The sequence below is a fragment of the Thermophilibacter sp. ZX-H3 genome (genome assembly GCF_052599055.1).
In genome coordinates, this window is record NZ_JBQXES010000014.1 from 1 (window position 1) to 49189 (window position 49189).

The 49189-nt window shown below is 59.0% G+C and carries 35 protein-coding genes; 13 read left to right on the plus strand and 22 right to left on the minus strand.

Annotated elements, in window-relative coordinates:
• Positions 1 to 292 precede the first annotated feature (292 nt).
• From ACULPM_RS07075 to ACULPM_RS07085, 3 genes are all read right to left on the minus strand, one after another.
• Positions 293 to 913, minus strand: coding sequence for a hypothetical protein (locus ACULPM_RS07075; RefSeq protein WP_445331888.1), 621 nt, complete (start codon positions 911 to 913; stop codon positions 293 to 295).
• Between the two features lie 200 nt (positions 914 to 1113).
• On the minus strand, positions 1114 to 2118 hold the full coding sequence (locus tag ACULPM_RS07080) for a CAP domain-containing protein (RefSeq protein WP_445331838.1): 1005 nt from the start codon (positions 2116 to 2118) through the stop codon (positions 1114 to 1116).
• 261 nt (positions 2119 to 2379) lie between these two features.
• Entirely contained in the window at positions 2380 to 4290 is a 1911-nt protein-coding gene (locus ACULPM_RS07085) for an InlB B-repeat-containing protein (protein WP_445331839.1), read from the minus strand.
• A 1212-nt stretch (positions 4291 to 5502) separates the two neighbouring features.
• Here ACULPM_RS07085 and ACULPM_RS07090 point away from each other — a divergent pair.
• Positions 5503 to 6441, plus strand: a complete 939-nt coding sequence (locus ACULPM_RS07090) for an InlB B-repeat-containing protein (RefSeq protein ID WP_445331840.1) — start codon at positions 5503 to 5505, stop codon at positions 6439 to 6441.
• 329 nt (positions 6442 to 6770) lie between these two features.
• Positions 6771 to 8546, plus strand: a complete 1776-nt coding sequence (locus ACULPM_RS07095) for an AMP-binding protein (RefSeq protein WP_445332327.1) — start codon at positions 6771 to 6773, stop codon at positions 8544 to 8546.
• 500 nt (positions 8547 to 9046) lie between these two features.
• Here the strand turns inward: ACULPM_RS07095 and ACULPM_RS07100 are convergent, their stop codons facing one another.
• On the minus strand, positions 9047 to 9442 hold the full coding sequence (locus ACULPM_RS07100) for a type II toxin-antitoxin system Phd/YefM family antitoxin (RefSeq protein ID WP_445331842.1): 396 nt from the start codon (positions 9440 to 9442) through the stop codon (positions 9047 to 9049).
• A gap of 1356 nt (positions 9443 to 10798) precedes the next feature.
• Between ACULPM_RS07100 and ACULPM_RS07105 the strand changes: the two genes are divergently transcribed.
• The 3 genes from ACULPM_RS07105 to ACULPM_RS07115 all read left to right on the plus strand — a co-directional run bounded on the left by ACULPM_RS07105 (position 10799) and on the right by ACULPM_RS07115 (position 15839).
• Complete coding sequence (locus ACULPM_RS07105; protein ID WP_445331843.1) at positions 10799 to 12445, plus strand: DUF2142 domain-containing protein; 1647 nt, start codon at positions 10799 to 10801, stop codon at positions 12443 to 12445.
• A gap of 334 nt (positions 12446 to 12779) precedes the next feature.
• The gene (locus ACULPM_RS07110) at positions 12780 to 14603 is read left to right on the plus strand and encodes a hypothetical protein (RefSeq protein WP_445331844.1); all 1824 of its coding nucleotides are present in this window, start codon (positions 12780 to 12782) and stop codon (positions 14601 to 14603) included.
• A gap of 264 nt (positions 14604 to 14867) precedes the next feature.
• Positions 14868 to 15839 (plus strand): glycosyltransferase family 2 protein, encoded by a 972-nt coding sequence (locus tag ACULPM_RS07115; RefSeq protein ID WP_445331845.1) that lies wholly within the window; start codon positions 14868 to 14870, stop codon positions 15837 to 15839.
• An 88-nt stretch (positions 15840 to 15927) separates the two neighbouring features.
• Here ACULPM_RS07115 and ACULPM_RS07120 read toward each other — a convergent pair whose 3' ends face one another.
• From ACULPM_RS07120 to ACULPM_RS07155, 8 genes are all read right to left on the minus strand, one after another.
• Entirely contained in the window at positions 15928 to 16548 is a 621-nt protein-coding gene (locus tag ACULPM_RS07120; RefSeq protein WP_445331846.1) for an acyltransferase, read from the minus strand.
• Positions 16545 to 17894: a lipopolysaccharide biosynthesis protein gene (locus tag ACULPM_RS07125; RefSeq protein WP_445331847.1), complete on the minus strand. Its 1350-nt coding sequence runs from the start codon at positions 17892 to 17894 to the stop codon at positions 16545 to 16547. Before ACULPM_RS07125 ends, ACULPM_RS07120 begins: the two co-directional genes overlap by 4 nt.
• Positions 17891 to 19012: a DegT/DnrJ/EryC1/StrS family aminotransferase gene (locus ACULPM_RS07130; RefSeq protein ID WP_445331848.1), complete on the minus strand. Its 1122-nt coding sequence runs from the start codon at positions 19010 to 19012 to the stop codon at positions 17891 to 17893. Before ACULPM_RS07130 ends, ACULPM_RS07125 begins: the two co-directional genes overlap by 4 nt.
• A gap of 2 nt (positions 19013 to 19014) precedes the next feature.
• Positions 19015 to 19578: an acyltransferase gene (locus ACULPM_RS07135; protein ID WP_204832165.1), complete on the minus strand. Its 564-nt coding sequence runs from the start codon at positions 19576 to 19578 to the stop codon at positions 19015 to 19017.
• Positions 19578 to 20654 (minus strand): Gfo/Idh/MocA family protein, encoded by a 1077-nt coding sequence (locus ACULPM_RS07140; RefSeq protein WP_445331849.1) that lies wholly within the window; start codon positions 20652 to 20654, stop codon positions 19578 to 19580. Before ACULPM_RS07140 ends, ACULPM_RS07135 begins: the two co-directional genes overlap by 1 nt.
• Position 20655: 1 nt before the next feature.
• Positions 20656 to 21741: a non-hydrolyzing UDP-N-acetylglucosamine 2-epimerase gene (gene wecB, locus ACULPM_RS07145; protein ID WP_445331850.1), complete on the minus strand. Its 1086-nt coding sequence runs from the start codon at positions 21739 to 21741 to the stop codon at positions 20656 to 20658.
• Position 21742: 1 nt separating this feature from the next.
• Positions 21743 to 23062, minus strand: a complete 1320-nt coding sequence (locus tag ACULPM_RS07150) for a nucleotide sugar dehydrogenase (RefSeq protein ID WP_445331851.1) — start codon at positions 23060 to 23062, stop codon at positions 21743 to 21745.
• Positions 23063 to 23156: 94 nt separating this feature from the next.
• A complete protein-coding gene (locus ACULPM_RS07155; RefSeq protein ID WP_445331852.1) occupies positions 23157 to 24584 on the minus strand; it encodes a hypothetical protein in 1428 nt (475 codons plus the stop codon).
• A gap of 151 nt (positions 24585 to 24735) precedes the next feature.
• On the opposite strand from ACULPM_RS07155, the gene ACULPM_RS07160 reads away from it, so the two are divergent.
• Both ACULPM_RS07160 and ACULPM_RS07165 read left to right on the plus strand, forming a co-directional pair.
• On the plus strand, positions 24736 to 25437 hold the full coding sequence (locus tag ACULPM_RS07160) for a glycosyltransferase family 2 protein (protein WP_445331853.1): 702 nt from the start codon (positions 24736 to 24738) through the stop codon (positions 25435 to 25437).
• 10 nt (positions 25438 to 25447) lie between these two features.
• Positions 25448 to 25846 carry a DUF2304 domain-containing protein gene (locus ACULPM_RS07165; protein WP_445331854.1) on the plus strand — a complete coding sequence of 133 codons (399 nt, stop codon included), beginning with the start codon at positions 25448 to 25450 and terminating at the stop codon, positions 25844 to 25846.
• 48 nt (positions 25847 to 25894) lie between these two features.
• Here ACULPM_RS07165 and ACULPM_RS07170 read toward each other — a convergent pair whose 3' ends face one another.
• From ACULPM_RS07170 to ACULPM_RS07200, 7 genes are all read right to left on the minus strand, one after another.
• Positions 25895 to 29359 (minus strand): CotH kinase family protein, encoded by a 3465-nt coding sequence (locus ACULPM_RS07170; protein WP_445331855.1) that lies wholly within the window; start codon positions 29357 to 29359, stop codon positions 25895 to 25897.
• Between the two features lie 130 nt (positions 29360 to 29489).
• On the minus strand, positions 29490 to 30620 hold the full coding sequence (rffA, locus tag ACULPM_RS07175) for a dTDP-4-amino-4,6-dideoxygalactose transaminase (protein ID WP_445331856.1): 1131 nt from the start codon (positions 30618 to 30620) through the stop codon (positions 29490 to 29492).
• A 1-nt stretch (position 30621) separates the two neighbouring features.
• Positions 30622 to 31899, minus strand: coding sequence for an ATP-grasp domain-containing protein (locus ACULPM_RS07180; RefSeq protein WP_445331857.1), 1278 nt, complete (start codon positions 31897 to 31899; stop codon positions 30622 to 30624).
• A 21-nt stretch (positions 31900 to 31920) separates the two neighbouring features.
• Positions 31921 to 33279, minus strand: a complete 1359-nt coding sequence (locus ACULPM_RS07185; RefSeq protein ID WP_445331858.1) for a sodium/glutamate symporter — start codon at positions 33277 to 33279, stop codon at positions 31921 to 31923.
• A gap of 8 nt (positions 33280 to 33287) precedes the next feature.
• Complete coding sequence (locus tag ACULPM_RS07190; protein WP_445331859.1) at positions 33288 to 34268, minus strand: ATP-grasp domain-containing protein; 981 nt, start codon at positions 34266 to 34268, stop codon at positions 33288 to 33290.
• Positions 34269 to 34382: 114 nt separating this feature from the next.
• Complete coding sequence (locus tag ACULPM_RS07195; RefSeq protein WP_445331860.1) at positions 34383 to 36896, minus strand: L,D-transpeptidase; 2514 nt, start codon at positions 36894 to 36896, stop codon at positions 34383 to 34385.
• A gap of 479 nt (positions 36897 to 37375) precedes the next feature.
• Positions 37376 to 38740 carry a coiled-coil domain-containing protein gene (locus tag ACULPM_RS07200; RefSeq protein WP_445331861.1) on the minus strand — a complete coding sequence of 455 codons (1365 nt, stop codon included), beginning with the start codon at positions 38738 to 38740 and terminating at the stop codon, positions 37376 to 37378.
• 195 nt (positions 38741 to 38935) lie between these two features.
• Between ACULPM_RS07200 and ACULPM_RS07205 the strand changes: the two genes are divergently transcribed.
• Genes ACULPM_RS07205 through ACULPM_RS07220 form a run of 4 tightly spaced genes read left to right on the plus strand, consistent with a single transcriptional unit; the run spans position 38936 to position 41686 of the window.
• Positions 38936 to 39628: a glycosyltransferase family 2 protein gene (locus tag ACULPM_RS07205; RefSeq protein ID WP_445331862.1), complete on the plus strand. Its 693-nt coding sequence runs from the start codon at positions 38936 to 38938 to the stop codon at positions 39626 to 39628.
• On the plus strand, positions 39628 to 39975 hold the full coding sequence (locus ACULPM_RS07210; RefSeq protein ID WP_445331863.1) for a DUF2304 domain-containing protein: 348 nt from the start codon (positions 39628 to 39630) through the stop codon (positions 39973 to 39975). The genes ACULPM_RS07205 and ACULPM_RS07210 overlap by 1 nt, the downstream gene beginning before the upstream one ends.
• Before the next feature lie 9 nt (positions 39976 to 39984).
• A complete protein-coding gene (locus ACULPM_RS07215; RefSeq protein WP_445331864.1) occupies positions 39985 to 40782 on the plus strand; it encodes a glycosyltransferase in 798 nt (265 codons plus the stop codon).
• Positions 40772 to 41686, plus strand: coding sequence for a glycosyltransferase family 2 protein (locus tag ACULPM_RS07220; RefSeq protein ID WP_445331865.1), 915 nt, complete (start codon positions 40772 to 40774; stop codon positions 41684 to 41686). Before ACULPM_RS07215 ends, ACULPM_RS07220 begins: the two co-directional genes overlap by 11 nt.
• A 6-nt stretch (positions 41687 to 41692) precedes the next feature.
• On the opposite strand, the gene ACULPM_RS07225 is transcribed toward ACULPM_RS07220, so the two are convergent.
• Together ACULPM_RS07225 and ACULPM_RS07230 are read right to left on the minus strand one after the other, a co-directional pair.
• Positions 41693 to 42655, minus strand: a complete 963-nt coding sequence (locus ACULPM_RS07225) for a glycosyltransferase family 2 protein (protein WP_445331866.1) — start codon at positions 42653 to 42655, stop codon at positions 41693 to 41695.
• Positions 42656 to 42659: 4 nt separating this feature from the next.
• Positions 42660 to 43772, minus strand: a complete 1113-nt coding sequence (locus tag ACULPM_RS07230) for a DegT/DnrJ/EryC1/StrS family aminotransferase (protein ID WP_445331867.1) — start codon at positions 43770 to 43772, stop codon at positions 42660 to 42662.
• Between the two features lie 112 nt (positions 43773 to 43884).
• Here ACULPM_RS07230 and ACULPM_RS07235 point away from each other — a divergent pair, with 112 nt between their 5' ends.
• Entirely contained in the window at positions 43885 to 46377 is a 2493-nt protein-coding gene (locus ACULPM_RS07235) for a YfhO family protein (RefSeq protein ID WP_445331868.1), read from the plus strand.
• On the opposite strand, the gene ACULPM_RS07240 is transcribed toward ACULPM_RS07235, so the two are convergent.
• A complete protein-coding gene (locus ACULPM_RS07240) occupies positions 46374 to 47828 on the minus strand; it encodes a lipopolysaccharide biosynthesis protein (RefSeq protein ID WP_445331869.1) in 1455 nt (484 codons plus the stop codon). The genes ACULPM_RS07235 and ACULPM_RS07240 overlap by 4 nt on opposite strands.
• A 124-nt stretch (positions 47829 to 47952) precedes the next feature.
• Between ACULPM_RS07240 and ACULPM_RS07245 the strand changes: the two genes are divergently transcribed.
• The gene (locus ACULPM_RS07245) at positions 47953 to 49101 is read left to right on the plus strand and encodes a sugar-transfer associated ATP-grasp domain-containing protein (RefSeq protein ID WP_445331870.1); all 1149 of its coding nucleotides are present in this window, start codon (positions 47953 to 47955) and stop codon (positions 49099 to 49101) included.
• Positions 49102 to 49189 lie beyond the last annotated feature (88 nt).

Sequence of the window (49189 nt, forward strand, 5' to 3'; positions counted from 1 at the left end):
GACCGCCTTCATCCGCGAACCTCGATTCCGTCGGGTTTAACGGTCGGATTTTCCGCCATCGACCTGCGGAGACGGGGCGCGGGCGGACACACTTTCTGTCCGAGTGGTTAAAAGCTCCGCACGGATTAAAGGCCGAGAAAAAGGGGCATCGACCTGCGTCGATGCCCCTGAAGCGGACACACATTTTGTCCTATAAGCCACAAACGACAAAGCACCAAGGCCGAGCAACCGTTTCAGGTCGCTCGGCCTTGGTGTGATGCTTCAAGGTAGCTTGACTACGAACCCAAATGGACTAATAGCAGTTCTTGCAAGGCCGACTCTTACCGGCAGACTGAGCATCAGTAATGGAGCCGGAATATATCGTAGTAGAGCGTTTAAGCGAGGGGCAGTTCCTCGTTGAGTGCCAGACCTCTCCGCCGGGAGTCCAGTAGACGACAGAGGTCTGCGTATCGCCAGGCTGCTGGGAGCCGCCCGGTTGCTCGGGCTCACCGGGCTCCTGCGGTGGGAATGTCCAGCCAGTGCCGGTTCCGTACCAGCCAACACCCTCCTCACGCCAGCCAATTGTGACAAGGTGGTTGTTTTCGTCGGCCGACGTGGTGTAGTTGTGAGTTCCGGTTACGGCAAAGGGATTGTACTGACGGTAGATTGGCACAGAGCCTCCCGATTGCCAGCCCACGCCCTCGTAGCTCCAGCCTGCAGCGACAAGTGAGTCACACTCAAACTTACTCGTGGTGTAGTGATGGTCCCCACCCGGCACAAAGGGATTATAGAGACGATAGACGGGCTCACCCGAGGTCGGCGCAACCCAGCCGACACCTTCCCAGGTCCAACCCGCTGGAACCAGGCTGTCGCGCTCTACGACGCTTGACGTATAGAAGTGCTCGCCTGTATAAGGGTTATAAAGACGATACATGTCTTGGGAGGTGGCGGCCTGGGCGGTCGCGGGAAGAACAATGATTATGCCCAGCACAATTGCTGCCAGCTAACGAACCAGGCCCCGCTCCCTTGACGCTTTTCTTTCTTTGCGCATCCTATTCCTCTCTTTCCGACTAGCCCAGGCGCCGTTCATATGGCGACGAGGCCAGATTGCAGTCCCCGAGATATAGACCCACGCTACCCCACTCCATACCACGCAATGCCCTCCTCCCGCCAACCGGCGGAAACAAGGCTGTCGTTCTCAAACTTCGACGTTGTATAGTTATGAGTTCCAGTTGCAGCAAACGGATTGTATTGTCGATAGAGCGGCACCGCGCCGTCCGCAGGCTCGCCCCTAGAATCCTCTGCCGAGCGCCAGCCCACTCCCTCGTAGGACCACCCCTCTGCGACAAGGGCGTCGCGTTCGATCGCGCTCGTGGTGTAATGGTGGTCGCCGCCAGCCGCATACGAGTTGTAGAGACGATAGACCGGGGCACCGGAAGCCGGTGCCGTCCAGCCTATGCCCTCGTATGCCCAGCCGACCGCGACAAGAGCGTATGCCTCAGCAACGCTTTCGGTATAGAAGTGCTCGCCCGTATACGGATTGTAGAGACGCTGCATCTCAGCGCCATCGCTATCAGCCCTACCCGCAATGCCCATAGTGGGCATCGTCACGGAGTATGACCCGTACGGAACGTCTCCGACACCTTCCTCGATTCCAAACAGCTGAACCCAGTAGTAGGAACCTCCAACGTTAATGCAGCCGACTCCGATCGACCTGTAACGTGAGCTCAGAATGTTTGCTCGATGACCCTCGCTCTGCATCCATCCCTGCATAACCGCAGATGGAGACATATACCCCATGGCAATATTCTCGCCAAAAGCCTTGGATGAAACCGAGGTGCAGATAAGTCCATTCGGGCGAACATGGCTAAACGTAACAGCCGTCTCCCCCGCGCGCAGCATCGCAGCGCTGGTCAGCTCCTCGTCAAGGGCAAGCGGCGCGAGGCCCTCAGCGGCCCGCTCGGCATTCACGCCATCGACGACCTCCCGCGCGTAGTCAAAGTTCGTCACGCCCGATACGCCCTGCTGATCGATGGGCGCAGCCCGGGCCACACCGGGATTGAGCCACATGAGCCCGAGGATGACAACAAGGGCAAGAAGCCCTGTTATCCACCGTCCCCTTAGGTTGTTGCATCCCATAGCAATCTCCAAACTACGTCCCCATAGCCCAAGCAAGCGGCGTATACGCGAATGACAGGACCCAAGAAACGATGGACAAACAGACTTGAAAAGGCTTCCAAAGAGGTGCCGGTTGTCTATCAAACTGATTCTTTCTCTCTTCCCATCAGGCCAATCAACCCTCAGTCCGCAAAAGGCGCGTGGGGTCGGCGGACGAACCCGTCGACCCCACGCGCCCTCATTTCAGGGACAAATCATCAGTCGCCCAAACGATAGTCGCCTTTACCTGATGCCGTACCAGGCTATGCCCTCGTCGTTCCAGCCGGCCGCCACGAGACTGTCCCTCTCGACCTCGCTCGTGGTGTAGTTGTGGGTGCCGGTCGTCGCGTAGGGGTTGTACTGACGGTAGATGGGCACGGCACCCTTGATGGCGTTGCCATCCTCGTCAGAGGCCGAGTACCAGCCCACGCCCTCGTACTCCCAGCCTGCCTCCACGAGCGAGTCGCGCTCGACAACCGAGAGCGTGTAGTGGTGATCGCCACCCTCGACGTAGGGGTTGTAGAGGCGGTAGACAGGAGCACCCGCAGAGGGGGCCACCCAGCCCTCGCCCTCGGACTCCCAGCCCACCGACACCAGAGAGTCACGCTCGAACGCAGAGGAGGTGTAGAAGTGCTCGCCGGTATAGGGGTTGTAGAGGCGGTACATAGCGGCAGACTTCTGGTCCCACTTGGCGTAGAGCGTCATGTCGCCCGTGACGGGCTTGGTGAAGTCGTAGGCCACGGTGCAGGCCTCATCGGCGTACCAGCCGGCGAAGTCGTAGCCCTCGCGGACGGGGTCGTCGGGCTTGGCAACGGGCTCGCCGTAGTCGACCGGCGAGACGACGTCGTCGTTGCCGTCGACGCCGTCGTCGAACGTGACGGAGAGCTTCCTGATGTCCCACTTGGCGTAGAGCGTGATGTCGCCCGTGACGGGCTTGGTGAAGTCGTAGGCCACGGTGCAGTCCTCGTCGGCGTACCAGCCGGCGAACTCGTAGCCCTCGCGGACGGGGTCGGCGGGCTTGGCAACGGGCTCGCCGTTGGCGACCGTCGAGACGACGTCCTCGTTGCCGTCGACGCCGTCGTCGAACGTGACGGACCGAGCGACAACCCACTTGGCGTAGAGCGTCATGTCGCCCATGACCGGCTCGGTGAAGTCGTACTCTTCGGTGCACCCAGGATCGGTGTACCAGCCCGCAATCACGTTCCCCTCATTGCCGTCGTAAGTCATCGGGTCGGCATAGTCGCCGAGGTAGACGTCGGCAGTCTGGTCCTCCACGCCCTCGAGCTGGAAGTCATAGGTCACGACAGGCGTCTGCTTGAACTTGACATAGAGCGTAGTGTCCTCTTTTACGCCGCCAAAGTTCGTGAACTTACTTCCCGAGTAGTCGGGGGTAGTGTAAAAACCGTCGAACTCGTAGCCCTCGGGAATCTCGACCTTGAGGTGCTCGAACGCCGCAGACTTGTTAAGCAGCTCTCGCTGCTCATCAGGGCTGAGGTCGAGGTCAACCGTGACGGTGTAGAAGGGCTCCTTAGACTCAGGGCTCAGGTAGTACGTGACCGTCGGATCCTTCGTCCAGCCAGCGTAAACGTCGGTATCAGCCTCTACGGCACGGAAGTTGTAGCGCTGCGTGCACTCTTTGTCAGAGTACCAAGCCTCAAACTTGTAGCCATCGCGCTCGGGAGGGTTGTCAGGTCGCGGGTGTGTTTCGCCATGCTCCACGGTTTCGACAAGATACGGCGTCGCATCAGTCATATCGTCGTAAGACGTCTCATTCCAATACGTTACCGTGTGTTCGCTCTCACCCCACTTGGCGTAGAGCACCAGGTCCTGATCGATGCCCGTGTTGAAGTAGTACTCGTTGGTAAGCTCGGGATCCGTGTACCAGCCATAGATGGTCTCGCCTTCGGCGGCGAGGTAGCCGGTCGGCCTGCTCACTCGCTTGCCGGCCTCATAGGTCTCGACCTTATCATCGTTGAGGTCGTTACCGAATATAAAGGTGACGGTATACGTCTCTGCATCTTGAGCCTCGGTGCCCGTCTCAGTATTTCCGTCGGCGGCAAACGCGGTTGCCACCGGAGCGACGACCGGGCTCAGCGCGAGCACGGTGGCAAGGCCTGCGGTCGCCGCCAGCTTCCCCTTGCTCCTAAAATCCATCTCCAGAGTCCCTTCTCCTAGTCAGCCAAATCCGGCATAGGCCGCTACGAAATCAGCCTATGCACGAATTATATGGTGCCAATATCATAACTCTGATGATGTTAGTTGAGCAACTTTGAAGTCGGTTAGCATAGCGTTACTGTTGGTCTGTCTCGGATCGTGCCTCGGCGTCAGCGTTTGCGAAGGGGGCGGGAGCGGGACACTCCCGTCCCTTCCTTCGGATTTTACCCTAGCATCACCTGCAGGAAGACGAACCTCGCAAGCCTCTCATCCCGGCGGGTAGCGCTGCGGGACGAGCGGTAACCCTCCTTCACGCATAAGCAGAAAGAGGCCCGGACACAGCTGGCTCCTGGCCCTCGTCATCACGTCGGCCCCCTCCGCGAATCACGCGCATAGGGGCAAGGTCATGCGCATCTTATATATATTGCTGCTCGGACATGTGCTGCCGCTCGGCCTCTATAACGCCCACGAAGAGCCCACTGCCAATCTCGACCATGGGACGACACAGACGCCCAGACGCCATCTCGGACCCCATGCGGACAACGCGGAATGGGGCGATGTAGTCGGGCCTTGGGGAAGCGCCTTTTGGAGAACCCTCTGGCACGCGGAATGACGCCTCCCCTCGGCTCACGATCGCCATCCGCTTCGCAGTCTTCCCGAGCGCACGCCGGCTGGCTACGACCCCATCAGCTCGGCGAGTGGGGTCACCGACGCTGCGACGCGACGGGCGCAGCGCTGCGTCCTGGCAGTTCTACCGAGAGGGGCGCGCGAGACGCTCCCCAGCGCGACCCACGGGGCATGTGCGCGCACGTTGCAAGCGGGCGCACTGAGACACGGCGCCGTACTTGGCATGGAGGCGGCTGTTCGGGGATGCCGGGGTGAAGCGGGATGCGCGGCTGCCCGGCCATAGATATGCTGATCCGGCAGAGGCATTTCTAAAGGATGGATGGGCTGCGCCCTCAAACTCCCTGATTGTGACAAAAACATAAATGTTGCGCAACTAATTATGCCAGAGTTATGATACTTGCCATCCGTTGAGGCGACCCATTTTGGGCAAAATGGAACAAAGAGGAGAGCGATACATACATGAAGAGAAGAACCGGAGGGACTCTCGCGGTAACCGCTGGGCTCGCGGTAGCGGTTGCGCTGAGCCCCGTTGCTCTGCCGATTGCCTCGGCATATGCCGAGGAGGGCGATGCCGCCACGAATCCCGTGTCAGCGCAGGATGCAGGCAGCCCGGAGGACAAGTCGGCCCTCGGCTGGCATTACGGCAACTGGGAGAACTCGCACCTGTACGTCGACCTGGTCTTCCCATGGGGCATCTGCGATCTCTGCGGCGCGCCCTACTGGGATGGGTTTGGGCCGGGCTGTGGCGACGATCAGGAGCCGGAGCAGCAGCAGGGCTTCATCACCTTCCAGTGCACCGATCCTGAGAGCGGCGCCTCAACGATGCAGGACGTCGAGGGTCCCATCGTCGATGGCAAGATGACCATATCCGAGGTGCCCGACCCTGTCGTGTTCGAGGGGTATGACTTTGTCGGCTGGTCTGTCTGCGGCGGCAACCCCGTCTCCGCGGACCAGCTCAAGGGACTGGAGGTCAGTCCGTACATCGTTATCGAGGCGGTGTACGAGCCTTCGGCATCCGATCCCGTGATCGAGACCCATACGGTTACCTTTGATGACCAAATCGACGAGACGGAAAACGTCGTGGTCGAAGTTGAGGACGGGGACGCCGTTGCCGAGCCGGAGGTTGATCCGACGCGCGAGGGCTACTCCTTCGAGGGCTGGCACACCGAGCCGGCGTGCCTCACGCCCTATGACTTCTCCTCTGCCGTGACGAGCGACATCACGCTCTACGCCAAGTGGGTTGAGGTCGAGGATCCTTCGATCGATCCCGATGATCCTGTCATCGTTCCCGAGGATCCGGACACGAATCCGGATGATTCCGGCGCCAGCCCGGAGAATCCCGGCGATGACTCCGAGGACCCGAACGGCGGCGCCCAGACTTCCGGTGCGGCGTCCGATGACAAGGCCGACTCTGGGGACGACGCACTCCCGGAGACCGGCGACGCCACAGTTGCCGTTTCGGGCATTGCTGCGCTCGGCGTCACCGCGGCTGCTGTTGGTGCGCTTCTTAGGCGCCGGAGCTAAGTCGTACGAGAAGGGCCCACTTGCTCAGGGTGACAGAATGCGCGTGAATCAAGCACCCTGAGAGCTTCGTGGAAGTGGCAGGCCTCCGCCATCGCACTTTGCTCGCGGCGCGAGCCCGCGCGATGGCGGAGGCCTTCTGCACAGCCTGCTCATGCAATAAGAAAAAGGAGGCTGCCTCAGAGCTCGATTGGACTCTCTCGGATGAAAACCCGAGGGCATGCAGAACTGCTTTTCGAGTGGCTCGCCTCGGGATGTGACACCCACCAAAAACGCTGAAGAGCCCTTTTTTGGCATATCTGTAAACCAAGAAGGACAAAGGAGCATGCGTGATGAACACGGTAGACTCGATGACGGGAAGGCCGAGCGTTGACCGCCCTTGGCTGAAATATTACCCGGAAGCACTTCAGAAGATGATACGTCTACCCGAATGCACGGTGGAGGAGTACCTCCACGCCAGCTGCCCGGGGGACGACGTGGACGCCATCGACTTCTATGGTACCCGCATTCGCTGGAGCGCGGTCTTTGGCCAAGCGGATCAGGCTGCACGCGCGCTGCGCAGCCTTGGATTTGGTGAGGGGGACCAGATTCCCGTGTTCCTCGCCAACGTCCCCGAGTTCATCTACCTCCTGCTCGCCGCCGAGAAGATTGGCGCCTCGCTGCTGAGCCGCGACAATACCCTGCGCGAGAACGTTGAGGCAGTGCGCAACTCCGGCGCCAAAGCAATGTTTGCCCAGGACTGGCTCTCGCAGGACGAGCTCGGTCGCTTCCTTGCCGATACGGACGTGGAGCGCGTCGTGCTTCTCGACGCGTGCAACTCCTGCAGCCGCGATGACATGCCCGATTACGTCCGGGCCAATCTTGACCGTCACTATCCCACCGAGAAGGCCCACGGCTCAAAGACCTTGACCTGGGACGAGTTCCTTGCCCTCGGCAACAGCTATATCGGTGAGGTCTACGCTCCCACCAACATTGACCGTCCGCTTTTCCGCGCCTACACCAGCGGATCTACCGGCCCCTCCAAGCAGGTCATTCACTCAGCGCGTACCATGCTCTCAGTCATTGCGCAGATGAACTTCTACGCTGGTTCCGCCGATCAGCGCCCCACTTGGATGGTCACGTGTCTGCCGCCTACGCTTGTCGCCGTGGTGGTTGCCATGGTGCTGATGCCGCTCGCATCCAACAAGCTCCTTATTCTCGACCCGTACTGTGCCGTTGAGGACGTCGATCTTGAGCTGATGCGCAACAAGCCCAACAGCTGGCCCATTATCCCGATGTTCATCGAGACCGTTATGCGCAATGGTCGCGTGCCTGACGACTACGACCTCTCTCACCTCACGGCAGCGGGCGCCGGTTCCGAGTCCTACAACAACAATCAGATGCACCGCGCGCAGAAGTTCCTCGAGGACCACAACTGCCACATCCGCTTTACCACCGGCTACGGCAGCAGCGAGGCGGGCTCCAACGTCTCCCTGCCGATGGCGCCCCACCCCATGGGCAACGGCAACGTTGGCATTCCCATGCTATTCAACACCGTCAGCGTGTTTGAGCCGGGGACCCAAAACGAGCTGACCTACAACCAGATGGGAGAGATTTGCATCGCCGGACCCGGCCTCATGCTGGGATACGACAACCCCAAGGCCACCGCAAAGGCGCTGCAGAAGCACGCCGACGGTCGAACCTGGCTGCATACCGGCGACATTGGCTGGATGAATGAGGACGGCGTCATCTACGTACAGACGCGCGGCAAGGCAACGCGCTTTGGCGGTGGCGACCTCGCAACCCTCCCACTCGAAAACATCGTGGCGGACGCCAACATCCCAGGCATCGACGACGAATTCTTCGTGCTGGTCCCTGACGTGGAGCACACGCGCCATTTCCTGCCCTATCTTTTCGTAGTGCTCAAGGACGGCTACACCCTCGCTGACATAGAGAAGCCTGTGCGCGACTGTCTGCCCGAGGAGTACATGCAGCCCGTCGAGATTCGCCAGCTGAGCGCCCGCCCCTTCTTCCACTACAAGACTAATCGTATCGGTCTTTCCCAGAAGATCCTGGCCGAGAGGACCCAGAAGACCGACGAGATGGATGCCCTCAACGAGAGGTGTTAGGCATCTTTCGCTTATCCGCTTCCTGACGGTCTGTCGGGCCGCATGCTCCGCCCCTCTGGGGGCGAGCGTGCGGCCCGCTCTGATTCGCCCGCGTCCCCGCCCCATTGGATTAAGGCGACACATTTGATGTAGCAGAGATTGGCGGATGGATGTTCGCGCTGCAACGCGAGAAGCGCCATAGGGAAATGAGGGGCGCGACAGGCCTCTCCCCCGCATCTCTTGCGCGCCCCTCCAAGAACAGCCGAGCCTCGCCAGCAAATGCTGCGCCGCGTCCTAATTCGGGGTGCCCTCGCTCAGCGCTCACTTTCCTTGCATAGTCGGTTCCCGCGAACAGGACGCGCATCACGGTCGCCACGCGCTCAGGCTCCTCCTCAATCCAGTAGAAAATGCAGATAGTCTCCCACATCCATCGTCCGGAACTCATGACCCAACTCGCATAGCGGCACACAGGCCCTCCTGCACCATGGCATCAGGCAGAGCGACGAGGCCCTCCTCTCAAACTAGTCAAGGAAGCGCTCGGCGGCTTGGGGGCTGCCGAGCGTCTGTGCCATGTACCTCACGGCATCAACCACGTCGCAGTGAGCGAAGGGAAGGATCTCGGCCCTATACACGGCTGGGTTCCACGCTCGTGGCTCTTGCGACAGCTGCGCGGGCTTCCAAGAGGACCTCGTCAAGCGAGAAGCGTTTTCGGAAATTGCCGCCTCACGCTCTGCCTTGCGCAGTGCCACAAGAACCTCCGGATGAAAGCTAGGCTCCTCGAAGGACTCCATGCTCATGACAACCATATCGCCGCGGCCGTTGCGCGTGAGGATGACGGGGCGACCGCCCTCGTGCACGTCCTCGGAAATCGCCGCGAACTTGTTCCTCAGGTCACTCACCGGACGAACGGGCTGCATGCCGACTCCTCTCTGGCGGTTGCTATCATAATTCTGATAGCAACCGCCAGCTTTAATCGCAGAGGAGCGCGCCTACGCCCTATCCGATGCCGTACCAGGCTATGCCCTCGTCGCTCCGGCCGGTCGCCACGAGGCTGCCCCTCTCTCGAGGGGTTGTACTGGTAGTAAAGAAATACAACACCAAAATAATTACCTACCTCACTGCTCATCGAGCACTGGCCTATCCCCTCGTAGTTCCAGCCAAGTGATGCGAGATGGCCGCGCCCGTCAAAGCGAGTAGTGTAATGGCTGCCTCATACGAAAGGATTAGATTATATAGCCGATAGGCGGGCGCGCCCTTCGAGAAGACCATCCGGTCAACGCCCTCAGTTTCCTGGCCTGCATCGAGGGAGAAGTTGAATCCATCGTACCCAAGGAATGGTGCCGTATAAGAGAGCTCGCCTATTGCACAAACGTAATGAAGACAGAGCCCAACCCGATGGCCTCGCTATCACGTGACAAGAAAGTAGTCTCGTAAAGGCCCGCCAGCAGGTAAGCAGCTGCCATTATGGTGCTCTTGTGGTATGGGGTTATGCACACTACAGCAACCACCACAGATGACAAAGCATGCCATAGGGAAGATTCCATAAACGAGATATACGCTCAATCTGAGCAGTCTTCCAAGCAGACAGTCGACGATTGATCTGACTCTAGCAATGGCAGTTTCGCTATCATGGGTAAGGTCGAAGGTCAGTCCCCCATTGATTCCGCGATGACCCCAGACTTATTTGGAAAGCAACCGCTCTGCATTAGCTAGACTTATTTGTATCGCATCAATTCATGGTCGAACGCTAGACTGGCATTAGCACTTGGCGTCTCACTCGCCGTTGTTAGAAAGTAGGTACAGATTTGACTTACGAGTCCTCTGATTCGATAATCCGCCCCGACCTACACCGCAGAGTAACCCCTTGTCTGCTGATAGCGTTTACCCTACTGCTTGGAACCTCCCTCTCTTTACTTGCGGGACAGGAGTCGACCATAGGATTCTCTCTCTTTGGCATCCTTGTTACTTGTGCAGTCATTGCCGCCGAATACACCTCGTGGAGAGTCTTTTTTACTTCACAACGTAATAGTTTTTTTGGACGAACAAATTTGCGGCTCTTAGTGAATCTGCTGATAGCATCCTCCTTGGCAGGGCTCCTCTTTGAGTTTGGAACATTAGTTGGAGCTCAATGCGCTTCTCCGCTAAATCTCTCTGACTGGAAACCTTTTAGGGTCTTTTTGTTCTCGCTTGCCTTCTTTCTCTTGTGCCTCCTTATTACGTGCACGGCACAGCCAAGAAACACATCTCCCAAGCCGTGCGCATACAGCGCGGAAGTGGACTACCGCCACAACCCCAGTCCATTCCATGTTCTCGCCTTAGCTGGCACCGTTGCTGCCCTTGCATTTGCTTCCGCATTATTCGCAAGCGGCCTTTTTGGTCTCGCCCTTCTCCCCCTGCTCTTCCTATCATTCAGTTTTTTTGCACTACTCATAATGGTCTTATCCTCTGTCCGTGGATACAACCTCAAGCCTCAAATAGTGTTTGCAGCCATAGCATTAGGAACCGGTCTTTCTATCATTTCATCATTTCCGGTATCTAACATGCTCTCATGGGATGATGAAGTACACTATTCAAATGCACTCCAGCTCTCCTATATCATGCAGCCGGAGGCATCGCCTTCAGACTCCCTGATGCAGCACGTTGGCGTCAGGGAGCCGGAATTTGAAAACGAAAGCACCCTCGGAAGAATGGGCATAGCTTTCAGTCGTGCCAGAACCTGGACCCAGCAGGAGTTTGCCTATGACCAAACAATGACGTGGAGTCGAGACAGCGTCTACTCGCTTGCATCAGAGCTCGACGCAAACGATGTCGACAAGCCTGTGGAGAACGTCACCGGACTTGCCCCTGTATTATCCAAATACAGCTTCCTATCATACATTCCATCAGCACTCGGCATCTGGATTGGAAGGCTCTTCGGACTGACATTTACCCTCACCTTTGCCCTAGGGAAGACCTTCAATCTGCTGTGCTACATATTTCTCGTCTTCATAGCTATTAGACTGATTCCAATCAAGAAGTGGCTTTTTCTCGCTATTGGACTGCTGCCGACCAATATCTTTTCCGCAAGCAACTACTCGTACGACTGGTTCCTCGTGGCATTTACTTTGTTATCGATTTCTCTTGTAGTTCGAGTCATTTGCTCGAACCGCAAGGTTTTCACCAAAGAGCTTTGGCTGATTCTCATCTGCCTTTTTCTGGCTCTCGCCCCAAAGGCAGTCTACTTTCCAATCGTGGGAGTAATCTTCTTAATTCCAGGCCGAGCCTTTGCAACGCCCACCCAGAGGAGACTCTTTGTTGTCGCCTCAATCGTCGTTGTCATATACGCATGTGCCACGTTCATCCTGCCAACAATCTTTTCAGGAGGGGCAGTCTACGGAGACAATCGCGCCGGAACAGGAGCTTCCCCCTCTCGTCAGCTTGCGTTTATCGCTTCCAATCCTCTGTCCTATCTAAAGATTCTCGTAAGCTACCTATACCATGAGTTTTTCGCCCTTGGCAACATCGAGACATCCTTTGCAGACTTTTATTATATGGGCCAGCTTACTGAAGTTTTCCCCGTGTTCCAAGGAGTACTGCTTGTTTGCGCAACTTTTATCATGCTTACAGACACTTCGGAAATGAGTGCTCGACTTATCAGCACTCCATCAATCATTTTTGGATGCTTCATTATACTCTGTACTGCTGCATTGATTAGTACGGCAATGTACGTTTCGTTTACAGAGGTAGGCCTTAACACCGTAATTGGAGTTCAACCACGGTACGCAATTCCGCTCATACCGATAGCAGGAGTGTTTATCCTTAACTTCCCACTGCTCAACAAAATGCCGAGTAGGGTATACGACGCTTTAGTTTCCATACTATGCGGAGGTTTTCCAGTACTCACGACATGGTTGTTCATAGTCTCAAGAGCTGTTATATAAGAATTTTGATCAGGAGGAGTACTGTTGGCAGCAGTATATCGCTTGGCTTCAGATCTTTGCCGAACGCAGCGATAGTATAGATGCCGAACAGGGGCTGTCAGTCGAAGGCCACGACCTACGATGCTGGTAACAGGACTGCTTTACCTGATACTCCAAATGCGAAGATTCTGACTTCACTGAAGCATATAAAGGTATACTAGATAAGTTGGTATAATGACCTCTTGACATTTGTTTTGAGCATATTCGTCTATAGTCATATTCAAGCTGTCTGAGCTCAGCATAGTTGTTATTCCTTTGGGTATCTGCGACTGCGTATATAAAATAGGAGAAGTCGATGTCAGCAGTGCTTTCGATTGTCTATCCAATTTCATATCTTATTGCATTTGCAGGTCTTGTGATCGTGCCCTCCTCAAATGATGAGGACAGGCTTATATCCCGTATTACTTTGGCCTTTTTTATGCTCATGGCTATAGACGCCCTATTCGCTGGACTTCTTACCATAATACGAATCCCGACCAATCTAGTGTCTTCAAGCGTTTTCCATATTGTCCTTGGCGCAGCGTGCGGTTACCTGATTAATCGTCAGAAAGGCATTCAACACTTTTGCCACGATGCGGTCGACTCGTGTGCACTGCTCATGCTCGCGTGCGTGGCCCTAATTTGCGGGCGCGCAGAGTTTGGCCCTGACCTCACCATACACTGGCTGGCATCCGATGCTGCCGTACATCTTGACCGCATTAGAACCATTGTGGAGACTGATTCTGTTAGAGGGATGTATGTTGCCTGGAACTTTATGGCCCCTTGGACTGAAATACTATCTATGTATGTCAACCCAGTGTCTGCTTATAAAGCCCTTATTGTTGGCGACTTAACCATCTTGTTCTTTAGCGGAGCTCTGTTCTATGCGCTCATGCTCTCGGTAATCCCTAAGGCTGATAAGAAACAGAGAGCGTTGTTTTTAGCCATGGCGCTGCTATACCTCCTTGGGTATCCACTTAATAGCATGATTTACGGTTTCTTCTACCTCAACGTTGGCGTGTGCATGGCGCTATGTGCAATTATTTTTTGCACAGAACTTATCCAAGCAACGAATGCCCTCAGGGTCATCGGGATGTCACTGTCACTTTTTGGCCTTATCAACAGTTACACACTTTTCGCCCCAACGATGTATATTGTGCTCTTTGTCACGCTCGTATGGAATTGGCATAAGAATGGGGGGCTATTCAGCTGGAAGCCTGTTGTTTCAATTGGATTGATTTTTGTTATGACTGGCGTTCTCGGTATATATTTTGCCTACTATGGCACATTTCCAAGTACCAGTACGGTCACGGCATCTTCCGCCATATCCTGGGAGGGGGGAATCTATCGGAACCTGTATTCCAATCAGATTCTGTTTGCCCCGCTTGCATTGGTCGCCATTTGGTCCCGCCGGAACCAGCTTCGCAGAAGCCCTGTAATCCTGACTTTTATCGCAACTTCGATTACGCTTTTAGTTGCTTTTTTACTCACGTTTAACGATATAGTATCGACCTACTATTTCTTTAAGCTCTATTTTCTCTTCTCTCCGCTAATTTTTGCCTGTGCCACATATGGAATCCTCTATACCCTTGCAGAAGGCGCCCGTGAGATAATAATTGCGAGTGCGCTCACCATCACAGCGATGGGTGTAGTCTCCATATCACAGATTGACCAAAGCCTTGCAAAGTATTTGCCCGAGCATGATTATGGCATCAGGCAAAGTTACCATCCAGCCTTGGACATCTATTCTTATAATTACTCGATGCTGAGATCTGCTTCTGAATTCAACCCCGAAGCTCTCGAATTATATGAAGAGGCAGAGCGCCTGACAAATGAGACTGAAAGACCGATAGGCTTCCTTGGCAATATTGAACAATACTATTGGTGGACTGCGCTTGTACGACAGCGTGAAGAACGACAGAACTATCCGATTGAGATACGACCCTGGATGACACAGACACCTCAAGAGGCATATAAGAACATAAACGAGACTTGTGATTACGTCCTAGTCCTCACTAGAGAGCCATATGAAAGTGTTGGCTCTGTTGAATCACGAGAAGTGTCGGCGTTACTTTCGAGTAATGATCCTATAATTGTATATACTAATTCTGCTGGTTATATTATTAAACAAAATCACTAGATGCTAGGTAGATATGATAGATTCTCTATACGAACTCTGAAAATCACAAACGAAATCTTATTGGCTATATCCAAAAGTTATTTACTCGACTTAATACCCTCCCTTATGCCGACCAAGGAGACGATGGTACTGCTGCGGCATCCGACATTCTGCTGGAGAGCGGTGATGTCGAGATCATCTATTCAAACGAAGCTGGCTATATAGCACAGATTGGTGGGTGACGTCACCATGAGCAGTAAGGCTACGACATCTCGAACGATCTTCGTGAGCGTCATTGTTCCAATCTACAATGCCGCAGAATACCTTGATAAGTGCCTCACAAGCCTCGCCAAGCAAGATTGCAGCGATTATGAGGTCATCTGCATCGATGACTGTAGCACCGATGGATCGTTCGAAATAGCGACGGCCTATGCCACCACGTATCCCGACCTGTTCAGGATTATGAAGAATGAGGAGAACGTCGGACAGGGACAGACGCGAAACAGGGGTATATCGCTTGCGCGAGGAGAGTATGTCACGTTCGTCGACAGCGATGATTACGTGGCTGGCGACTACATTTCGACATATCGAAGGGCGGCGCGACAGGGTGATTTCGACGCAATCGTCGCTGGCTATACTCGCGACGTCGACGGACGGCTAACCGAGTGCCCCACCCCCCAGATTCCTTGGTGTCTTTCCACATACTCCATTGCGTGCGCAAAGCTCTTCAGGCTGGCATTTCTTGATGAGCATTCTATTCGCTTTCCCAAAGAGCGGCGCGGTGAGGACATCTTCTTCAATCTGGCATGCTTTTGCGGTGGCGCCTCGTGCGAGAGGCTGGATTACACCGGTTACCACTATCGCCTCAACCGACAGTCAACGACGAAAACCATCTCTCACGCGATACATTTTGAGAAGAGCGTCGTTAGCATGTTCAATCAGCTTAACGATGAGTTTCCGTTTGCATCGCTCAGGTCCTCTAAACGTGACGTAGTCTGCTATGCCTATATCGCCAATGCGCTTAACGCGCTCATCACATATGCGCACGGCTGTGGTGTTGAGGATATGCGCTCTCGACGAACCCTAATCTTCTCCACCGCAAAGCGCCTGTTTCCGGAATATGAGACCAATCCCCTCTTCCACCTTTCGGCATCAGTGGGTCAAACGGTAAAAATAAGATGGTCCGTATGGCTCATAATAAAGCTTCATAAAGTTGGACTGGATAGAGTACTTCTCTATCTTATTTCAATACTATAAATATTATTGATTCTACAAGCTGTACTGAGCGGCTCCGTTTCATCCGGAAGCCATTCGCTGCGTCATAGACACACCTCGACAGGAGGGGTTAATCGATACGATGGATAGGTTTTGCCGGAACGCCAACTAAGACACAATGGCCGTCCGAGAAACTCTTGGTCACTACTGCGTTTGCACCTACGACAGTATTCGGTCCAAGCTCGACACCGGGCATGATAACAACATTTGCGCCAAGCCAACAGTTGTCGCCAATCCGTATATCCTTGCCCTGCTGGTGCCTCTCGGGGTTGGCCGGGTCATGATTCGTCGTGATTAGGCAGCATCCGCGCGCTATCCAGACGTTGTGGCCAAGCCAAATCTTTGCCCCTCCAAAGGCCTGATAATACGACGAGACTTGAAAATTGTTTATTTCGTCCGGAGAGAATTCCACATCCCGACCGCAGTCACATCCGGGGCCGATGGGCCAAGGCACACCCCTTCCGTGCCCCGTGAACAGCTTGCGAACCATGCCGTTAAACGCCCAGCGCCAACCCGGGGACCACAGATGCTCAAACCACTTGCCCTGAAGGTAGCGCCCATCGTATGCCAAACGTCCGAATAGTTTCACCGCAGCAAAAACGAGGGCGGCATCAACTCCCGTGCAAAGAAGCCATGCCAGCGAGTGGTCCGACTCCTTGACCTGTGAGATGAGCGTCCCGAGATTCTTCACTGACGCCCCCGTCCTCGCCTCGTCACGGAGAGCACAAAGTATGCCGAGTAGGCAAGTCCCGACGCCAAATAGACGATCACCTGTGCCCATGCCGCGCCGACGATTCCCGCCGTCGGCACCAGCAGCCGATTCAGAACAACAATAAGGATAGTCGAGGCCACCGCTACGGCAACGCCGTACGCCAACCTTCTCTGCGTGATGAGCAAGTTCGAGGCAATCGTCCTCAAGGTAGCAGAGAAGAACCACCCAATCATAAGAATCCGTAGTATCTCGGATCCTCGTACGTATGACTCGCCATACAAGGTATTCAGAATCCAGGGCGCGAACAGGGAGATACCAACGGAGACAGCCCCTGCGAGCAGCACCGTGGCAATTATCACCTGTCCGTATCTCTTCAGAACCCAGCCCGGCTCATCCTTGTGTCGAGCAAAGTAAGGGTAGATGAACAGGGCGAGCGTCGAAGGAACGAAGTTGAGCGCGGTCGGGATGGCGAGCGTCGTCTGAAACAGAGCCGTGTCGACAGCGCTCGCCGTCAGAGCGCCAATCATTGCCGTCCCCAAGTAATACACGAGCTGGTTTATCCCCGTGTTCACTGCCGTGGTGACAGCAACACCGAAAAATGATCGTCTCTCTGCACGATCGAGCGCATCCGATGGGCGGCGGCATTCCTCACTCAGCTCCGCCCTAGGGCTTCTCCGGCGAGCCCACGCACACAGAAACTCGGGGACTTTGAAAAGAGCGGCTATCGTGACAACGCTCATAACCATCGCTAAACTACGGCCTACAATGAGGCCGTAGGGGCCGCCCATCGCCGCTCCCGAAACTGAGCCGAGCAGAACGAGCGTCGTATTCACATTGGTGCACAGCGCGTACTCTCGATTCCTGAGGGAGGACCGAAGCGAGACGAGCTGGATGTCATAGGCGAGCTGCAGGCAGGGATAAATGCACCAAAGGCGGAGCATTTCCCCGCTTCCCTCGACTGGCAAATCAACGAAGAACGGCAGGGCCGCCATGACAACGAGCAGCAGCAGGTCGAACGCAAACCCGATGCGGACACCAATCTCCTCGATGGCATCCCTTCTGCCCGAGAAAGCCTTCTCGCTCGCAAACTGCAAAATGGCGGATGAGGCCCCGAGGCCGTTAAAAAGAAGAACGATATTAAGAATATTATAAGCATAGCTATACACGCCATATGCCTCTTGAGGGATGAGGCGCACGACGATCATGCCGCTTACGAATGTAAGCACCTTGTTCAGCGCGTCGGCACCAAAGATGTCGAACAGGCCTGCCCTGAAGAGGCGCCGAAGTCCGCCGACAAGGCTGTCGGGGATATACGAAGAAGTCATGACAATCTTTCGAGAAGATCGGCGACCTGCCTGGCATCCTCCTGCGTGAGGTATGGCCCCATCGGCAAGCTAAGAACCTCCTTGCACAGGCGTTCGGTCACCGGGCAGGGCAACAGCAGGCGGCCGCCGGCAAACGCGAGCTGCTCGTGCATGGGCTTGGGATAGTAGACGTTCGTGGGGACGCCCCGTGACTTGAGCGCGGCCTGAAGCTCGTCGCGGTCAACGCCATCGGGGCAAATCACGGTATACTGCGCCCACGAGCTCAGATACCCCTCGAGAACCGACGGCGTCTTGTAAGAAGTGCTCCCAAGCAGTCCCTCGTACCACGTCGCGCGCTCGTTCACGTCATCCAGCTCGTGCTCCGCGAACGCCGCGAGCTTCACGCGCAAGATTGCCGCCTGGATGGTATCGAGACGGCTGTTCATGCCAACGCGGACGTTGTCGTATTTCATCGAGCCCTTGCCATGTACGGCGTAACTGCGAATGAGCGTCGCCCATTCATCGCTATCAGTGAAGATGGCTCCACCGTCGCCGTAGCAACCCAAGGGCTTTGCGGGAAAGAAGCTCGTCGTCGAGATGTCGCCGAAGGAGCAGGCACGTCTCTCGCCGATGGCACCACCAAAGCCCTGAGCACCATCCTCGAGCAGAAGGAGCTCCTCGCTTTCGCACACCATGCGAATCGAGGGGTAATCCGCCGGCTGTCCAAACAGGTCAACAGCGATAACCGCCCGAGGGATGAGCCCCTGCCCCCGCGCCAGGGCACAAGCGGGAGCAATCTGAGAGGGGTCGATATTGAAGGTGTCCTCAAGTATGTCAACAAAGACCGGGGTGGCACCGACGGCGGAAACGACCTCGCCTGAAGAGAAGAACGTGAAGTCCGGCACGATGACGGCATCGCCCGCACCGATCCCCCACGCCATGAGAGCGAGCTGCAGCGCGTCCGTTCCGTTGCCACAGGAGATGCAATGCTTAACCCCAACGTAATCGGCAAGCTCTTGCTCCAGCAGGGAAACGGGGTCGCCTCCGATGAAGCGACCTGCGGCAACAGTATCCATAAGCGCCGCATCGATATCCTCCTTGAGAGCAACGTGCTGCGCTCTCAGATCCCTGAATTCCATGACTAGCCAATCTCCCTAAGCTCGTCACCGTTCTTCTCGTAGCGTCGCCCGCACGAGGGGCAGGTCAAGTCGTCGGACAGCACGGCTCCGCATTCGCAGGCCCAGCCGACTTGGCGCGCCGGCACGCCAAGCATGAGTGCGTGGGCGGGGACGTCCGCGGTCACGACGGCGCCGGCGCCAATCATTGCCCACTCCCCTATCTCATGCCCGCACACGATTGTGGCATTTGCCCCGATGGAGGCACCGGTGCGCACAAGTGTCCTGAGGTAGTTGGCCGCGCCCTTGGGGTACTTGGCACGCGGGGTGAGATCGTTTGTGAAGACGCAGGACGGCCCGCAGAACACCCAGTCGCCAAGCTCCACGCCCTGATAGATGGAAACGTTGTTCTGAATCTTCACGCCATCGCCGATGGTGACATCGTTCGCAACGTTCACGTTCTGTCCAAGGCTGCAGCCCTCACCAACCCGCGCACCAGACTGGATGTGGCAGAAATGCCACACCTTGGTGCCATCGCCGATGGTGGCCCCCTCGTCAATGACCGCCGTAGGGTGCACGAATGCAGCCACTAGAACTCCCCCATCATGTCAAGCGTCGAACAGTCCGTGAGCGGCAGCCTCACAGGCTTGCCCGTCCGCTGGCTCTGGTAGATTGCAAGCACCGCTTCGAGTGCCGCACGGCCAGCATGGGCGTCCACATAGGGCGTCGTGTGCTTGGCGATGGCGTCGGCCATGTCAGCGAAGAGCGCCGTGTGGCCATTTCCATAGACGTTGGATGTGGCCTCCTTAAGGCCTTGGTTCTCGACGTCCCCTTTCTCCTCACTCGCGAAATCCCAGACGTCAATGTTGTTCGTCGAGGTGCCGCCAATCTTGACAGTCCCGGTCTCGCCAAAGAGATAGAGCGTCTCCTCGAGGTTCTTGGGGTAGACGTTGACCGTGCCCTCGACCGTGGCGACGGCGCCATTTGCAAAGGTGAGCACCGCCACGCCCACGTCCTCCGCCTCAAGGTAGTCGTGGAAGCGCTGGCGCGTCTGACCGTAGACCTCTACGAGCTCGTCGCCCATCATCCACCGCAGCAGGTCGATGCCGTGAATGCACTGGTTCATGAGGCAGCCGCCGTCCTCAGCCCAAGTGCCACGCCAAGGCGCCTGCTCGTAATAGCCCTTGTCGCGGTTCCAGCGAACGTGGATGGAACCGTGAGAGAGCCGGCCGAAGCGTCCTGCCTCGAGCGCTGCTCGCGTCTTCTGGACGGCAAGGTTGAAGCGGTTCTGGTGACAGGCCGAGACGAGCACGCCGTGCTCCTCGGAGCGGCGGATGATCTCATCCGCGTCTGCCATGGACATGGCCATGGGCTTCTCGATGATGACGTTCACGCCAGCGTCGATGCAGTCGAGCGCGATGGCGGCGTGCTTGCCGCTTTCGGTGGCGATGGAGACAAGCTCGAGCTCAGGATGCTCTATGAGGAGCATGTGGTAGTCGGCGTAGCGCGCGATAGAAGCATCGCCCTCAAGTCCGTGCTTGGCAAGGACATCTTCCATCCGATCGGGGACGACGTCGCAGACTGCGACGATGTCGAATTCGTTGCGCACCGCAGCAGCGATATGATTGGTCGAGATGCGACCACAGCCAATAAGAGCGTACTTCATGCTAGTCCTCCAACTGCTCGAGGATTGCGTCAACGATGTGCGCCGACGCCCTACCATCCCCGAAGGGCTGATACTTGGAATCGACAGTCTGCGGCTTGGACATGGCCAAAAGGATGTCTTCCCTTTCGGCACGGGCGAGAAGATTTCTGTTTGACACCATCGTCTCGGGCCACACCTCGAAGTCAAGCACGGTCGTGCACTTGACCCCCGCGAAGAACGCCTCGCGCTGGAGCCCACCGGAGTCGGTGACGACCTGCCGAGCGTTGCTGGTAAGCCACACGCTCTCAAGATAGCCGACAGGCTCAACGGCGAGCACGTTGGTGACACCCTGGCCAAGAAGCCCGAGCACCGTCCGCTTGTTGCGCGGGTGCACCGGGTACACGACGGGGGCATCAAGCTCCTCCATGGCATCCAGGATGCCGCGAAGCGTCTCCGCGTCCCTCGTGTTCTCCTCACGATGACAGGTGAGATAGTAGTAGTCCCCCGCCTCAACCGAGAGCCGACCGCCATCGACGATACTCACGAGCCGCGGCACCACAGCGCGCTCGCGATAGGTGGAAAACGCCTCAAACATGGGATCTCCCGCAAAGGAGGAGATGGGGCCAAGGCCCTCATGCTCGAGGTTTTCGAGGTTTGCCCGCGTGCAGGCGAGCAGGCGCGAGGCGACATGGTCAGTGCAGACGCGGTTTATTTCCTCGGGATTCTCGCGGTTGTGTGTGCGTGTTCCCGCCTCGACGTGAACTATGGGGATACGAAGCTTGGCGGCGGCAAGAGCCCCTGCCAGCGTGGAGTTCGTGTCACCGTAGAGCAGGACGCACCCCGGCTCCTCCCCCATCATGACGTCCTCGAGGGCCTCAAGCATGCGGGCGGTCATGCGTGCGTGCGACCCGCCAGAAATGCCAAGGTTCCTGAGCGGCTCAGGAATGTCAAGCTCGCGGAAAAAAGTCTCGGACATGTTGTAGTCATAGTGCTGGCCAGTGTGGATAAGCGCCTCGTCGATGCCGCGGCGCGCAAGCTCGTGCGAGACCACTGCGGCTTTGATGAACTGAGGGCGTGCCCCAACGACCGTCAAAACCCGGCAAGCCACGCTACAGCACCTCGATGTTGTCGCGCTTCTCGACGGCCTTCATGGCGTTCTTGGTGTCGAAGACAACCTGAGCGTGAGCCTGCACCATGTCGTAGTCGACGTTGGTATGGGCACAAGTGACCATAACGAGATCGGCAGCCTCAAGAGCCCCAGACGTCAGCTCGGGGATGGAGGCGCGCTCAACGCCCTTGAAGCGATAGCTGGAGACCCACGGATCAAAGTAGGTGACGTTGGCGCCGCGCTTCTCAAGGCACTCAATCACGCGAAGAGCTGGACTCTCGCGATAGTCATCGATGTCCTGCTTGTAGGCCACCCCCAGGACGAGCACGTTAGCGCCACAGATGGCCTTCTGCGAGCGGTCGGAGAGCAGGCGCTCGGCGCGCTCCACGCAGTACTCGGGCATGCGGTCGTTCACCATCATGGACGCCTCGATCATCGAGGTGTGGAAGCCGTACTCACGCGCCTTCCAGGAGAGATAGTAAGGATCGAGTGGAATGCAGTGACCACCGAGGCCAGGACCAGGATAGAACGCCGTGAAGCCGTAAGGCTTGGTCTTGGCAGCCTCGATGACCTCCCAAATGTCGATACCCATGCGGTCACAGAGCTGGGCGAGCTCGTTAACCAGGCCGATGTTCACGTTGCGGTAGGTGTTCTCGAGAATCTTCTCCATCTCGGCGACGGCCGGACTGGAGACGCGAGTCACGCCACCCTCAAGCACGGACTCGTAGACGCTGGCGATGAGGTCGAGCGCCTCCGCGCCGATAGCCCCCACCACCTTGGGCGTATTCTTGGTTTTATAGATGAGGTTGCCCGGATCGACGCGCTCGGGCGAAAAGCCCAGGTAGAACTCAGTTCCGCAGGTGAGGCCGGAACCCTTTTCCAGGATTGGTCGAATGAGGTCCTCGGTGGTGCCGGGGTAGGTAGTGGACTCAAGGACCACCATCACACCCTTCTTAAGGTAAGGGGCAATTTCGCGAGCCGAGTTCTCCATGTATGACGTATCCGGCTGCTGGTGAATATCCAGCGGCGTAGGAACGCAGATGGCAACAAAGTCACACTCGGAGACGCGGGAGAAGTCAGTCGTAGCCTCGAGGCGGCCCTCGGTGACGAGCTCCGCCAAGTCCTCCTGCACAACATCGCCGATGTAGTTCTCGCCGGCGTTGACCTTGTCGACCTTCGCCTGCTGAACGTCAAAGCCAATGGTCCTGAAGCCCGCCTTGGCTTTCTCGACCGCCAGCGGCAGACCAACGTAACCAAGGCCAACCGTCCCGCACACCAGCGCGCGGCTCTCGATTGCCTGCCTAATCTCAGTGGTATTCATATGACAGCTCCCCTGCCCGCATGCCTGAAAACACCTATTCGGTCATTTTACGGTACGAATAGGCTTGCCAAGACGTTTCCATGAACAATCCCCGTCACGAAGAAAGGGGCGATTCGTTGGGGCTGCGACAACTCCTCATCGAAGAAACAAGGCACTCTGCAAGCTCGGGATACGAATAGCGCCTAACCCGCTCAGCCGCCCTGGAATCACGGTGCGTCAGACCCTTCTCGGACCATTGGAGGTAGAGCCCGCCAACAAACGATACAAGTTCATCGTAGGTTTCCTTGTCCGCCTCTTCATAGCACATACCTGCCCCGCAGTCCTCGATGAGGCAGCGAAGATTAGAGTCGGGGATGTCTCCGGAACACAGACCGATTACTGGAACATCCCTGCTCAGGTACTCGAACACTTTCCCGGTAAGAACGCCAACCTGATTTGAGTTATTCCAGCTGGCAACAACGAGTGCCGATGCCCGATCCTGCAGCGCCAGGGCCTCGTCACGCGGAAGCAGACCATGGTCGAAGGCGGGTACGTCAGGATACTCCCGCGCGAAGCGCTGGAAGAGATGGGATGTGCTCCCCGCATACTCCACGCGAACACGGGAAAGGTCAAGCCACCCTCTCCTAGAGGCCTCTTCTATTGCCATAAAAAGGGGTGACAGGTCGCTTCTGCAAGTATTGTCCGAATATAGGGTACCGGTGTAGACAAAAAGAAAGACATCCGAACATCGTCGTCCAGACTCGGACACTTCATCAGGGTCAAAGCCGTTAACGAGGACGGCCGACGGGCATGTCCCATCAAGATATAGGTTCTCGAGCGTCCCCTGACTCACAGCGGTAATCAAATCTGCATGGTCGGTGACTTCCCGAGCGAGTCGACGATTGGCCGGGGTGTCGGTCCGTACTGAGTTAACAATTGGGTCCCTAAAATCCGCAACCCAGAGTATACCGCCATGTGCACGCTTTATGTCTGCGGCAAGCAGGTGCGGCCAGAGCGGACCGTACGTGGAAATCATGACGTCAAAGGAGTCCCATTCGACCCTCGCACGAGCACCGGCACAGACGAGCGCTCTGCCGCACCATCCATCAACAAGCTCGTATATCCTCTCAGGCAGGCTGTTGGTAAGTGCAGCGTCGAGCTTATGGTTTTTCTCGCCAGACAAAGCGCCGGATTGAGCGGACGTGTCTGGAGCATGACGTTGAACGCCTGCGGTAGAGCGAGACTTCAAGGCATCGAGAGCGTTGCGACCGAGGTTGAAAATGGCGTTGGAAAAGGCCTGGGCAACCGAATGGGGAATCTCAACTGTGGTAAACCACTGCATGTCCTTCTCGAGCGCCGGGTCCTTTGCATAGGGCTTGCTCTGAAACACCCCCCGCTTGTAGCTCTTGGCATTGGTAAGCACGGTTACCTCGCAGCCATTCTCCTTTGCGAGGTACTTGGCGAACTTGGTCCATCGGATAGAGGCGACTGCCTGGACGGGAGCGATATACTCGCTGATAATAAGTATCTTCTTGTTCTTCATGCCGCCCCAAACCACGCACACTTGTCATCATCCGGCACATAATACTACGCTACATTAATTCGTACGTATGTAAGTCAAAGCAGATGGCTAGGTCTTGGAGACGACCTGATAGTATGGATACACTTGTCCGCCATACAACGAAGGGTTACCCTTGCGCGCTCTCGTTATAATACCCGCATATAATGAGGAAGAGTCCATCGTTTCCGTCGTCCAGAACGTCAAAGCCGCAGGCTTTGACTACCTTGTCATTAATGATGGGTCGCACGACCGTACGCTCGCGCTCTGCCACGAGCACGGCATCAACGTTTTGGACCTCCCGCGCAACCTGGGCATTGGCGGTGCCGTTCAGGCGGGTCATCTATACGCACGACAGCACGGCTATGACGTAGACATCCAATTTGATGGGGACGGGCAGCACGACGCCCGCTATGTCAGCGCTCTGGTTGAGAGGGTGTCCGAAGGCGCGGACCTCGTTATCGGATCGCGCTATCTCGAGAAGACCGAGGGGTTTCAGTCCACCGCCCTCAGGCGCGTTGGAATCAGATGGCTCTCTTGGTGGATAGGGCTGTTCTGCAGAAAAGCCATTACCGATCCAACGTCTGGCTTCAGGGCCTGCGGCAGGCGCGCAATCGAGCTTTTTTGCGAGAACTACCCGGTCGACTACCCCGAGCCCGAGTCCATCGTGACCGCGATGAAGCGTGGGCTTGCGATAGACGAGGTTCCCGTTATCATGCACGAGCGACAGGGAGGAACCTCATCGATCTCCGCGCTCTCGAGCATCTATTACATGGTTAAGGTGACGCTTGCCATCGTCATCTCGGCCCTTACCAGCACACCACGCCACAAAGGATAGAGGCGGCTTCATGAACATGCTCTACAACGTTATCTTTCCGCTGCTCTGCCTTGCCTTCATGGCGTATGTGCTCAGACTCGTCTCGAAGGGACGTCTCACCCTCAAGTACTCCCTGCTCTGGCTTGCTCTCTCCGTCGCCATGCTTCTCATCTGTCTTTTCAGCAAGCAAGTAGGCGACTTCACCTATCTTCTGGGCTTCAAGGTCTTCTCCAACTTCGTCTTTGTTGCCGGGCTGTGCTTTCTCCTCATCATCACGCTTGCCCTCAGCTCCATCGTGAGCAAGCAGGCCAGCGCGATTAAGACACTCACCCAGCGTCTTGCCCTTGCCGAAAAGCAGATTGAGGAGCTGCACGAGTCATCCTCCGCCTCGGATACCCGCCGATATGAGAGCTGCCCTGAACGCGACTAGGGCGTTCAGGGCAGCTCGGAGCGCATCTCCGACCCAAAGACAGGACCCTTATGCAGACCATCCGTTGGCAGAGAGCCAGTCAAGTCGAGCGATGAGCCAGTTTCTGAAATACTCGACGTTTTCGCGATACGTCGGATACGGGTCATTGCAGTTGTGGAATGACGTCAGACCCCAAAGCACCTCGTTCATCGCCTGGGAAGCGCCTACCTCGTTTACCAGCGAGTCCAAGCCTCCCGACGGCCGTACCAGATCCTCGATCAACGGAGTAAGGATGTTGACAAACTCCCTCTTAGTCAGCTCCTGCACCTGAGAAGAAGCGGTAAACCAATTCCCAATGACAAACCCCTTAGGATTGGGGAATTCCGGGTTCTCGTTTCTGATGCCGAAAGAGGCGTCGAAATCCCAGACAGGGCCACCGTAGAAGACCTGCTTCACGCCATTCTCAGCGTCAGCAGAACCAGGCAGATAGTAGTAGGCGGAGGAGGTTGTAAAGTCAACGTTCTTGGCGAACTCATTCATCAAGTACAGCTTGGAGAGGGACTCCACGTCGGCATACTCATCGAGTGACTTCCCCGTGCTGGGGTTGACGCCCCCGTTTCCGGCAGCATCAATTGCCTCCTGCATCAGCTCGCTGATATAGAGCATCTGGGCATAGGAGAGATTCCCGGGCTCCTTGACCACGAAGGCACCCACCGACGTCATGAACCAGCATCGCTCTGACTTGTAATACGCCGTGTCGAACTCGGTGAGGTATCCCCCGGAGATATCTGCGGGATTCTTGACCCCGACCACATACTGGAACGTCTGGCCGTACTTGTTTATCGCCTGAGCGGTCGGAAGCTCGTCGAGGTCGACGTCGGGATTCGCCTCCTCGATATCGTCCTCGAGCTTGTGGATGTCGACCCTGCCCCCGTTAATCTCGACCTTCTCGCTCAGCAGATAGCTCCCCCGATACTCGCCGTCATAATAGAGGTCGATAGGCGCACACTCAGGCGTGAAATCGAGACCGAGCTTTTGGGCAAGCTGATATGCGACAGTGCTGTGAAGCAGGGTGGCGTCATTCGCATTGGCAAGGAGCACCCAGGTCTTTGCCTCGTTATCCTCGTCTCCCGTCTCAAGCAGGTCGGTCTTCTTGTCGAGCTTGATCTGGTAGGGCTTCTTGTCGCTCGCGCTCCAGGTCGTGTTTCCCCTGCCCTTGATCTGGCTCAGCTCCCCGTTATAGACGACTGAGCCGTCAGGATTAACGAGGAGCATGTGCCCCTTTGCCTTTGCCGAGTGATCGGGGCTGCCGTCGACAAACGGGCGCCCCTCGTTGGCGGGGTCTTCGCTGACCAGATACATGGCACGCACGTTGGCGGACATCATGATTGCGAGCGTCCTCGTACGAGCTCCGGAGGACGTTTTGAACGAAATGGTCCTGACCCCGTCACGCGACGCGAGGCTCGTCAAATCAAAGGAGGAACCACTCTCCATCCTCTTGAAGTCGCCGCCGTTTATCGAGAAGAGCAGGCTGGAAGAGCCCGCAAAGTCCCCGAACGAAAGCACGACGTCGCCCAAGTCGGCATGCGCAGGTAAGAAGAGATACGGGGTGTTTCCAACAAAGGTCGCGACAACCCGCGCCTTCTCGTCCTCCCCCACCGACGCGGCGAAGGTGGGAATGAGCATGCCGTCATTGTCAGCATGCCACGTGGTCGCACCCTCCACGCGCGTCCCGCGGAGCACATAGCCAACGCGCCCAAGACCCAGATAGCTCTCGGACCCCACGGAGAATAGTCCCGCACGGCATGCGTGGGTCTTCTCGTCGATGTAATAGCGCTGCAGCTCGCCACCATCGTACGCCCCGGTGATGAGCCACCCCGGATTCTCAAGGCGGCCATCGTTGTCCGCGAGGTAGACGAGGCCGGTCTCAGGGTCCTCCCAGCGACCGCGAACGACATAGCCCCTCTGGGTGCCGAACGCCCACCATCCGCACTCATCCTCACTGATGAGCCCGGCGACGACCTTAGACCCAGAGAACCAGTAGCGCTGGAGGCCGTCGCCAAAGGAATCCGTGACGAGCCAGCCCTCCGACTTGATGATTCCCTCGTTGTCCGCAAACACGCGGTCGGCGCCAAAGACCCTGCCGCCGCGCAGGACATAGCCCTGGTCGGGCATCCCATAGAACTGAAGGCCATCAATCGTGAAGAACCCGGTCTTCGCGCGAAGAGAGCCGTCCTCCTGCCGTTCAAGCCAATACCTCTGGAGGTTGCCCCCGTCATAGGCTCCGGTCACAACCCACCCAGCGGTCTGCTCGAGCAAGCCATCGTTATTGGCGAGAAGGACGGTGTCGCCCTCTGCCAGCTTGCCTCGCAGCACGTAGCCGTAACGCGTGACGTAATGATCCCAGCCATCTCCTGAATAGCCAGGCTGACAGGCATGGGAGGTGGCGTTGACATAGTAGCGTTGGAGGCCATCGCCATATTCATCGGTAACGACCCAGCCGGGAGATTCGAGCACGCCGTCGTTGTTCGCAAGATACACATACCCCGTATCGGGGTCCGTGTATTTGCCCCTCACCACATAGCCCTCTGGGCGGGCATACGCCCACCATCCATCCGATGCCTTAATGAGCTCGGACGTCACGACCTTGCCAGACTCAATCCAATATCTCTGCAGTCCCTGCCCAAAGTCATCGGTGACGAGCCAGCCAGACTGCTGGACGTTTCCGTCGTTATCTGCCCACACCATGCCGTCGGCCGTCACCGTACCGCTTCTCAGCGTGGTGCCGTCCTCCTTGGTGTAGTGCGTCCCGTCATCGGACCATCCCACCACTGCCCCGTGGAGATCCGGATCTATGTAGTAGCGCTCCAGAGCTCCTCCGGTGAACTCGCCCGTGACGTTCCATCCAGGAGAAAGGAGCTTCCCGTCGTTGTCTGCGAAGTAGATGACGTCCCCCGCAACATAGCGGCCGCGCACCACATAGCCCTCGGGACGCGCATAGGCCCAATATCCATCCAGCGTGTCAATGAGGAGATTTCTTACGAGAGTGCCGTCCGCGCCGAGCCAATAGCGCTGAAGGCCCTGACCAGCCGCCTCGGGAAAGGCATCGCTGACAACCCAGCCGTTGGAGACCTTCTTTCCGTCCTGATAATAGGACCATCCGCCGTCTTCCTGAGCCCAGCCGTCGGAGGGGACCACCTCCGCTTCAGTCTCCACAGAGGCATTGGTTTCCTCGTCATCGACCCCCGAAACCTCTTCGAGGTCTTCGAGGCTATCATCGGAAGCGACCGAAGATTCGTCATCCGCCATCTCATCCGGAGAGGCCTCCAAAGGCGATTCAACCTCACTGGGCGACGAGGCATCGGATGATGTCAGATTGTCCGATGTCTCATCCTCCTCAAGCGCTTGAGTTGGATCGCCCTCGGCAATCGGCACATCGCTGGACTCATTATCAGTCGTATTGGCCGCATCTGAGTCGGTCGCAACGACATTATCAGAGTCGTGGGTCACGCCTTGGTCGACAAGAGCTTCCATGCCGCCGGACGTCTCGACATTAGTCGACGTCTCTGCATACATATCATCCGCGTGCGCGACACACGGAACAAGCAGGGCGAGGCCAAGTGAGGCCAGACAGGCGGCTCGGGCAATGCGGGGGGAATTCATGCTATTCATAGAATGACCTCACAGCCTCGATGACAGTGTCCCTATCCTCTTCTCCCAATCCGTAGTACATCGGCAGCCTCACCAGCCGGTCGCTCTCCCTCGTGGTGTAGGCATCCTCCCCATGGAACCTGCCGAACTTGAGGCCGGCCGGCGAGCTGTGCAGCGGCACGTAGTGGAAGACCGCCATGACGCCATGCTGCTTGAGGTGCTCGATGAAGGCCGTGCGCTCCTCGAGGTCCCTCACCTTGAGATAGAACATGTGCGCGTTGTGCACGCACCCCTCGGGCACCACGGGAAGCTCGACCCTCCCCGCCTCGGCGAGCGGCGCAAAGGCCTCGTAATAGGCATGCCATGTGGCAAGGCGGTCATCGTTGATCTCATCCGCCCTCTCGAGCTGGGCCCAGAGATAGGCGGCGTTGAGGTCGCTCTGGAGGTAGGAGCTGCCGCGGTCGACCCACGTGTACTTGTCCACCTGCCCCAGGCGGAAGAGGGAGCGGTTGGTGCCCTTCTCGCGGATGATCTCGGCTCGCTCGATGTAGGCCGGGTCGTTGATGACGAGGGCGCCGCCCTCCCCCATCGAGTAGTTCTTGGTCTCGTGGAAGGAGTAGCAGCCGAAGGTGCCGATGGTCCCCAGCGCACGCCCCTTGTACGTACTCATGACGCCCTGGGCGGCATCCTCGACCACGATGAGCCCGTGCCTGCGGGCTATGCGGACAATCTCGTCCATCTCGCAGGCGACGCCGGCATAGTGCACGGGCACAATGACGCGGGTGCGCTCCGTAATGGCATCCTCGATCTTGGTCTCGTCGATGTTCATGGTATCCGGGCGGATGTCCACGAAGACGAGCGTGGCGCCCATCGCCTGGAAGGCCGTAGCCGTGGATGAGAAGGTGAAGCTTGGGAGAATCACCTCGTCGCCGGGCTTGAGGTCGCAGAGCACGGCTGCCATCTCAAGCGCCGCGGTGCCGCTCGTGGTGAGCAGGACCTTCTCCGCCCCAAAGCGCTCCTCCATCCAGGCGTGGCACTTGCGGGAGAAGGGGCCGTCACCGCAGATCTTGTGGTTCTTCTCGGCGGCCTCGCGAACGTAGTCCATCTCGGTGCCCACGTAAGGCGGGATGTTGAAGTCGATCATGTCATCTCTCCTCTTCGGAGGCGATCTCATATGCCATGCGCTCATTATGAAGCAGGAGGGAGACGCCGTCTCCGTCGCGCACGGAGAACGAAACGTTAATCTTGTCGGTCAGCTCGTCGAGCTCCCAACGCGACGCGGCGGCAAGGTAGGTCCGCATCACGTAGGGCTGGGCGCCGCGCCGGATGTCCTCCCCGACCAAATAGTACACAAGCGTATCGGCTACACGATGATCCGTCTCCGGGGATGGAACGCCCTCGATAGAGGCAATCCTTCCTTCCCTCCCGTGGAAGAAGAGGCCGCACGCCACCCTGTCAAGATGCGGGTCGTGCCCCGCCAGTCTCTCCTTCAGACGCTCGGGCTCATAGACGGTGTCGATGAGGAGGTCCTCGACCGTGAGCCTGCCGAAGGTAGCATACTCGAGCATCTCGTGCTCGGTTCCAAAGACACGGCCGGCGCACTCACACACCTGAATCCCACGACCGGGCTTCCAGAAGAACTGCATGCAGAGCGGGCCGTTCTCAAGGCCGACATAGCGCGCAACACGGCCAACGATGTCACGGGCGGCGTCGATGACGGCATCAATGAGAAGGCTCGGGTAGACGATCCTGCTCACGTGCGGGATGGCGAACGGAACGTCATAGGTCTTCTCGCGATCCGCGATCTCGAGCACGACGGGCTTGCCATCGACGACCCAGCTCATCATGTTGAGCTCGTAGCCGTCGTTGTACTCCTCCACAATGATACTGTCGGCGTCAGAATAGCTCGCCACCTCGTCGAATCGCTCGATAACCTGGTCGGGAGCGTTCAGCAGGTAGACGCCGCGGGATCCCCAGCCACTAAGCGGCTTGGTCACCACGGGAAAGGAGAGCGTCGACAGGTCCTCGCGGATGCTCTGACGCCGCACGACGGCTGTCTTTGGGTAGGGCACCCCCAGCTCGTCGAACATGACTTTCATGCGCGTCTTGTCACGCAAGATGGCGAGGCGCCTCGAAGGGAGGTAGAACGGAAGCCCCGCCTTCTCCGCGATTGCCGACGCCTGCTCGGCGAGGTTGTCAGAGAACGCCGTGATGATGCCGTCGACACCCGTCACGCGACAGACCTCCGCGACGGCATCGTGATCGTAGACGCTCACGTCGAAGCGCTCGTCCGCGAGTGCCTTGGCAGGGCCGTCGGAATAGCCGTCGCAGGCGACGGTGGCGATCCCCCGTTCGCGAGCGCATTCGACCAGCGAGGAGAACTCGGAGGTCGAGCCAAGGATGAGCAGCTTATGTTGCGACAACGTCCTACCTCCCGGTCTTCCCTACTCCTCGGCTGGAACGCCCTCGGCCGCATTGAACTTCCTCACGCCAAACATCTTCCAGCTCAGAAGCAGGAAGACGACAGCGAGCAGCGTGATGACGATTCCCGCCGGAAGTCCCCATCCGGCGAGCAGGAGCGTCGGGGTGAGCGCCACGAGCAGTGCGTCCACGATGGTGAAGAAGAGCCACACCAGACCGAAGTCGCCAAGGGCCCCGGTCCTGAACTCGGGGTCGGAGACGCGGAGCAGGAGGACACCCGTGGCGAGGACACCCGTGCACTGGCCGAAGATGAAGAGGCTTCGCTCGTACCAGCAGTTCCTGAGGAAGTGCCCCGCGATGACGAAGTGGAAGAAGAACACGCAGGCAAAGCCGAGCACCGCGAGCACGGCAATGGGGACCGCATACTTGACGACGACGTTGATGCTGATGGAGGCGACGCCAAAGGCCACGAGGTAGTCGGTGGTGCAGCTGCAGATGTGCGTGATGGGACGCTTGTCGACATAGGAATCCAGCTTGAGCGCGCGAAGCACGGCCTGCAGCATGATGCCGCAGATGATGGCGATGCCGTAGGTGGGGAAGGCAATCTGGGGCAGAACGATGGCGAGACCGTGATTGATGAGATAGGCAAGCCCCGTGGTCGCGAGAACGAGCGCACCGTGCCACGTGAGCGAGTCCATGGAGATGGAGTTCACCGTGTCATCACCAAGCGACTCGCGCTTCTCAGGCGGGTTGAGTCCGACGCGCATCTCCTCGGGGAGCTCCTCGACCTTTTTGAGCACGCGGGTGTAGCCCTTCCTCGTGCCGAGGTTGACGAGGGCAACACCGAAGACGATGCCGCCGAGCAGGCCGATGGTCGCAAATGCCTGGCCGATGCTCGTCGCCTCGTCCCAGCCATGCTCGGCGAAGACGCCGCCCATGGCGGCTGCGGTGCCATGGCCGCCTGCGAAGCCAGCCGGGAGCATGAGACCGAAGGACTCGTTGATGCCCGGGAAGATGAGCGGAAGCACGAGCACGCCGATGAGGATGAAGATGCCGAACTGCGCGATCTCCGCGGCACCGTTCACGAAGAATGAGTCGCCCGCCTTCTTGACCATTGACCCGAAGGAGACCTTGCGTCGCTCGCCGAGGAACATCGTTCCGAAGACAACGGAGATGAGAACGCCCGCATAGTCCGAGATGGCAGAGGAGAACGGAAGGACGTTCAGGAACTGGTGGCCGAGGAAGAGGCCGAGGAAGCCGGCGATGAGCGGTGCGGGGATGTAGAGGTTCTGGAACAGCCTCACCCGCGTGCGGATGACGTGCGACACGAGGAGCAGGCCGGACATGATGCAGAAGTCGAGCAGGAAGTCTGTGACGGTCACGGTATCCCCTAGTCCTCGAAGATCTTGGTGATGTACTCCTCGTACTTGCGGGCGATGATCATCTGGTGACGGTAGGTGTAGTCCTCGATGTCACGGCCCTGGAAGCAGCGGAGGTGGTTGTCGATGAGCTCATAGCCGCTCATGACGGTGAACTCGGCGCCCGCCGAGAAGCGCGGGTTGCACTCGACGAAGTGGTACGTTCCCTCAGCGTCGAGGATCCACTCGAAGTTCACGCTGCCGCGGATGTCGAGCGCCTCGGCGAGCTCGCGGCTACGCGCCTCGAGGTCCTCGTCGTGATACATCCGCACGGTGATGGCGCAGAAGTTGCTCGTCTCGAGGAGCTCCTCGCGCACCACGACGACGGTCTTGCCGCTCTCGGGGTTACGCACGATCTCAGACATGACGATCGGCCCCTCAACGAAGGGCTGGACGATGTAGCGCTCCGGCTCCTCGATGGCTGCCATGGCCGCCGCCCAGTCGTACTCGTTGTAGATGCGATAGAGACCGATGCTGCTGCGCCCGTCGTAGGGCTTCACGATGACGGGATAGCCGAACGGCGTGCCGTCCTGGCACTCGGTCAGGCTGAGCGTGGTGATGGTCTTGATCTGCGGGCAGCGCTCGTTGATGAACTCCGCGAGCGTCTTCTTGTTGCGGATGGTGTCAAGCGCGCTCTTGGGCGACATGCAGAAGGTGGCGCCCGTCTTGGCAAGGCGCTCTCGGTTGGCGTTGAAGACGTCAATGTCGAGGTCGGTCATAGGGAAGACGAAGTCGACACGCTCGCGAGCGCAGACATCCTCGATGAAGGTGAGGTAGTTCTCGACGTCCATCGTATAGGGGGCCTGATAGAATGCACCGACCTCAAGGGCGTCGGGGACGTACTCTCGCGGATAGATGTCGGTTCCGACGACGCGATGATTGAGGCGCTTGAGAGTCTTGATGGTGATGTCGCCCGCGACAGAGCCGAGCGAGGTAACGAGGACGGTGGACATGTGCTGAAAGACCTCCTGAATAGTCTTCTGTGGACCCAGATAGTTTAATACAGGCTGAAACGCGGCGTCCGAGAGCTGCTCGGACGCCGCGCGTTAAGTCCGGATGAAGCTAGGCTAGACCGTCACGACCTTGGTGCCATAACCGGCGTTGTAGTAAATCCACTTGGCGTTTTCCTCGAGCAGGCGGATGCACCCATGGGAAATCTTCTTGCCAATCTGGTTGGGATCGCTGTATCCGCCATCCCAGCCAATGGTGGAGTGGAAGCCAAGATCAAGGCAGAAGTTGGTGTACCACTTGATGTCATCCTTGGCAAAGTAGGTCGTCTGCCAGGTATACGGATCGCCCCACTCGGAGAAGTCCGGGTCATCCGTCCAGTTGCAGTAGGAGTTGTTGCCGCCAATGGTCCACTCGCCGCGAATGGTCCCCTGGCCATTGTTGTACTGGGGAAGGCCAACGCCGCAGAGCCAGTCGAAGATGGGGGTCCAGTTGCCCGCACTCCCCTGGAAGACAACCGTGTGGCAGTTTTCACAGTCGACGGCAATCAGGTACTGTGTGGCGCTCGAAACGTTCTTGATGCGGTTCCAGAGATTGATGGCAACCTGCGAGAGCGGTATGGTCGTCAGAACACCGTCGTTGTCTCCGTAATACGCCTTGCCAGAGGGAGCGATATAGAGGCCGATGACGACATAGCCCTCATCCTCACGGCCATAGTAATCATTGCCGCCGAGAGTAAAGAAGCCGATTCGCGCGCCCATAAGGCCGTCACCAGGAGCGGTGTCAATACGATAGCGCTGCAGCACGCCATCGTAGATGTCGGTAACGAGCCAGCCTTCGGTCCAGGCCAGCACGCCATCGTTGTCTGCGAGCAGCATTCCGTTTCCGTAGCGAAGCTTGCCGCGCAGAATCTGGCCCGTATCAGGCGAGCCGTAGTAGTGGCGCCCTCCGTACTCGATGTGCCCAGACTTAGTATAGAGGTGGCCATCGGATGCCTTCACGAGGTAATACCTCTCAAGGGAGCCCTCAAAGGCATCGGTGACGACCATTCCCGCTGCGTACTTGCCCTCGGCAAGGCACCCATTGTCATCAGCAAGCAGGAAGCCGTTGGAGGTCTTCATCTTCCCGCGCAGGACATAGCCGTTCGAGGTGGTGTAGTGCGCCCAGCCGTCGTTGGAGAAGCCCACGACCGCCGCGTGCTCCCCGGCGTCGATCCAGTAGCGCTGCAGGCCCTGGCCGAAGTCGTCGGAGACGACCCAGCCGCCCGCGGCGCCGCCGGCGAGGTTGCCGTCATTGTCGGCGAGATAGACGAGCCCGCCCACGGGGAGGTACCCGCGCAGGACGTAGCCGTTCGAGGTGGTGTAGGTCCAGGAGGAGGCGCCCGTCTTGTGGACGCCCACGGAGGCGACCTTGCCGCCCTCGAACCAGTAGCGCTGCAGGCCCTGCCCGAAGGCGGAGGTCACGAGCCACCCGGAGGTGTGGAGGCGCCCGTCGTTGTCGGCGTAGAACATCCCGTCGTCCTCGGGCGAGGAGGAGGAGAGGTCGGCGCCGCCGCGCAGGACGTAGCCCCCGGAGGTGGTGTAGTGCGCCCAGTTGCCGGCGCCCTCCGACCCGTCGTCGTAGCCCACGACCGCCGCGTGCTCCCCGGCGTCGATCCAGTAGCGCTGCAGGCCCTGGCCGAAGTCGTCGGAGACGACCCAGCCGCCCGCGGCGCCGCCGGCGAGGTTGCCGTCATTGTCGGCGAGATAGACGAGCCCGCCCACGGGGAGGTACCCGCGCAGGACGTAGCCGTTCGAGGTGGTGTAGGTCCAGGAGGAGGCGCCCGTCTTGTGGACGCCCACGGAGGCGACCTTGCCGCCCTCGAACCAGTAGCGCTGCAGGCCCTGCCCGAAGGCGGAGGTCACGAGCCACCCGGAGGTGTGGAGGCGCCCGTCGTTGTCGGCGTAGAACATCCCGTCGTCCTCGGGCGAGGAGGAGGAGAGGTCGGCGCCGCCGCGCAGGACGTAGCCCCCGGAGGTGGTGTAGTGCGCCCAGTTGCCGGCGCCCTCCGACCCGTCGTCGTAGCCCACGACCGCCGCGTGCTCCCCGGCGTCGATCCAGTAGCGCTGCAGGCCCTGGCCGTAGTCGCCCACATGCCAGCCGGCCGAGAGCAGGACGCCATCGTTGTTGGCAACGTAGACGAGCCCGTCGATGACGTCGCTCACCCCGCGCAAAACCCAGCTGCTGAGAGCATAGCCAAAGGTACCGTCACCAATCTCAAATACCCTGTTGGTGACCTTCTCCCCGTTCTCGACCCAGTAGCGCTGTAGGCCCTTGCCCTCGTGGTCATCAACCACCCAGCCGGTATAGGCCTTCGCGGTACCGTCCTCGTTGACCGTGCCATCCCAGTAGGAGTCTCCCTCCCAACCAATCTCGGGAAGCGACGCCTGGGGAAGGTCGGCGGCAACAGACTCGGGCGCCTGCGCCTCGGCCCCATCCGCCGATGACAGGACCTCGTTCGGAACAACGGGGGCAATCTCCTTGTCGCCCGTCGACGGGACCGAGCCCACCGCGTCCTCCGTGTCGACGGGCTCATCGTCGACCTGCCCCGGAACGTCTTCCCCGAGAGAGGGGCCATCCTCCTGCTGGGGCACGTCCGTCTCCGGTACGTCTGCCTCCGGCACATCGACAGATTCGCTGCCGCCATCCTCTGTCACGTGGTCAGCGGTCCCGGAAGCAGTTGGGACATCAGGGACAACGCCGTCATCGGTCCCCTCATCCACGACGGGCATACCATCCGGACGATCGCTGGCAGCTGACGGCGTATCGCGCTCAACGCCCTGCTCCGTCGAAATCGTCTGTGGGGTTGCATTGTCAGCAACCGCAGTCTCTGCCAGGGCAACGGTCGGCGCAGCGACGAGCGTCGCGCCGAGGCCGAGCGTCGCCATCAGGCCCGCGAGAACGCAAGGCTTCCTGTTCATAGGCATAGGTGCTCCATCCCCTCCATGCGCCCTTTCGGACGCACTGGCAATCCTCTCGACCCCGGCTGTCGTTTGAATTCCGTTTATGGGGCTAAGCAGCGGTCATTATAACTTACTTTCCGTAACCCGCCACCACGATATCACGAATCTTACTAGAAGACATCGCTGTACCTAAACTCCCAAAGCGTCGTCCCAATGGGAATGTTGTCATAGACCCACTTGGCGCTCCCCCATTGAAGTCCCGCACAGCCGCGGTTTGTCCAACCGGTTGTCGTCTCGCCGGTCGAGTGCACTGCCGCGCAATCCTCGTACCCCTTCCCCGGGACGTAGCGGAGGTACCCGTAGCTGTCACTGGAATAGGACTCGATGTAGCAGGTCGACCAGTCGTTGAGGCCCTTGCCGAAGTACTCGTCTGCCCAGTTGCAAATCTTTTTGTGCACAACGGTCCAGACACCGGAGTAGGTGTTCTTGGCCCCGTTGCAGTTCCAGAGCTTGACCGCTTGCCAGCTGCCACCCGAACGCTGGAAGACGATGAAACGGCAGAGCTCGTTGTCGAAGGCAATGAAGTAGCTCGTGCTGCTCCCGATGCTCGCGGCGCGCGCGGCAAGCGCGTCGATGTACTCGGTATCGCCCGCCCAGGTCACGGTATCGAGATATGGGTCGCGCGTGCGCGTGCCCGTCAGCGGGCCATCGCTATAGGTGGGGTCGCTGTCGACGGGCCCGGAATAGTCGGGAATCTGCGCGTCGGCACCGGGCTCTTCCGAACCGGCGTCTTCCTCGGAGGAATGTCCACCAGAAGACTCCGGGTCCTTTGTGTCCTCACGATTTGAATCCGCCTGCTGAAGCTCCCCCACGTCCGCGTTCGCGGACTCGACAGCCTCGACAGCCGTGACCACGCTCTCGTTCTGCGCCTGCTCGGCCACCAACTCGGCCTTAGCCTGCTCGTCCAGGGCATTGTAGACGGAAGCCGCCTCCTCCACGGTGCCCTGGTACTCCTCGACGAGGCCCATGAGCTCATCGACCTTCGCCTGCTGCTCAGACTGCCTTGTCTCGAGCTCCGCCTGCTCTTGGGCAAGTCTGTCTGCGGCGGCCTTCACAGAGTCGATGGTCCTCGCCTGATCGCTCAGAATTTTCTCCACATAGTAGGTCCGGTTCACGAAGTCCTCGAAGCTGCTTGAGTTGAGGAGGAAGTCAAGGATGGAGGATGCACCCACCTTGTAGTTCTGGCGCATGTCCTCGGAGAGGTCGGCGCGACGCGACGCGAGCTCCTCCTGGGCCGCCACCACTTCCTCCCCCTTGGCGTCGGCGGCGGCATCAAGCTCCTCGGAGTCCGCCGTCGCCACGGCAAGCTGGTCCTGGAGCTCGCCCAGCTGGACGCCAAGGCTCTCAAGACGCTCGGCCGCGGCGGCAAGATCCGACTGCGCGTCAGCGGAGGCCCGGGACGGCAGGGCAGTGGCGGCCCCACACGTCAGGGCCAGGGCAGCGGCAACGGCGGCACAGGTACGCCCGATTCTCATTCGGCACCCCTCTATAGCGCGCTCGATGAGCTGCGCGAAAAGACGATATAGTCCCGTTTATCATAGCCCAAGACCATGCCATTCACAGGACCGGCACGCCAGCGGCCCCTTCGTGGAACGTTCCGAGGCGGGCGTCCGGATGGCTTCGATGCATGCTAGACTAAAAGTTCCTCTGCAACCGACGAAAGACGATACATGAAGGTTCTTGTCATCATTCCCGCCTATAACGAGGAGGCATGCCTCGCGGACTCGGTCGAGGCGCTCTCGGAGACATGCCCGACAATCGACTACCTCATAGTCAATGACGGATCCAGGGATCGTACCGGGGCGATTATCGCCGAGCACGGCTTCAATGGGGTAACCCTACCCGTCAACACCGGCCTTGCCTCAGCCTTCCGTACGGGTATGAAGTACGCGAAGCGCCACGGATACGACGCCGCCATCCAGTATGACGCAGACGGACAACACCTGCCAGGATTCATTCCCATCATGGCGAGCGCCCTTGAGCGCGAGCACGCAGACATTGTGATCGCCTCGCGCATTCTCAACGGGGAAAAGCTCACGGGGATGCGCGCCATAGGGTCGAGGCTCATCTCTGCGCTCATCAAGGCGACCGCGCACGTCTCCCTGACCGACCCGACCTCGGGCATGCGCATGTATAGCGCCCGCATGATCGAATACTTTGCAACGGGGTTCGACTGCGCCCCGGAGCCAGACACCATCGCCCTTGCCGCACGCCAGGGATGCAAGGTCGTCGAGATTCCCGCCCAGATGCAAGATCGACAGGGCGGCGAGAGTTATCTCAAGTTTGGGAGCTCCATTCGCTACATGGCGCGCACCTGCCTCTCCATCCTCCTCTTCCAATGGTTCCGCAAAGGAGGGCTGTAATGCCCATCACCCTCAGACTCCTTCTCATCCTCGGCGCCGCACTCGCCGTGTGGATCGTCATAGGACGCATCAAGAAATCGAAGATTCTCATGGATGACGCCATCTTCTGGGTGGTTGCGGCCGTCGTCCTCCTCGTTCTTGCCGTGTTCCCCCAGATTGTCATCTTCTGCTCCAACCTGCTCGGGTTCATGTCTCCCAGTAACTTTGTGTTTCTCGTCATCGTGGCGCTCCTGCTCATGAAAGTCCACAGCGACTCATGCGAGATATCCCTGCTCAAGCACAAGGTCGAGGAGCTTGCGCAAGAGATTGCGCTACGCGACTCCTCCTCGAGCAAAACATCGCGCTAGGGGGGGGCAATGTTTTCCCCCTCCGACCACACCTTCGTTCTGTGTGCCTATGGCGAGAGTCCCTACCTCGAGGAGTGTCTCTCCTCCCTCATGGCCCAGACGACGAGGACAAGCGTCCTGATGGCCACTTCCACGCCCAACGATCGCATCAGGGCCGCCGCGTCGAACGCGGGGGTTCCCCTCTTCGTAAACCCGAGCGATCCTGGAATCGCATCTGATTGGAACTTTGCGATTAGCTGTGCCACGACCCCGTTGGTCACCGTAGCCCATCAGGATGACACCTACGCACCCGCCTATGCCGAGCGCGCACTCGGGGGAATGAACCGCGCGGAACGACCGCTCATCTTCTTCACGAACTACGGGGAGATTCGCAACGGCAAGGAAGTCGATGACAACCGGCTTCTTTCTATCAAGCGCAGGCTCCTCCTCCCCATGGTCAAAGCAGGAGGCTCCTCCGATTCCACACACACGAAGCGGCGTATCCTCTCGCTCGGGTCCTCCATCTGCTGCCCCTCGGTAACCCTGAATCTCCCCGCCCTCCCCTCGCCCCCGTTCCGCACGGGAATGAAGAGCGACCTTGATTGGGACGCCTGGGAGCGCTTCTCCCGCCTTGACGGCTCCTTCGTCTATGATTCCGAAATACTCATGCACCACCGCATCCACGAGGGCTCGGAGACCTCGGCCCTCATCAGGGACAACACCCGCACTCACGAGGATCTCGAGATGCTCAAGAGGTTCTGGCCGAGTCCGATCGCACACCTCATCAACCTCATATACTCTCAAGGACAAAAGAGCAATGGCCAGTAGCACGTCATCGCATCCAGCCGTCGCCGTTGTCATGTCCACCTACAACGGCGAGCGCTATCTCAAAGAACAGATAGACAGCATCCTTGCCCAAGCGTATCCAAACATGCTCGTCCATGTGCGCGACGACGGCTCGAGCGACGGGACGCTCGCCCTTCTCGCAGACTATGAGAAGAGGGGGCTCATAGAGGTCGACCGGGGGCAGAACGTCGGCGTGACAAGCTCCTTCTACCTGGGAATCGCAGCGGTGGTCGACCGTGCAGACTACGTCGTCCTCTGCGACCAGGATGACGTCTGGCACGCCGACAAGGTCGAGCGGGCCATAAGCGCCCTAGGGAAGTACCCGAGCGGCGCCCCGCTCCTTCACTACACCGAGGTCAACTACTGTGATGGCACCCTCGTTCGCCAGGGGGTCTCGCATCTCTGTCGTTTTGTGCCTCGCTTCGAAGGGCTCTTCTTTGAGAACTGCTGCTCCGGCAACGTCACGACCATCAACCAGTCTCTCGCCAGGCTTGTCCTGGAGAGCGGGCCCGAGCGCGTCTTCTATCACGACTGGTGGATCGCTTTGCTCTGCGCCTGCTTCGGGCATCTGGTCTACGATCCGGAGCCCTCGGTCGAGTACCGGCGCACCGGGGAGAACGTGAGCCCCACAGGCGCGGGCGTCAAACTTGCAATCCACCGCCTCAAGGAGGCCCTTGACGCCAACCGCCTCTCCCCCATCTCGGGACAGCTCGAGAAGCTCTTCGACGAGTACGGTGACGTCATGACGGACGAGCGACGCGCGACCCTCGAGCTCTTCTGCGCAAGGGGCCACCGTCTTCGCAAGGCGCTCTATCCGCATCGCCTCCGACAGACGCTCGTCGGCGAGGCCGCCGTACGCCTGCTCCTCCTACTGGGCAGGCTCTAGCACAGGCTACAGCGTGGCGCTCCTTCCCAAGAGCGTGCGCACGCCAAGCACCCCGTACCACCGAAGCGGCGAGAGCAGCAGGCCAACCCGGCCCCTTTCCCCCATAAGCTCGCGCAGAACCTGCCGCGGACGCTCGCTCCCAAGCTTTGAGAACGCCCACTTGAGCCGAAGGCGATACCACGTGAGCCTCGCGGTGCGGCGAGCATCCTCGGCGCCATAACGGTCCGCATACACGACAAGGGTACGACCGAATTGGATCTCGTTTTTGACGTAATCCTCGTTGACCCTTGTTGTGGCGGAGTAGCTCGAACCGCCCCTCTTGATGTGACGATAGGCGTTCCACTGCTCCTGGAAGCAGCGGACCCGACCCATGCAGAGCCAAAGGAAGGCGTTCCGACGATCGCCCGGATAGGAGTCGTAGCTCTTGAGCGCGACGAAGTTGTCCCGCGCAGCAAAGTAGTCCTGAGCTCGACACATGATCGAGCCGCTCTGACCAGGCATGCAGCTGTAGAAGTACTCCTTCCAAGAGTACTCCTCGTCATGGCACTCAGGGTACTTCTCGCCGTTAGGCCGTGAGTCAGCCCCCACGACGAGGCTGTTCGAGGAGACAGCCGTGTAGTCCGGGTGCGACTCGAGGAAGTCGGCCTGCTTCTGGAGCCTGCCGTCGAAGAGCATGAAGTCGTCGCCCTCGAAGTCGACGAGGTACTTGCCGCGCGTGCGGGAGTAGAGGTCCTCGCCGTTTGCCACCGATCCCATGTTCTTCTCGCGATAGAGGATGGTGAAGTATGACGGAAGCTCCGGCTCCAGACGCCGGAGAACCGAGCGCGTACCATCCGTCGAGCAGTCCTCCCCGACGAGGACCTCGATTGGAAAGTCCACCCTCTGTGCGGCTATACTCCTCAGGCACTCCTCGATGTAGCTCTCGTGGTTGTAGACGGAGACGAGGACAGTGACGAGCGGCTCCTGCATTGAGCTACCTCCCGCAGGATAGGACAACGTCACAGATCCAGTCCACGTCCTCAAGCGCGAGGTCCGCATACATGGGAAGCGTGAGCACCTCGTTCGCCGCGCGCTTGGCCACGGGCGTGCTTGATGAGTCGAAGCGGCCCTCGTAGCACTCGTAGTCGCTCACGAGCGGGTAGAAGTACTTGCGCGGGTGGATGTCCTTTGCCATGAGAGCCGCGTAGACGTCGTCCCTCGAAGCGCCGAACGCCTGGGCGTCAAACGTGACGGGCAGGTAGGCGTAGTTGTATCGCACGCCCCTCTGCGGGCGGAACACGCGCACGCCGGGGGTGCCCTCGAGGCGCTCCCAGTAGCGCTCCGCCACGTGGCGGCGCTTCTCGATCTCCTCGTCCACGTGGCGCAGGTTGCAGATGCCCATGGCGGCGCAGAACTCGTTCATCTTGGCGTTGCCGCCCACGTACTCCACGGACTCCGTGCCCGTGATGCCGAAGTTCTTCCACTGGTCGAGGAGCTTCTTGAGCGCGTGGTCCTTGAAGCAGACCGCGCCACCCTCGATGGTGTTGAAGACCTTGGTAGCGTGGAAGCTGAACATGGAGGCGTCGCCGTAGGTTGCCGCGGAAACGCCGTCTCTGAAGACGCCGAACGCGTGCGCCGCGTCATAGATCACCTTGAGCCCATGCTCGTCTGCGATGCGCTGGATTGCGTCCGCGTCGCAGAGGTTGCCATAGACGTGGACGGGCACGATGGCACAGGTCTCGTCATCGATGAGGCGCTCGATGGAGGCCGGGTCGATGGTGAAGTCGTCCTCCTTGATGTCAGCAAAGACGGGCGTGAGTCCCTTGCGCACGATGGCGTGCGTGGTGGAGGCGAAGGTGAAGGGCGTGGTGATGACCTTGCCCCTGAGGCCCATGGCCTCGAAGACGCACTCGAGGGCGTTGTGACCGTTGGTGAAGAGCGCGATGTCATCCACCTGGAGGTAGCGCTCGAGGTCGAGCTCCAGCTGGTGGTGCTTCTCGCCCATGTTGGTGAGCATGTGCGTCTCCCAGAGCCGGGCGATCTCCGCCGTGTACTCATCAAGGGAGGGCATCGAGGAATGGGTGACCCAGATGGGCGTCTTGTGCATAGGGCAGGCTCCTCACACTCACGTGATTATGCGGGGATGATTATCCCCGTTCTGCGGCCCCAATTCTATCGCATAAGATGAATATGGCCTAAAAGCATACGTCAGGAGCATGATGAATCGTTTCAACCTCTGCATCCTCGCGCTCTGCGCCGTCCTCGCGCTGGTGCTGGGCTATCTGATGTCCAGGCGCTTTCGCTCTCTCACGGCCCCCTCACCAAAGGTGGGCAGAGAGGAGCTCCTTTTCCTTCTGGGGATTCTCCTTGTTGGGTCCCTCTCCATCTATGGCGTATTCCTGCTGGGGCGCGCCTCGTTTGCCTACCGCGACCTAGGGTCGGACACCGTAGAGCTGTACGTTCCGTTCTACACGAACGTCATCGAGAGTATTCGAGGCGGCAGCTTTGGCGCATGGAACTTTGAGTACGGGCTGGGGGCGTCCGCCGCAAGCTACCAATCATGGCTGCTCGACCCCTTTAACGTGGTGCTTATCCCCCTTGGGCTCATTCTTGGCAGCGAGCGCCTCTCGCTTGCCCTCACGTTTGTTCAGATTCTCAAGGTCGTGGTCTCGGGCCTCATGTTCGACCTCCTGCTCAAACGATACTGCGAGACCCCGCTCGGCCGAATCGTTGGAGCCTCCTGCTTCGCCTTTGGGGGCTTCCTCATGCTCTGGGGCCAGCACTACTGGCTCGGAAGCGTCTACGCGGTCTTTGCCGTCACCATCCTTCAATTCGAGCGCCTCATGGAGCGATGGAGCGCCCCTCGCTTCTGCTGCGTCGCCCTCGCCTCTGCCCTGAGCGTCGGCTGGAGCGCGTACTGCGGCTTCATGTCCCTGCTCGGCGCAGCGCTCTACTGCCTGCTCCGACTCATCCACGCAGCCAAGGGAGAGAGGAAGGCGCTCCAGGTCGTCAGGGGAACGATCAGACTCTGCATCCCCGTCCTCTGCGGCGTGCTGCTTTCAGGCGCTGCCCTCGTTCCCTATGCAAGCTACCTGCTTGGAGAGACCTCGCGCGTCGCCGCCGACGCTGGGTCATCCGTCACCCAGCTCGCGGGCGAGTATCTCCTCAGCTTTGTACCGCTGCGCTGGATCCCCATGATTCTGAGCCGCCTCCTGGGAAGCGGCCTCATCTCGAGCGGTGCCCCCATCCCGCCGGAACTTGTGCCTCCCACGGAGCACTTCTCATACGTCAACTGTTATGAGCTGGTAGTCCTCGGCTTCGGCTCGCTTGCCCTCATCCTCCTGTTCCAGTTCTTCCACTGGTCCTTCAAGAAGTGCGCCAAGGGGGACCGGACGCTCATCGTCATCGCGGACGCCCTCGTGGTGCTGTACTGTTTCAACGAGTTTCTTCCCGCGCTCTTCAACGTGTTCGTTGAGCCCAAGTACCGCAGCAGCTTCGTCCTGGCAGTGCCCATCTGCATAGCCATTGCCATGGGATGGGAGAGGCGAGTCCAAGGGGGGGACATCTCACGTGCCGCCCTCCTCGCTGGCGTCGTGTCCACCGGGGCGATACTCGTCTGGTCCGCACTCAACTCCGTCAACGGAAGAAGGCTCTGCATCGCCTATCTTGCTATCGTGCTCGTGTTTTGCGTAATCGCGCTTCTCGCCTCCCCACGAGGGGGGCGCCGACCCCCCACTCTCGAGGGGCCCGTTGCTCGCACCGTCCTGGCGGGCCTGGTCGTGGCGGGGTGCGTGCTTGACGGGTTCTATGTCACACAGATACGCACGACCTGCACCAGCGAAGACTTCCCCTCACGTGAGGCGGAGAACACGCAGGACACGCTCGACGCGCTCGAATGGATTCGCCAGAGCGACGACGGGCTCTACCGCATTGAGAAGACCTATGTCGAGTGCTGCTCGTACAATGACGCGATGGTGCAGGGCTACTGGGGGGTCAACTCCTACAACTCGACCTCGGATGGGGATGTCATCGAGTTTTACCGCACGTTCTGGCCGGATGCCTACGTGAGCGACTATGCGATTCAGGACTTCAGGCTCGACGCGAACGGTTACTCCCTGCTGTCGCAGCTCGGGGTGCGCTACCTTCTCTCCAAGGAGCCAATTGAGGACAGCCGCTTCACGCTCGTCAACCAGTTCGGCAGTGTCTTTGTCTATCGCAACGAAGGGGCAGTCCCGCTGCTCTTCACGAGGGAGAGCCTCATGGGAGAAAGCGATGTTGAGCTCCTCTCCAGCGCCACCGTTCGACAGGTTGCCATTGGTAGGGCGCTGGTGGTCCCCGACGACATTGCGTCCTCGCACGCGTCCACGGAACCCGCGTCTCTCACGTCGAACCTCGCTGCCAAGGGGGGCGATTGCCTCGTCGGAACCGTGGAGGCTACCGCGCCCGCGGTCGTCTGCCTCTCCATTCCCTATACCTCCGGCTGGATTGTTACGATTGACGGCGAGGAGATTGAGACATTCCGCGCGAACGTCGGGTTCGTGGGCTTTGAAGTGCCGGAGGGAGAGCACGATATCGAAGTTCGCTACGTCATTCCCGGACTGGCGACAGGCCTTGCGATAAGCACCGCAGGCATGGCATTAACCGCAGTCTCCTGCGTAGTCGGCTTGAAGTTTGTGCGCAGGCGGGAGAGCGAGGGAGAAAGGGAGGGCTAGGACCTCCCGAGCAGCTCCTTGAGCGTGTTCATCAGATAAGTGAACTCCTCGACCTTGAACAGCAGGGCGATGCCCAGGTAGACTACCGCCATCGCAACCACCTGCAGCAAGATAGTGATGAGATCGGGAAGGCCGGCGAGGGGCACCACGAGCGTCGTGGCGGCGGCGATGGCAGCCATGACAAATGCGGGGAGGATGTCCCTGATCTGCTCGTGATACGCGTAGCCGATAACACGTTTGTTAGGCGAGGCGTTGATGAAGGTGCTCAGGACGCCCGAGACCATGTACCCGGCGACAATGAGATAGAGGTCGCGCAGCGCGAAGACGGTGAATGCCAGAATGGCGATGCCAACGACCTTCTTGATAACCTCGAGTCTGAGGAACAGATCGCTCCTGCCCATGCCGTTGAGCGTCTGAAGGTTGGTGGTGTGAATCGGAAGAAGGGCGTACACGAAGCAGTACATCTGCAGGAACGGGACACAGGGAACCCACGCCTCGCCGAGGACGACCCTCACGATAGGCTCGGCCGCGGCAGCGAAGAGCGCCATGGCGGGAGCAACGAGGAAGGTGCTCGTCTTGAGCGCACGGCGCGCGATGCGCTTGACGAGGGCATGGTCACTCTGTGCGTGAGCGACCGCAGAGAGCATGACGGGCTGAATGGCACCGTCGAGAAGCCCCCCGAGCGCATTTGGGTACCTTTTGCCCTGCGACACATAGCCCAAATCCGAGCTCGAGAACACCTTGCCGATCATGAGGTCGGAGAGGCTCTGATAGCCCTGGTCGAGCAGGCCGGAGGCGAGGAGCTTCCATCCAAAGCGGAAGAGGGTTATCGCCCGGGCGCGCTCGAAGACGAAGCGGGGCTTCCAGGGGACCTGCAGCGCCAGCACGAGGCACTTGCACCCCTGCTGAACGATCTGCTGAAGAACGAGGGCCCAGATGCCACCCCCCGCCATCGCGACCCCGATGCCCGTGGCGCCAGAGACCACGCCGGCCGTGATGGTGGCGCGAAAGGTCTTATGGAACTCCAGGTTGCGCGCGACAATCGCCTCCTGGATGGAGTTATAGGCGTTGATAACGAGCACGAGAACGAGCACGCGCAGCGGGGTCACCGCCGCTGGCATGGCGTAGAAGTCGGCAACCGCAGGCGCGGCACAGAAGACGACGGCGTAGAGTACCACGGAGGTGGTAAGGCTCATCCAGAACACGGTGGAGTAGTCCCGCTCCGTGGCGTCGGGCGCCTGGATGATCGCAGTGTTGAGCCCGCTCTGAACGATGACGTTGCCGATGTTCACGAAGACGAGCATGATGGCAAGCATGCCGAACTCGTCAGGCGAGAGCAGGCGGGCGAGGACAATCTGGATGAGTAGCGTCACGACGGCAGTCCCGCCCTGCTCGAAGAGCTTCCAGAACAGGGACTTGATCGTTGACATCTTGAAGTCGCTCGTCGGCACGCGAACACCCTTCCCAAACGCGGACGCCTAGGCGGCCGCGACCCTCGGCATTGGTTCAAAGGGGTATTGTATACTAGGAAATCGCAGATACGAGCACGTACGAGGCCTTCCCCTAGGAGTCAACATGAACGACAAGCCCCAGAATCTTGATGCCCTGCTCGCCGACGGGTTTACCGAGCGTTTTGCCCGGGAGTACCTCGAGATTCTCGATCGCGAGAAGGCAAGCGGGATGTACGAGCCCGATTACCTTGCCTGGTCGCACGCCCACGGCTTCTGCGCCGAGTCCGCCTATGCATACGGACTCGCGGAGGACAACCTCGATGACTACCTCTCCGACTACGACTACTGGCGCCTCTGGCCGCTCAACAGCTGGGAGCGCATCTGGATTAACGACAAGCTCACGCTGAACGCCCTGCTCCAGGACTCCGACCTTGCACGCTATCTGCCCACCTACTTCTACTACAGCCGCCCCGAGGGACTGCTCCCCCTCTCGGGGAGCGACTACGCCCCTGGAGTGGACGGCCTTCTCGCCTGCTTGCGGCGCGAGGGTACCTTTGCCTGCAAGCCGAGCAACGGTACCGAGGCCAACGGATTCCACAAGCTCGAGTGGCATGAGGGGACCTATCGCCTCGACGGCGAGGAGGTGACCGAGGCAGGCGTGCGCGAGTTCGTGAGCGCCCATCCGAATTATGTCTTCACCGAGTTCATCCACCCCGAGGCGAGCCTCGCTGCCATCAACCCGCTCATCCACACCATCCGCGCCCTCGTGATCAACCCCACGGGCTCCGCTCCTACCCCCACCATCGGTTACCTCCGCTTTGCGCTCGAGGGGGCAGACGAGGGCAACGGCGCCAACTACGTTCCGCCCACCGAGGACCAGATTGGTGCCTACAACGTGCAGATTGACCTCGAGACGGGCGAGTACGGAAACGGCAAGCTCGTCTTTGCCAACCGCGTGGTGGACTCCCCGCGCCACCCCACGAGCGGCGTTCTCGCCGAGGGCACGCTCCCTTACTGGGACGAGGCAAAGGAGATGATGCGACGGCTCTCCCTCAAGGTCGGCGCCTGCGAGTATCTAGGCTTCGACGCCTGCATCACCGACAAGGGCCCTCGAATCATGGAGATCAACTCTCACTCTGGCATCAAGTATCTGCAGCTCTTCCATCCCATCTGGAAGGACGAGACGCTTGCGCCCTACTATCGCGAGAAGCTCGCAGCCATCGACGCGCTTGACGAGACGGGACGCGCAAGGAGAAATGCCATCGTACGATAGCCCCCCATGGCTGGCAAGTGCGAACGGGGGGGGGGGGGGGGGGGGGGGGAGCGAGGGGAGTCCTTCCTCCCCTCCCCCCCCCGCCCCC

Coding starts and splice junctions, on each gene's coding strand:
- ACULPM_RS07235 (WP_445331868.1), top strand. CDS start 43,885: ATGAATCGTTTCAACCTCTGCATCCTCGCGCTCTGCGCCGTCCTCGCG.
- ACULPM_RS07165 (WP_445331854.1), top strand. CDS start 25,448: ATGAACATGCTCTACAACGTTATCTTTCCGCTGCTCTGCCTTGCCTTC.
- ACULPM_RS07205 (WP_445331862.1), top strand. CDS start 38,936: ATGAAGGTTCTTGTCATCATTCCCGCCTATAACGAGGAGGCATGCCTC.
- ACULPM_RS07095 (WP_445332327.1), top strand. CDS start 6,771: ATGAACACGGTAGACTCGATGACGGGAAGGCCGAGCGTTGACCGCCCT.
- ACULPM_RS07125 (WP_445331847.1), bottom strand. CDS start 17,894: ATGACTTCTTCGTATATCCCCGACAGCCTTGTCGGCGGACTTCGGCGC.
- ACULPM_RS07080 (WP_445331838.1), bottom strand. CDS start 2,118: ATGGGATGCAACAACCTAAGGGGACGGTGGATAACAGGGCTTCTTGCC.
- ACULPM_RS07110 (WP_445331844.1), top strand. CDS start 12,780: ATGTCAGCAGTGCTTTCGATTGTCTATCCAATTTCATATCTTATTGCA.
- ACULPM_RS07225 (WP_445331866.1), bottom strand. CDS start 42,655: ATGCAGGAGCCGCTCGTCACTGTCCTCGTCTCCGTCTACAACCACGAG.
- ACULPM_RS07085 (WP_445331839.1), bottom strand. CDS start 4,290: ATGGATTTTAGGAGCAAGGGGAAGCTGGCGGCGACCGCAGGCCTTGCC.
- ACULPM_RS07140 (WP_445331849.1), bottom strand. CDS start 20,654: ATGAAGTACGCTCTTATTGGCTGTGGTCGCATCTCGACCAATCATATC.
- ACULPM_RS07155 (WP_445331852.1), bottom strand. CDS start 24,584: ATGAAGAACAAGAAGATACTTATTATCAGCGAGTATATCGCTCCCGTC.
- ACULPM_RS07075 (WP_445331888.1), bottom strand. CDS start 913: ATGTATCGTCTTTATAACCCTTATACAGGCGAGCACTTCTATACGTCA.
- ACULPM_RS07170 (WP_445331855.1), bottom strand. CDS start 29,359: ATGGAAGCTCTTGTCGACCAAGGCGTGACCCACGACTCTGATAATGTC.
- ACULPM_RS07230 (WP_445331867.1), bottom strand. CDS start 43,772: ATGCACAAGACGCCCATCTGGGTCACCCATTCCTCGATGCCCTCCCTT.
- ACULPM_RS07150 (WP_445331851.1), bottom strand. CDS start 23,062: ATGAATACCACTGAGATTAGGCAGGCAATCGAGAGCCGCGCGCTGGTG.
- ACULPM_RS07215 (WP_445331864.1), top strand. CDS start 39,985: ATGTTTTCCCCCTCCGACCACACCTTCGTTCTGTGTGCCTATGGCGAG.
- ACULPM_RS07130 (WP_445331848.1), bottom strand. CDS start 19,012: ATGGAATTCAGGGATCTGAGAGCGCAGCACGTTGCTCTCAAGGAGGAT.
- ACULPM_RS07190 (WP_445331859.1), bottom strand. CDS start 34,268: ATGTCCACCGTCCTCGTTACCTCGCTCGGCTCTGTCGCGGGCGACATC.
- ACULPM_RS07245 (WP_445331870.1), top strand. CDS start 47,953: ATGAACGACAAGCCCCAGAATCTTGATGCCCTGCTCGCCGACGGGTTT.
- ACULPM_RS07220 (WP_445331865.1), top strand. CDS start 40,772: ATGGCCAGTAGCACGTCATCGCATCCAGCCGTCGCCGTTGTCATGTCC.
- ACULPM_RS07100 (WP_445331842.1), bottom strand. CDS start 9,442: ATGCAGCCCGTTCGTCCGGTGAGTGACCTGAGGAACAAGTTCGCGGCG.
- ACULPM_RS07210 (WP_445331863.1), top strand. CDS start 39,628: ATGCCCATCACCCTCAGACTCCTTCTCATCCTCGGCGCCGCACTCGCC.
- rffA (WP_445331856.1), bottom strand. CDS start 30,620: ATGATCGACTTCAACATCCCGCCTTACGTGGGCACCGAGATGGACTAC.
- ACULPM_RS07200 (WP_445331861.1), bottom strand. CDS start 38,740: ATGAGAATCGGGCGTACCTGTGCCGCCGTTGCCGCTGCCCTGGCCCTG.